The organism is Bradyrhizobium sp., from assembly GCF_035570375.1.
In the GTDB taxonomy this organism is placed as follows: domain Bacteria; phylum Pseudomonadota; class Alphaproteobacteria; order Rhizobiales; family Xanthobacteraceae; genus Bradyrhizobium.
Genome location: NZ_DATMLW010000153.1, coordinates 56,742 through 112,493, shown reverse-complemented (window position 1 = coordinate 112,493; position 55,752 = coordinate 56,742). Strand labels below are relative to the sequence as shown.

The 55,752-nt window shown below is 61.0% G+C and carries 57 protein-coding genes (2 of these 57 running past the window's edge); 24 read left to right on the top strand and 33 right to left on the bottom strand.

Annotation, left to right across the window (positions count from 1 at the left end; genetic code table 11):
* A protein-coding gene (gmk, locus tag VNX23_RS16470; protein ID WP_325631691.1) for a guanylate kinase crosses the window boundary here: on the top strand, window positions 1-389 show its 3' portion. 271 nt of this gene lie to the left of the window's left edge; the window shows 389 of its 660 coding nt (coding positions 272-660); its start codon lies beyond the left edge, outside the window; its stop codon occupies window positions 387-389.
* A 7-nt stretch (window positions 390-396) separates the two neighbouring features.
* On the opposite strand, the gene VNX23_RS16465 is transcribed toward gmk, so the two are convergent.
* The 9 genes from VNX23_RS16465 to lptF all read right to left on the bottom strand — a co-directional run bounded on the left by VNX23_RS16465 (window position 397) and on the right by lptF (window position 11,522).
* A complete protein-coding gene (locus tag VNX23_RS16465; protein WP_325631690.1) occupies window positions 397-1,275 on the bottom strand; it encodes a hypothetical protein in 879 nt (292 codons plus the stop codon).
* A 175-nt stretch (window positions 1,276-1,450) separates the two neighbouring features.
* Complete coding sequence (locus tag VNX23_RS16460; protein WP_325631688.1) at window positions 1,451-2,662, bottom strand: ABC transporter substrate-binding protein; 1,212 nt, start codon at window positions 2,660-2,662, stop codon at window positions 1,451-1,453.
* A 43-nt stretch (window positions 2,663-2,705) separates the two neighbouring features.
* A complete protein-coding gene (locus VNX23_RS16455; RefSeq protein ID WP_325631687.1) occupies window positions 2,706-3,764 on the bottom strand; it encodes an alcohol dehydrogenase in 1,059 nt (352 codons plus the stop codon).
* Between the two features lie 21 nt (window positions 3,765-3,785).
* Window positions 3,786-4,640: a 16S rRNA (adenine(1518)-N(6)/adenine(1519)-N(6))-dimethyltransferase RsmA gene (rsmA, locus tag VNX23_RS16450; RefSeq protein WP_325631686.1), complete on the bottom strand. Its 855-nt coding sequence runs from the start codon at window positions 4,638-4,640 to the stop codon at window positions 3,786-3,788.
* Window positions 4,637-5,641, bottom strand: a complete 1,005-nt coding sequence (pdxA, locus tag VNX23_RS16445) for a 4-hydroxythreonine-4-phosphate dehydrogenase PdxA (protein ID WP_325631684.1) — start codon at window positions 5,639-5,641, stop codon at window positions 4,637-4,639. The genes rsmA and pdxA overlap by 4 nt, the downstream gene beginning before the upstream one ends.
* Before the next feature lie 3 nt (window positions 5,642-5,644).
* The gene (locus VNX23_RS16440) at window positions 5,645-6,580 is read right to left on the bottom strand and encodes a peptidylprolyl isomerase (protein ID WP_325631726.1); all 936 of its coding nucleotides are present in this window, start codon (window positions 6,578-6,580) and stop codon (window positions 5,645-5,647) included.
* 183 nt (window positions 6,581-6,763) lie between these two features.
* Entirely contained in the window at window positions 6,764-9,259 is a 2,496-nt protein-coding gene (locus VNX23_RS16435) for an LPS-assembly protein LptD (protein ID WP_414643015.1), read from the bottom strand.
* Window positions 9,259-10,356, bottom strand: a complete 1,098-nt coding sequence (gene lptG, locus VNX23_RS16430; protein WP_325631683.1) for an LPS export ABC transporter permease LptG — start codon at window positions 10,354-10,356, stop codon at window positions 9,259-9,261. The genes VNX23_RS16435 and lptG overlap by 1 nt, the downstream gene beginning before the upstream one ends.
* Window positions 10,353-11,522, bottom strand: a complete 1,170-nt coding sequence (gene lptF / locus VNX23_RS16425; RefSeq protein WP_325631681.1) for an LPS export ABC transporter permease LptF — start codon at window positions 11,520-11,522, stop codon at window positions 10,353-10,355. The genes lptG and lptF overlap by 4 nt, the downstream gene beginning before the upstream one ends.
* Window positions 11,523-11,864: 342 nt before the next feature.
* On the opposite strand from lptF, the gene VNX23_RS16420 reads away from it, so the two are divergent.
* The 3 genes from VNX23_RS16420 to VNX23_RS16410 all read left to right on the top strand — a co-directional run bounded on the left by VNX23_RS16420 (window position 11,865) and on the right by VNX23_RS16410 (window position 14,643).
* Window positions 11,865-13,361 (top strand): leucyl aminopeptidase, encoded by a 1,497-nt coding sequence (locus VNX23_RS16420; RefSeq protein ID WP_325631680.1) that lies wholly within the window; start codon window positions 11,865-11,867, stop codon window positions 13,359-13,361.
* Window positions 13,362-13,516: 155 nt separating this feature from the next.
* Entirely contained in the window at window positions 13,517-13,969 is a 453-nt protein-coding gene (locus VNX23_RS16415; RefSeq protein WP_325631678.1) for a DNA polymerase III subunit chi, read from the top strand.
* A 158-nt stretch (window positions 13,970-14,127) separates the two neighbouring features.
* Window positions 14,128-14,643 (top strand): hypothetical protein, encoded by a 516-nt coding sequence (locus VNX23_RS16410; RefSeq protein ID WP_414643019.1) that lies wholly within the window; start codon window positions 14,128-14,130, stop codon window positions 14,641-14,643.
* Window positions 14,644-14,672: 29 nt separating this feature from the next.
* Here the strand turns inward: VNX23_RS16410 and VNX23_RS16405 are convergent, their stop codons facing one another.
* The 3 genes from VNX23_RS16405 to VNX23_RS16395 all read right to left on the bottom strand — a co-directional run bounded on the left by VNX23_RS16405 (window position 14,673) and on the right by VNX23_RS16395 (window position 17,270).
* Window positions 14,673-16,550 (bottom strand): ABC-F family ATP-binding cassette domain-containing protein, encoded by a 1,878-nt coding sequence (locus tag VNX23_RS16405; protein ID WP_325631676.1) that lies wholly within the window; start codon window positions 16,548-16,550, stop codon window positions 14,673-14,675.
* Window positions 16,551-16,628: 78 nt separating this feature from the next.
* On the bottom strand, window positions 16,629-16,820 hold the full coding sequence (locus VNX23_RS16400) for a hypothetical protein (RefSeq protein ID WP_325631674.1): 192 nt from the start codon (window positions 16,818-16,820) through the stop codon (window positions 16,629-16,631).
* A gap of 198 nt (window positions 16,821-17,018) precedes the next feature.
* Complete coding sequence (locus VNX23_RS16395) at window positions 17,019-17,270, bottom strand: sulfur globule protein precursor (protein ID WP_325631672.1); 252 nt, start codon at window positions 17,268-17,270, stop codon at window positions 17,019-17,021.
* Between the two features lie 284 nt (window positions 17,271-17,554).
* On the opposite strand from VNX23_RS16395, the gene ndk reads away from it, so the two are divergent.
* Window positions 17,555-17,977: a nucleoside-diphosphate kinase gene (ndk, locus tag VNX23_RS16390; RefSeq protein ID WP_325631670.1), complete on the top strand. Its 423-nt coding sequence runs from the start codon at window positions 17,555-17,557 to the stop codon at window positions 17,975-17,977.
* Window positions 17,978-18,214: 237 nt separating this feature from the next.
* Window positions 18,215-19,084, top strand: a complete 870-nt coding sequence (locus VNX23_RS16385; protein ID WP_325631669.1) for a TerC family protein — start codon at window positions 18,215-18,217, stop codon at window positions 19,082-19,084.
* A 34-nt stretch (window positions 19,085-19,118) separates the two neighbouring features.
* Here VNX23_RS16385 and ppx read toward each other — a convergent pair whose 3' ends face one another.
* From ppx to VNX23_RS16365, 4 genes are all read right to left on the bottom strand, one after another.
* Entirely contained in the window at window positions 19,119-20,621 is a 1,503-nt protein-coding gene (gene ppx / locus VNX23_RS16380; protein WP_325631667.1) for an exopolyphosphatase, read from the bottom strand.
* Window positions 20,622-20,633: 12 nt separating this feature from the next.
* Window positions 20,634-22,832 (bottom strand): RNA degradosome polyphosphate kinase, encoded by a 2,199-nt coding sequence (locus tag VNX23_RS16375; RefSeq protein ID WP_325631665.1) that lies wholly within the window; start codon window positions 22,830-22,832, stop codon window positions 20,634-20,636.
* 114 nt (window positions 22,833-22,946) lie between these two features.
* Window positions 22,947-23,651 (bottom strand): DnaA ATPase domain-containing protein, encoded by a 705-nt coding sequence (locus VNX23_RS16370; protein ID WP_325631663.1) that lies wholly within the window; start codon window positions 23,649-23,651, stop codon window positions 22,947-22,949.
* A 299-nt stretch (window positions 23,652-23,950) separates the two neighbouring features.
* Complete coding sequence (locus tag VNX23_RS16365) at window positions 23,951-24,493, bottom strand: CDP-alcohol phosphatidyltransferase family protein (RefSeq protein WP_325631661.1); 543 nt, start codon at window positions 24,491-24,493, stop codon at window positions 23,951-23,953.
* Window positions 24,494-24,653: 160 nt separating this feature from the next.
* Here VNX23_RS16365 and purM point away from each other — a divergent pair, with 160 nt between their 5' ends.
* Window positions 24,654-25,727 (top strand): phosphoribosylformylglycinamidine cyclo-ligase, encoded by a 1,074-nt coding sequence (gene purM / locus VNX23_RS16360; RefSeq protein WP_325631659.1) that lies wholly within the window; start codon window positions 24,654-24,656, stop codon window positions 25,725-25,727.
* Window positions 25,728-25,735: 8 nt separating this feature from the next.
* Window positions 25,736-26,413, top strand: coding sequence for a phosphoribosylglycinamide formyltransferase (gene purN, locus VNX23_RS16355; RefSeq protein WP_325631657.1), 678 nt, complete (start codon window positions 25,736-25,738; stop codon window positions 26,411-26,413).
* Between the two features lie 81 nt (window positions 26,414-26,494).
* On the opposite strand, the gene VNX23_RS16350 is transcribed toward purN, so the two are convergent.
* Both VNX23_RS16350 and VNX23_RS16345 read right to left on the bottom strand, forming a co-directional pair.
* Window positions 26,495-26,698: a cold-shock protein gene (locus tag VNX23_RS16350; RefSeq protein ID WP_072825325.1), complete on the bottom strand. Its 204-nt coding sequence runs from the start codon at window positions 26,696-26,698 to the stop codon at window positions 26,495-26,497.
* 1,095 nt (window positions 26,699-27,793) lie between these two features.
* Window positions 27,794-27,967 (bottom strand): hypothetical protein, encoded by a 174-nt coding sequence (locus tag VNX23_RS16345; RefSeq protein WP_325631656.1) that lies wholly within the window; start codon window positions 27,965-27,967, stop codon window positions 27,794-27,796.
* 27 nt (window positions 27,968-27,994) lie between these two features.
* On the opposite strand from VNX23_RS16345, the gene VNX23_RS16340 reads away from it, so the two are divergent.
* Window positions 27,995-28,171: a hypothetical protein gene (locus VNX23_RS16340; protein WP_325631654.1), complete on the top strand. Its 177-nt coding sequence runs from the start codon at window positions 27,995-27,997 to the stop codon at window positions 28,169-28,171.
* A gap of 44 nt (window positions 28,172-28,215) precedes the next feature.
* On the opposite strand, the gene rnd is transcribed toward VNX23_RS16340, so the two are convergent.
* A complete protein-coding gene (gene rnd / locus VNX23_RS16335; protein ID WP_325631652.1) occupies window positions 28,216-29,364 on the bottom strand; it encodes a ribonuclease D in 1,149 nt (382 codons plus the stop codon).
* Between the two features lie 419 nt (window positions 29,365-29,783).
* Entirely contained in the window at window positions 29,784-31,262 is a 1,479-nt protein-coding gene (locus VNX23_RS16330; protein WP_325631651.1) for a protein adenylyltransferase SelO, read from the bottom strand.
* 237 nt (window positions 31,263-31,499) lie between these two features.
* Here VNX23_RS16330 and aspS point away from each other — a divergent pair, with 237 nt between their 5' ends.
* The 3 genes from aspS (at window position 31,500) to VNX23_RS16315 (ending at window position 36,193) form a co-directional block, all read left to right on the top strand.
* The gene (aspS, locus tag VNX23_RS16325; RefSeq protein ID WP_325631650.1) at window positions 31,500-33,272 is read left to right on the top strand and encodes an aspartate--tRNA ligase; all 1,773 of its coding nucleotides are present in this window, start codon (window positions 31,500-31,502) and stop codon (window positions 33,270-33,272) included.
* A gap of 42 nt (window positions 33,273-33,314) precedes the next feature.
* Window positions 33,315-35,621: an NADP-dependent malic enzyme gene (locus VNX23_RS16320; protein WP_325631648.1), complete on the top strand. Its 2,307-nt coding sequence runs from the start codon at window positions 33,315-33,317 to the stop codon at window positions 35,619-35,621.
* A gap of 125 nt (window positions 35,622-35,746) precedes the next feature.
* On the top strand, window positions 35,747-36,193 hold the full coding sequence (locus VNX23_RS16315) for a DoxX family protein (RefSeq protein ID WP_325631647.1): 447 nt from the start codon (window positions 35,747-35,749) through the stop codon (window positions 36,191-36,193).
* On the opposite strand, the gene VNX23_RS16310 is transcribed toward VNX23_RS16315, so the two are convergent.
* The 5 genes from VNX23_RS16310 to VNX23_RS16290 form a co-directional block, all read right to left on the bottom strand.
* Window positions 36,181-36,699, bottom strand: a complete 519-nt coding sequence (locus VNX23_RS16310) for a dihydrofolate reductase (protein ID WP_325631722.1) — start codon at window positions 36,697-36,699, stop codon at window positions 36,181-36,183. The two genes, VNX23_RS16315 and VNX23_RS16310, sit on opposite strands and share 13 nt — an antisense overlap.
* Window positions 36,700-36,771: 72 nt before the next feature.
* Window positions 36,772-37,707: a polysaccharide deacetylase family protein gene (locus VNX23_RS16305; RefSeq protein ID WP_325631646.1), complete on the bottom strand. Its 936-nt coding sequence runs from the start codon at window positions 37,705-37,707 to the stop codon at window positions 36,772-36,774.
* A gap of 171 nt (window positions 37,708-37,878) precedes the next feature.
* The gene (locus VNX23_RS16300) at window positions 37,879-38,454 is read right to left on the bottom strand and encodes a glutathione peroxidase (RefSeq protein WP_325631721.1); all 576 of its coding nucleotides are present in this window, start codon (window positions 38,452-38,454) and stop codon (window positions 37,879-37,881) included.
* An 82-nt stretch (window positions 38,455-38,536) separates the two neighbouring features.
* A complete protein-coding gene (locus VNX23_RS16295; RefSeq protein ID WP_325631644.1) occupies window positions 38,537-40,180 on the bottom strand; it encodes a hypothetical protein in 1,644 nt (547 codons plus the stop codon).
* 75 nt (window positions 40,181-40,255) lie between these two features.
* Window positions 40,256-41,728, bottom strand: a complete 1,473-nt coding sequence (locus tag VNX23_RS16290) for a L,D-transpeptidase family protein (protein WP_325631643.1) — start codon at window positions 41,726-41,728, stop codon at window positions 40,256-40,258.
* Between the two features lie 264 nt (window positions 41,729-41,992).
* On the opposite strand from VNX23_RS16290, the gene VNX23_RS16285 reads away from it, so the two are divergent.
* Window positions 41,993-42,541, top strand: a complete 549-nt coding sequence (locus VNX23_RS16285; protein WP_325631641.1) for a CreA family protein — start codon at window positions 41,993-41,995, stop codon at window positions 42,539-42,541.
* Between the two features lie 634 nt (window positions 42,542-43,175).
* Window positions 43,176-43,541 (top strand): hypothetical protein, encoded by a 366-nt coding sequence (locus VNX23_RS16280; protein WP_325631639.1) that lies wholly within the window; start codon window positions 43,176-43,178, stop codon window positions 43,539-43,541.
* Window positions 43,542-43,560: 19 nt separating this feature from the next.
* On the opposite strand, the gene VNX23_RS16275 is transcribed toward VNX23_RS16280, so the two are convergent.
* The gene (locus tag VNX23_RS16275; protein ID WP_325631637.1) at window positions 43,561-43,794 is read right to left on the bottom strand and encodes a DUF6719 family protein; all 234 of its coding nucleotides are present in this window, start codon (window positions 43,792-43,794) and stop codon (window positions 43,561-43,563) included.
* Window positions 43,795-44,041: 247 nt separating this feature from the next.
* Between VNX23_RS16275 and VNX23_RS16270 the strand changes: the two genes are divergently transcribed.
* The 3 genes from VNX23_RS16270 (at window position 44,042) to VNX23_RS16260 (ending at window position 46,575) form a co-directional block, all read left to right on the top strand.
* Window positions 44,042-45,322, top strand: coding sequence for an ArgE/DapE family deacylase (locus VNX23_RS16270; protein ID WP_325631636.1), 1,281 nt, complete (start codon window positions 44,042-44,044; stop codon window positions 45,320-45,322).
* Between the two features lie 80 nt (window positions 45,323-45,402).
* On the top strand, window positions 45,403-45,855 hold the full coding sequence (locus VNX23_RS16265) for a PaaI family thioesterase (RefSeq protein WP_325631719.1): 453 nt from the start codon (window positions 45,403-45,405) through the stop codon (window positions 45,853-45,855).
* A 96-nt stretch (window positions 45,856-45,951) separates the two neighbouring features.
* A complete protein-coding gene (locus VNX23_RS16260) occupies window positions 45,952-46,575 on the top strand; it encodes a GNAT family N-acetyltransferase (RefSeq protein WP_325631635.1) in 624 nt (207 codons plus the stop codon).
* A gap of 149 nt (window positions 46,576-46,724) precedes the next feature.
* Here VNX23_RS16260 and VNX23_RS16255 read toward each other — a convergent pair whose 3' ends face one another.
* The gene (locus VNX23_RS16255) at window positions 46,725-47,027 is read right to left on the bottom strand and encodes a hypothetical protein (protein ID WP_325631718.1); all 303 of its coding nucleotides are present in this window, start codon (window positions 47,025-47,027) and stop codon (window positions 46,725-46,727) included.
* Window positions 47,028-47,162: 135 nt separating this feature from the next.
* A complete protein-coding gene (locus VNX23_RS16250; protein ID WP_325631633.1) occupies window positions 47,163-47,846 on the bottom strand; it encodes a DUF2161 domain-containing phosphodiesterase in 684 nt (227 codons plus the stop codon).
* A gap of 189 nt (window positions 47,847-48,035) precedes the next feature.
* On the opposite strand from VNX23_RS16250, the gene VNX23_RS16245 reads away from it, so the two are divergent.
* Complete coding sequence (locus VNX23_RS16245) at window positions 48,036-48,380, top strand: hypothetical protein (protein ID WP_325631632.1); 345 nt, start codon at window positions 48,036-48,038, stop codon at window positions 48,378-48,380.
* A gap of 160 nt (window positions 48,381-48,540) precedes the next feature.
* Here VNX23_RS16245 and fabG read toward each other — a convergent pair whose 3' ends face one another.
* On the bottom strand, window positions 48,541-49,218 hold the full coding sequence (gene fabG, locus VNX23_RS16240; protein WP_325631630.1) for a 3-oxoacyl-ACP reductase FabG: 678 nt from the start codon (window positions 49,216-49,218) through the stop codon (window positions 48,541-48,543).
* A 124-nt stretch (window positions 49,219-49,342) separates the two neighbouring features.
* Between fabG and VNX23_RS16235 the strand changes: the two genes are divergently transcribed.
* From VNX23_RS16235 to VNX23_RS16225, 3 genes are all read left to right on the top strand, one after another.
* Entirely contained in the window at window positions 49,343-50,053 is a 711-nt protein-coding gene (locus tag VNX23_RS16235; RefSeq protein ID WP_325631628.1) for an SGNH/GDSL hydrolase family protein, read from the top strand.
* A 71-nt stretch (window positions 50,054-50,124) separates the two neighbouring features.
* The gene (locus tag VNX23_RS16230) at window positions 50,125-50,439 is read left to right on the top strand and encodes a hypothetical protein (protein WP_325631627.1); all 315 of its coding nucleotides are present in this window, start codon (window positions 50,125-50,127) and stop codon (window positions 50,437-50,439) included.
* A gap of 83 nt (window positions 50,440-50,522) precedes the next feature.
* Complete coding sequence (locus VNX23_RS16225) at window positions 50,523-50,834, top strand: MliC family protein (protein ID WP_325631626.1); 312 nt, start codon at window positions 50,523-50,525, stop codon at window positions 50,832-50,834.
* A gap of 103 nt (window positions 50,835-50,937) precedes the next feature.
* Here VNX23_RS16225 and VNX23_RS16220 read toward each other — a convergent pair whose 3' ends face one another.
* Window positions 50,938-51,138, bottom strand: a complete 201-nt coding sequence (locus VNX23_RS16220; protein WP_325631624.1) for a DUF2735 domain-containing protein — start codon at window positions 51,136-51,138, stop codon at window positions 50,938-50,940.
* A 544-nt stretch (window positions 51,139-51,682) separates the two neighbouring features.
* On the opposite strand from VNX23_RS16220, the gene VNX23_RS16215 reads away from it, so the two are divergent.
* The 3 genes from VNX23_RS16215 to VNX23_RS16205 all read left to right on the top strand — a co-directional run bounded on the left by VNX23_RS16215 (window position 51,683) and on the right by VNX23_RS16205 (window position 54,046).
* Window positions 51,683-52,720, top strand: a complete 1,038-nt coding sequence (locus VNX23_RS16215) for a glutamine synthetase beta-grasp domain-containing protein (protein WP_325631622.1) — start codon at window positions 51,683-51,685, stop codon at window positions 52,718-52,720.
* A 283-nt stretch (window positions 52,721-53,003) separates the two neighbouring features.
* Window positions 53,004-53,696, top strand: coding sequence for a substrate-binding domain-containing protein (locus tag VNX23_RS16210; protein ID WP_325631620.1), 693 nt, complete (start codon window positions 53,004-53,006; stop codon window positions 53,694-53,696).
* 200 nt (window positions 53,697-53,896) lie between these two features.
* On the top strand, window positions 53,897-54,046 hold the full coding sequence (locus VNX23_RS16205; RefSeq protein WP_212222990.1) for a hypothetical protein: 150 nt from the start codon (window positions 53,897-53,899) through the stop codon (window positions 54,044-54,046).
* Between the two features lie 37 nt (window positions 54,047-54,083).
* On the opposite strand, the gene upp is transcribed toward VNX23_RS16205, so the two are convergent.
* From upp to VNX23_RS16190, 3 genes are all read right to left on the bottom strand, one after another.
* Window positions 54,084-54,722: a uracil phosphoribosyltransferase gene (gene upp / locus VNX23_RS16200; RefSeq protein WP_414643014.1), complete on the bottom strand. Its 639-nt coding sequence runs from the start codon at window positions 54,720-54,722 to the stop codon at window positions 54,084-54,086.
* A 341-nt stretch (window positions 54,723-55,063) separates the two neighbouring features.
* Window positions 55,064-55,336: a hypothetical protein gene (locus tag VNX23_RS16195; RefSeq protein WP_325631616.1), complete on the bottom strand. Its 273-nt coding sequence runs from the start codon at window positions 55,334-55,336 to the stop codon at window positions 55,064-55,066.
* Between the two features lie 85 nt (window positions 55,337-55,421).
* Window positions 55,422-55,752 carry the 3' portion of an NUDIX domain-containing protein gene (locus tag VNX23_RS16190; RefSeq protein WP_325631614.1) on the bottom strand. 155 nt of this gene lie beyond the right edge of the window, so the window shows 331 of its 486 coding nt (coding positions 156-486); its start codon lies off the right edge, out of view — the gene reads right to left on this strand; it ends in the stop codon at window positions 55,422-55,424.

Here is a 55,752-nt window from a genome sequence, read left to right as displayed (position 1 = left end):
ACGGTACACCGCGCAAGCCGGTCGAGGAGGCGCTGGCCACAGGGCATGATGTGCTTTTCGATATCGATTGGCAGGGCACCCAGCAGCTTCGGCAGCGTGCGAGGAGCGACGTGGTGAGCGTTTTCCTTTTGCCGCCTTCGGCGGAGGCGCTGGAGAAACGTCTTCACAGCCGCGCACAGGACGCCGATGACGTCATCCGCGGCCGCATGAGCCGCGCCAGCCATGAAATGAGTCACTGGGCCGAGTACGACTACGTGGTGGTCAACAGCGACCTCGATGCCGCTTACAGCAAGATTGAATCGATCCTGCAGGTTGAGCGGCTGCGGCGCGAGCGGCAGATGTGGCTGTCGCAATTCGTTCGCAACTTGCAGCGGCAATTGGAAAAATAGGTAGCCGTTACGTTCGCGCCTGACCCGATAGCCGCCTCGGGAAGGCTTCGCCCGTGCGCTTGCCCCGTCGGCCGGCATTACCGGCAGTTTGGGCGCGTCGGCGCTGCAGATCCTGCACGCCCGGATCATCCGACAGCACGATGCGGTCGTCGTCGGTCAACTCCCAGATCGGACCGCGACGCGCACGGAATTTGCGCGGCTGAGGCTGTCGCTGGCGGCCGAATTTGGCGATAAGCCCGCTGGCCAGCGTGAAGGCGCCCAAGATGGCGACCAGCAATGGCATGAGGCCCCGATCTCCGTTCGGCGAGGGGGCTGCGGCAGCGGGAATGATCGTCGTATCGGCCGGTGCAGGCGCAGCGACCGCGCTCGGCGCAACGCTGGATGCCGAACTGTTGGCCGCGGGCTGCTGCGGGCTCGCGGCTAGGCTCATGCCCGACGGATCCGGCCAGCGTGAGGTGGTTGCGGCCGGTCCCGCGTTTGCACCGGCTGCATTCGCTGCCGGCGCAGCGTTCCAATCCGCGTTGGCCGGTGGCAAATCGGCACTTGGCGCATCGTTGCGGTTGGTTTGCGCCGGCAGTTCTTCGGCACGCGCGTCGGCAAAGGAACGCTGCGCCTCTGTTTGCGGCGGCGGCTTTGGCGAGGACAGGATGTTCTGTGGGGCTCCTTGCGAAACCTTCTCGCCTTGTGCGCGGAGGTACCAGCAATGGCGTTGGGTGGTGTGATCGATGCGGTAGTACCAATGGTTGCCCGCAGGCGCATCGCCTTTCGGATTGGCAAGACAATTGTCGGGCGCGGGCGTTTCGGCGTGCGGGGCGGCTGTCAGCGGGATGGTTGCGAGAATGCCGGCGAAAACGGCTGACACGAATTTCGCGGTTTGGGTGGGCATAGACCGGCTCCGGTAACAATACGCGATACTTTCACGGTCGAACCCTCGCAAAGGACTTGGGTCGCAATACGCCGCAAATCCGGACAGCATGGGGCTTAATTCGGGCTCGCTGATTGCCGCGGGGGGAGCACGCAGTGCCCCGAAAAGGTTGCTTTGTACCGGCAGCTGAATGCCGTCACTCGCTCGCCAGCACGTCGCTGAACAGCACGTAGCGTTCGCCATCGAAGCGCACCAGACGCATCTGCTTGATCGGACGCAGATCGGTCGGGGTGGTCCTCAGCCGGATTCCGGGCAGGGGCATCGGCAATTCCATATCGAGATGAGAAGCCTGCTTCATGATGTTCTCGCGTGTCAGATCGTCGCCGCACTGCTTGAGGATTTGTACCACCGCAAACCCGATATTGTAGCCGTAGGGTGCGTAGTAGTCGCTTTTGTCGATCCGCGGATTGTACTTGTCCATCCACACATTCCACGCCTGCATGGCGGGGTCGTCTTTCCACTGAGGATCGGCCGGGTCCTTCTGATAGGCCGCCGAGATCACGCCCTTTGAAGCTTCAAAGCCGGCCGGACGGATCGCGCCGGATATCGAAGATCCCACGCTGACCACGAATTTCAGCGGATGCCAGTCGATGTCGTAGGCCTTGCGAATGGCCTGCGCCGCGAACCTGGGCACTGCGGCGATCAGCAAAACGTCCGCGCCCGAGGCCTTCAGTGAAACGATCTGGGAATCGATTGTTGGATCGCTGGTGTTGTAGGTCTGCGTCGATACGATCATCGACGATGCACGCTCACCCAAACCCCGTTTGAATCCGACAAGGTAATCGCGGCCAAGATCGTCGTTCTGCGCGATGACGCCGATTTTTGCGTCGGGTTTTTCGGTGAGCACGTGTCTGGCGTAGATTTCGCCTTCGGACGCGTAGTGCGGCGTCCAGCTCATCGTCCACGGAAAATGCGCGGGATCGTTGAAGATCGTTGCACCCGAGCCCACGAAGAGGTGGGGCACTTTCTTCTGATTGATGTATTTGAGAACGGCCATATTGGGTGCGGTGCCGACCGGGTTGACGAGAAACAGCACCTCCTCGCTTTCAATCAAACGCCTGATCTGCTCGACCGTCTTGGGTGGACTATAGGCATCATCGAGGCTGATGAAATTGAGCTTGCGCCCGTTCACGCCGCCCCGTTCGTTCACCATCGCGAAAAAGGCTGTAATCGAAACCGCGCCGGCCGAATAGGCGGAAGCAGGGCCGCTATAGGGCGTGGTGGTCCCGATCTTGATCTCATGGTCGGCGGCGCCGGGACCGTATCGCTTCTGTGCCTGAGCTGGCGCTGCGGCAAGGGCAATCGCGGCCAAACAGCCAGCCAGGGTCGGGATGGTTCGGGAGCCCATGAGACTCTCCTGTTCGAACCGGCAAAGCGGCCGAACTTCCAATTCAGTTTTTCAGCACGATACGTCCGACGACTTTGCCGGCGCGCAAGGCGTCAATCCATTTCTGGACGTCCGCCATCGGTTCCTCCCGCATCGGCGTCGGTTTGATCTTGCCGGCGCGGGCAAGAGCCATCAGCTCGTGCCCTTCGGCCAGCGTTCCAACCATGAAGCCTTCGATCGTCATGCGCTTGTAGATCCATTGCACCATCGGCAGGCTGAAATTGCCGCCCATCAGACCGGAAACCACGATCTTGCCGCCACGCGCCAGGACCGAAACCGCAAAGGCCATCGATTTCTCGTTGCCGGCGAAATCGACGATTTCGTCGAATCCGCCCTCGGTTTCCTTGATGATGCGCCTGGCTACTTCGGCTTCGGCAGGATCATAGGCGAAGGCAGCACCGTTCTTGAGCGCCGTTTCGCGCGCGGCGGGGCTCAAGTCCGCAACCGAGATCCTCTGCTTGAACATCGTTTGAGCAAAGGCCAACCCCATCATGCCGACGCCGCCGAGGCCGATCAGCAAGAGATTGCGCTGCCGCGGTCGATCGACCAGGCGCTTGAGCGCGCCAAAGGCGGTCACGCCCGAGCACATCAACGTCGCCGCCTGATTGACCGGCAGCGGATCGTAATCCAGGAGGTACTTTGCGTCGGGCACCAAGACGTGGCTCGCAAAGCCGCCATCGATGCTGACGCCGAGAAACCGCTGTCTGGCACAGAGGTTTTCGTCGCCCTGCAGACACTCGCGACATTGGCCGCAGCCGATCCAGGGAAAAACCGCCTTGCTCGCACCGATCAACTCGCTCGATATTTCGGGACCGACTTCCTCGACGACGCCGGCGATCTCATGTCCCAATGTGAACGGCAGGGTCATGCCGCGCGTGGTGTCGAGGCGCTTGCCGCCGCCGAGATCGGCATAACCATCCTGGATGTGAAGGTCGGAATGGCACAGTCCGCAACGTTCGATTCGGACCAGAACCTCCCGCGCCGTTGGCTTGGGCGTATCGACGATGGTTTCGCACAGCGGCGCATCGAATTGGACCAGCGATTGGCGTCGCATGAGCGGCATGGCGTTCTCCTTGGGGGATATTCAATTGCTTTGGCGAATATTGGTCAATTCCCGCGCCATGGCAACAAAGCCGCTGATCGGAATGGTTTCTGCACGGCGGGTCGGGTCGACGCGGGCCGCAGCCGCGAGCTTTGCGGGATCGACCGATAAGGATTTGAGGCTTTGCCGCAACATTTTCCGCCGCTGCCCGAATGCAGCCGCAGCCACCTGCTCCAGCGCGCGGCGATCGCAGGTTTCGGGAGCGGAGCGGGGTATCAGTCGCACGACGGACGAAGTCACCTGGGGTTGCGGGACGAAGGCGGCCGGCGAAATATCGAACAGGATCCTGGTTTCGGCGCGCCAGTTTGCGAGCACGCCCAGCCGCCCATAAGCCTCATCATTTTCGCGCGCGACAATACGTTCGGCGACCTCGCGCTGAAACATCAACACCATCATGTCGTACCAGGGTGGCCAGGGTTCGAGCGACAGCCAGCCAATCAACAGCTGGGTTGCGATGTTGTAAGGCAGGTTGGCGACGATTTTGCCGCGGGTAGACCCGAGAAACGGGCGCGGGTCGAACTGCTGGGCGTCGGTGCAGACGACCTCAAGCCGCCCCGGATAACGGTGGGCGATCTCTTCGAGAGCAGGCAGGGCGCGCTGGTCGCGCTCCACCGCGATCACGTGGCGCGCGCCGAGCGCCAGCAAGGCACGCGTCAGTCCGCCCGGACCGGGACCGACCTCGACCACCGTTGCATCTTCAAGCGGACCTGCGGCACGCGCGATCCGCGCCGTCAGATTGAGGTCGAGCAGAAAGTTCTGGCCGAGCGATTTGCGCGCCGACAAGGCATGCTGGCGGATGACCTCGCGAAGTGGCGGGAGATCATCGATCGCGCTCATGCCGGCTGGGTCGTCGCCAAGCGGGCGGCAAGCCGCAGTGCCGCGATCAGGCTCGACGGGTTGGCCTTCCCGCTTCCCGCAATGTCGAACGCCGTGCCGTGATCAGGGGAAGTACGAATGAAGGGCAGTCCCAACGTCACATTGACCGCATCCTCGAATGCCAGTGTCTTGATCGGGATCAGCGCCTGGTCGTGATACATGCAGATGGCGCAATCGTAAGTACGGCGCGCGGTCTCGTGGAACATCGTGTCCGCCGGCAGCGGCCCTCTGATGTTCATGCCCTCGCTGCGGAGAATTTCGATGGCGGGAGCCACAATGGTTTCCTCGTCGGTGCCGAGTGATCCTTCTTCGCCCGCGTGCGGGTTGAGGCCGGAGACGGCCAGTCGCGGATTGGCGATGAGGAAGCGTGTCTTCAGGTCAGACGCCACAATGCGAACCGTCGTTACGATCAGGTCGGTTGAAAGTTGCGCGAGCGCTTCGCGCAACGAAACATGGATGGTCACCGGCACCGCGGCCAGCGCGGCGGACCACAGCATCATCACGGGCTGTGGCGTCCGGCCGCCCGTCGCTGCGAGTTCGGCGAGATATTCGGTGTGGCCGGGATGGCGAAAGCCCGCGCGATAAAGCACGCTCTTTGCGATCGGGTTGGTGACCACCGCACTGGCCCGTCCGGCCGTTGCGTCGTCGACCGCCTTTCGTATCGACGACATGGCGGCCTCGGCGCTGGTGCCATCGGGTTTACCAGGTTGTGCAGTCGCTGCTTGGCCGGTGGCGACCACCGGCAAAGCGTCCGCGAACACGTCGCATGCCTGGTGGGCACGAATCTCGGCCAGCTTGAGCTGAACTCCAAGGCTCTTTGCCCGCCGGGCGAGCAGGCCGGGATCGCCGAGCCAGTAAAAGGGCGGGAGCTTCAGCTCATCACGGCGCAGCCAAGCCTTGATGGTGATGTCGGGTCCGATACCTGCGGGTTCGCCTGATGTCAGCGCGAGAGGCTTTGCCATACGTCAACGATATTCGATCATCGCGGCTTTGCGGACTTCATGCAGGTACCATTTCGACTTGGCCTCGTACTTTTCGGAAAACATCTTTTCCCGAATTTCCTTCTTCTTGGGCGTATCGATCTTGGTCGGCTCCCTGGCACACAAGGCAACCATCTCCACCCCCTGCTTGGTCACTTCGGGTGCAGTCAAGTGGCCGATCGGTGTGTTGTCGAGAAGTTCGCGAAGGGAGGGCGGAATGTCGGCCGATGTCTTGGTCACGGCGCCCGGAAGCGCCGCGTTCTGCATCGATTTGAAGAACGAGTTCACTTCAGCGCAGGTCTGAATTCGCGCGCGCAGGGCCTCGGCCTCCTTTTTTCGCGTTTCGATGGCGTCGGCGGCAGAGCCCCGAGGGACGATCAGCACGACCGGCTGCATCTTGTATTCGAACGCCTGGGCGTCTGTCTTCTCCTCGATGCCTTGTTCCTGGAGCTTGTCGGTAACATCCTTTTCGCCGACCTGGAGGCTTTCCTTGTAGCGGCCACGGACCAAATTGCTCCAGACCATGTCGGCCCTCACGCGTAACTTCAGCGTGTCCGCTCGAATGCCCTGGGTTTCCAGGGATTTCGTCAGCTGTTCGGGCGTCACATGCATTCGCGAGCTCATCGCGGCGTAAGATTGATCGACGTCGCTCACAGAGGGATCGATGCCGAATTTCTTTCCTTCCTTGATCTTGACCTTCTCGTCTATCAGTTCGTCGATCACCTGCTTTCGATCGGGCGGTTTGTGGGTGCTGAGCATGAGCAACTTGCTGCGTTGCTCGATGTCATAGTTGGTGATGGGCTCGCCATTGACCATCACGACGATCTGCGCCTGCGCCGGCGTCCACGATCCCACCAAGACCGCGGGCACTGCGCAGCCCAGGATGAGAGCCCAAAGTCGACTTGGAATGTTGGTGAGCATGGTCATATTCGCTACGTTGGTCAGTCCCTGGGGGGTTGGAATTGACATTCGGTCGGCCCGCAAACTCGTGTCTTGCCGGCGGTCCTTGGATTCCAGCATTCGAAGGGGGCAAAATGCTGGAATCGGACCACTCAATTCTGGCAACGCCCCGCCCGGTAATTCGCCGGGTCAGATGCCCGGACTTTATTGCGCTGTCGTATTGGTACCGGCGAGGGTCCGCAAGCCGATCTGCAACATGAAAGCGTGTCCAAGTATTGGCGGCGAAGTTGTCGTTGCGTAGGAGAAGGACGTCACGTAGTTCGCCGCCAGCACGAAGCAGTCATCCACATAGCCGGCGCCGACGACGTATTGATTGATCTGGTTCGCAACAAGATCCCATCGCGCAGCTCCCGAGGCCACCCAGTTCGAAGCAACCTTGACCGATCCGCTGACAAGAATGCCTTCGCGGCGCGTCAGAAAGCCGATATCGGGTTGAGCGGCGTAATCGCCGTACAACACGCTCACCGACCAGCGGTCGAAGTTGGCGCGGCCTTCAGCCTCGAAGCGCTGGACGTTCCAGGTCGCCTGATCGAATCGCGCGCGTGTGCTGAAAGTAAAGACCTTGTTCGGCGAATAGCTGAGGCTGGCGACGTAATCGGATAGCGGGGTCTGCAGACCCGAATCGACCGCGGTATTGGTCACGTCGTGCACCGCGAAGGAATTCAGGCCGAACAGTTGATAGGATTCCCCGAACACCGCCGTGATCGCGCCGCCGCGATCGAACTGGGTGGTCGCCTGCACGCCGGCGTTGGCGCGGCCACCGCCTTCAACGCGGTCATAGCCAGAGAATTTGTCGACGCTGAACAGGTTGCTGGTATCGAACGTCATGCTCTGTGCGTCTTCGTTCGGCAGCTTGCCCGCATAGGGTTCGTTGGGACGGATGATGACCTGGGCGATCGGCTCCACGGTCGTGGTGCCCCACGGCTGAACGTTGATGAAGGGATAGCGATATTCGAGGCCGACGGTCGGCATCACCCGCAACGCCTCGGTGTCGCCGACGGGCAGGAAGTTCGAGACACCGGGCTGGTTCGAAATCGAGGCGTTGATGGCGTCGGCGCGAACACTGGCGAACGGGGTCCAGATTTCACCGGCCGAATCGGTGAAGGATCGCCGCCAATTCACCTCACCCGTCGCACGCGTGTAGGTTCCGGGCATGCCCCGCATCAGACAGTTGGCAGGCACGATACTCTTCGCCGGATCGGCAGAAGTTAATACCGAACACGCGCCGGTCGCGGCGGCCACCGCATTGATCGGATCAAACACCGCCTCATCACGCGTCAGATTAGTGAAGTTTGTCTTGTAGCTGACCTCGCCGCCGAGCACCGAGTGGTTGATCACGTTGGAATAGTCGATCACCGGCCAGATGACCGGCACCTGAGACTGGTTACCCGAGAGGCTGAGATAGTAGATCGTGCGGGCGTCGAAATAGCTGCGGTTGCCGACGCCCGTCAGGTAGAGTTGGGAAGGTGCTTCCGTCGGCAAGGCAAGAAACGAGCCGAACGCATCCTGATAAACAGAAAGCCTGTAGTCCTGCAAAAACTGAATGTCGGACAGCGCGACGCCTTCCCAGCCCCAAACCCATTTGTCGTTCAGCGCGAACTCGCCTTTGGTCTCGACGTCGCCGCGGAACCGACGATCTCCCGGCAGAGAGCCAAATGCACCGGGATCAAGTTGGTCGATGCCGGCGGCGCGGATTTGGTAGGCGCCATCGATCAGCCGCTGACGGAACTCACCCTGGAACAGCACGCCCTGCTGCGTCGTGAAACGCGGATTGAAGGTCAGGTCATAGTCAGGTGCGATCGCCCAGTAGAACGGTGTCTCGACGCCGAACCCGTACGACGAACTCGTCGTGTAGGACGGCATCAAGAAGCCCGTCTTGCGCTTCACGGTCGGATCGGGCGCGGAAAAATACGGGATATAGGCCAGGGGAACACCGAAAAATTCGAGCTGCGCGTTCTCGAAGTAGAGCATCTTGTTGATCTGGTCGTGAATGATGCGCATTCCCTTGACCTGCCATAATGGCGGCTTCTGCGGATCATCCTTGCAGGGCGCGCAGGCCGTGTAGACGCCGTTCTCGAAGACGGTGTAGTTGCCGCTGGAGCGGTCGGCCCGGCTCGCCGCCATGTGGGTCGAATCGGCGGTGTCGACGCGCAGCGAATCGACGAAGCCGTCGCGATAGTCGTCGCTTAAATCCAGGATACTGGCGTAAGTGATCTTGCCGTCCACATCGGTCAGGCGGATGTTGCCTTCGGCGTGCAGCCGCTTGGTCTTCTGATCGTAGATGACCTTGTCGGCCTCGACGCTGGTCCCGTTGTAAAACAACTGGACGTTGCCGACCGCCGACACCCGGGAGTTGTTGTAGTCGTAATCGACCTCGTTCGCCTGAACGAGCATCTGCCCGTCATTGGCCGGCCGGGCCGTTACCGGTTTGGGAGGCCTCGGATTGTAGGTGTAGACGAAGGATTGCGCCGAGGCCGTGGGTGCCGTTGCCAGTTCAAGGGAGCCGGCCAGGAGAAGGCCAAGGAGGATGCCGACAACCGGCCCGCAGGCAGCAGGCAAGCGAATACGATTGCGGCGCGCGAACGCGCGTCGCCCGAAGGCAGACGACGACCTTTCTTGGAGGGCGGCGACAGCGGCCACTACCCGTCCTCCTGGTACAACAAGGCCAAAAAGCCGGTGAGGCCGCCCACGCAGACAGGCAGCCACGCCGATGCGATCGGATGCATCAGTTCAGCCTTGCTCAAATCCTCGGTTACTTTGGATAGAACGTAGAGCAGAAAGCCCGCTCCAACGCCACTCAAAACCATCTTTTGCACGCCCCCGAATCGGAAGAATCGGAGACTGACGGCAGCGGCCAGCATAACCATTGCCGCAAGCAGAAATGGCTGGGCGAGGAGCTTGTGGTATTGCAATCGGTACCCGGCGGTCGCGAATCCGGAGCTTTCAGAAGACCGGATGTAGCCGGGTAGTTGCCAGAAAGACACAGTCTCGGGGGTGGAGAAGCTGTTGCGAACCTGGGCCGGCGTCAGGCTGGTGCTGAGCGAAAGGCTATCCTGCTCAACCGGGGGGGCATCGAGGGTGTAGCGCCGCACAGATTTGAATAGCCAGCGCCCTTCCTCAAGGGTGGCCTGCTGCGCCTCGAGTCGTTCCCTGAACCGGTAATCATTGTCGAAGCGGAATATAGTCAGACCCGTCAGGCGCACGCCCTGCTGCTCGCTACGGGCCGCGTTGATGATGGCCTGGCCATCGCTGTTGACCTGGTTGATCCAGAAACCGGACGCATCCTGCACGCCGCCACCGGGCGCCGAACCGAACAGCTCGGCTTCCATCCGCTTGGAGAGTTCGCGCAGATTCGCAGACATCGGATTGTAAACGGCCGTAGCGGCGATCCCGAGCATGATCGCGCTCGCCAGCGCCGGCGCAATGAATTGCCAGGCCGAAACGCCGGCAGCCCGTGCAACCACCAATTCCAGTCGCCGCGAAAGGGCCAGATAGCAGGTCATCGCCCCGATCAGGATGCAAAACGGCATCATCTTTTCGAGCAATTGCGGAACGCGGAACAGCGAGGTCTCCGCCACCGTAACGGCGGAAACCTCGACCAGCCCCGACGTCTTGCGGACCATCTCGATGTAATCGACCAGCACCAGAAGCATGAAAATGCCGGCAAACACGCCGAGCGCCGAGACCACGAAACGGCCCGCGAAATAACGCCCCAACGTGTTTGTGATCATGCTCATGCTGCGGCGGGCCTTCCGAACAGCCGCAGCAAGCGCGCGCTCGATTTGTTGATGGCTTCCATCGCCGCTGCCGGCGGTTCTATGACGATTCCGCCGACGATGATCCAAAAGCTTGCGCCGATCGCTGCAGCCAGCATCAGATATTGGACAAATGCCGCGAGCGGTGTTTTGACCGCCATGACGGAGCAGGCGAATCCCGCCATCCGCAGCCCGAAGACGGCGAGGATGGCCCCGCCGATCGAAAAATTTCGGCTCTGCCGCGTCGTGCGTGGAGCACCGAGAAAGGCAAAGGTGAGTGCCGCAAAGGCGAAGGGATAAATTGGTGCCATGAAGCGGTCATGCAACTCGGCACGGAATTGGCCGGGCAGTTGTTGGTAAACCGGATCGCTGGCGGAAGGCGACAGCAGTTCCCAGAGATAACGTTCGCGAATGCCGAGCGCGACGTCGTGGCCCTGGTTGGAGAACTTCGACATGTCGAATCCGTAGCGACCGAACGCTACCAGTGCCGGGTCGCGCTTGCCGGCCTCGAAGCGCTCGAGATTTCCATCTTCCAGAATCAGGATTGAGCCGCCTTCGTTCTTAACGATCGTGCCATGGTCGGCGACGATGCTGATCCGTTCCTTCGGATCGCGGCGGTCATCGATGAAGATTCCGACCAGCAGGCCGCCCGGTTGGCGCTCGCGGATGCGAATCGTGAGGTTTTGATCGAGTTGGGCGAAGCGGCCCGGTTGCAAAATATTGGCGAGCACGTCCGCGGTGATTTCGGCATCCCACTGCTTGAGCCTGCGCATGCCGTCGGGAGCGAGATAGGAGGCGATGAAGGCAACCAGCAGCGCTACCACCAGGGTAGCGAGCAGAAATGGATGGAACAGCCGGAGCGGCGACAAGCCGGCTGCATTCATCACGATGATTTCCGAATCGGTCGCAAGCTTGTTCAGCGTGTGCGAGATCGCGATCATCAAGGCGATCGGCGAGATGATCAGAACCAGTGCGGGAATGACGAGGCTGGTGACGCCAAGGAAGGTCAGGATGGTTTGTCCTTGGCTGGTCATGAGATCGATGCCGCGCAGCGCCTGGGTAATCCAGATCACGCCAGTGAGGCTGACCAGGACCACCGCAAACGACGCAAGCGTCGTGCGAAAGATATACCTGTCGATCGACCCCATCGTTACCGCACGACCCCCGTCAGACGCGCCGGAATAGGCAAACTCGACCAGTCCCCAATCGGGAGCCCCCTGACCGCGGCCGCCGCGCTCCCTGCCGGCTTATTCTCACTATCATCCCGTTGATCCGTCAACAAAATGGCTGCTCCAAGGCGCCCTTGCGGGATAGTTAACAATTCGGCTTATGTGGCTCCGCAGCCACGAGGCCCCTTGGCAGTGCGGCGGGGGACGGGCCATAGTTGGCCCGAGCCCTGTCGGACGTCTATCGCGCCCGGGGAAGAGTGCATTCGAACGCCGCAGCAGCCTCCCGCCCCGGCGACAGCCCTGATTTTGGAGGATTTTCCCATGACCGACGCCGTCAAGGTCGGCTTCGTCCCGTTTTCAGCCCCCGCTCGCGGGACTTTGGTGGCCTTTTGCGATGATCGGCTGGAATTCGGCCCCGCGACCGAAAAAGTGCTGGGCGATGCGATCGGCTTGGTCAAGCGGGCTGCCGAAACCAACCAATTCAAGGGGAAAAGCGCCGCGGCGCTCGACATTTTGGCCCCAGAAGGCCTTAAGGCCAAGCGCCTGATCGTGATGGGTGTGGGCAAGCTTGTCGACATCAAGGACACCGACTTTCTCAAGCTGGGCGGCGCGGCCGCCGGCAAACTGGCGGCCGGCAATGGACCGGTGACCGTCGTCGCCGAACTGCCCGGTGGTGCCATGAAACCCGCTCAGGCAGCCGCCATAGCCTCCGGCATCCGCCTGCGAGCTTATAAATTCGATCGCTACAAGACCAAGAAGAAGGAGGGCGAGGAGCGCACCCTGCGCGCCGACGTCTCGCTCGCGGTGGACGACACAGCCGCAGCACGAAAGGCTTTCTTGCCAAACGCACAGATTGTCGACGGCGTCATCGTCGCCCGCGACCTGGTCAACGAACCGCCGAACGTCCTGTTTCCGGTGGAATTCGCCCGTCGCGCCACCCAGCTGCGCAAACTCGGTGTCGGAGTAGATGTGCTCGACGTCACCGCGATGAAGAAGCTCGGAATGGGCGCGCTGCTCGGTGTCGCCCAGGGTTCGGCGCGGCCGGGCCGAACCGTCATCATGCGTTGGAATGGCGGCATGCGCGGTAATCAACCGCTTGCCTTTGTGGGAAAGGGCGTCTGTTTCGACACCGGCGGCATTTCCATCAAACCATCGGGAAGCATGGAGGACATGAAGGGCGACATGGGGGGAGCGGCCTGTGTCGTCGGATTGATGCATGCGTTGGCGGCGCGGAAAGCGAAGGTCAATGCGGTTGGTGCCATCGGCCTTGTCGAGAACATGCCCGACGGCAACGCGCAGCGTCCCGGCGATATCGTCACCTCGATGTCTGGACAGACCATCGAAATTATCAACACCGATGCCGAGGGCCGGCTGGTTCTGGCGGATGTGCTCTGGTACGTGGCGAAGAAATTCAAGCCGAAATTCATGGTTGATCTTGCGACGTTGACCGGCGCGATCATGGTCGCGCTCGGCACCGAATATGCCGGCCTGTTCTCGAACAATGACGAACTGGCTGAACGCCTGACCAAGGCGGGACTTGCGACGGGGGAACGCGTCTGGCGCATGCCGCTGGGTCCGGAATACGACAAGCAGATCGATTCGCAATTCGCCGATATGAAAAACACGGGCAATCGCCATGGCGGCTCGATTACCGCGGCGCAATTCCTGCAACGCTTCGTGGACGGCACCAATTGGGCTCACCTGGACATCGCGGGAACCGCGATGGGGGCGCCGAAAACCGAGATCAATCAAAGTTGGGGTTCAGGATTTGGCGTTCGGCTGCTCGATCGGCTCGTGGCAGATTATTACGAACGCTAGGTACGCCATTCGCCGTTCGTGCGGGCAACGCGAGTTCGACGGCAATTTCGGACCGAAGCGAGTCGCCACAAGGCCGGATGGCTGGTTCGCCTCTCCCTCTAACCTTCGCAACAAGCGGCAGCGGAATACGGATTTGAGAACCGGGGGCTGAACCGATGACGGAAGTTCTATTCTACCATCTGCAGGACATGACCCTGGAAAACGTCCTGCCGCCACTTCTTGAGAAATCGCTGGCGCGCGGCTGGCGTGTCGTCGTGCAGTCGGCGTCGGAGGAGCGCGCCGACGCGCTGGACGCTCACTTGTGGACCTACCGCGATGATTCCTTTCTCCCGCACACCACCTGGCGTGCCGGCGACGCTGAGGATCAGCCGATCGTGCTTGCGGTAGAGGAGGGCAATCCGAATCGAGCCAATGTGAGATTTCTGGTCGACAGCGCCCCGTTGCCGGAGGACTCCGGTTCCTATGAGCGGATCGTGTTGGTTTTCAACGGCGACGACGGCGAGGCACTGGCGGCCGCGCGCACCGCCTGGACCGATTGCAAGACGAGGGGATTCGAGGTGACTTATTGGCAGGCCGACGAAAGTGGCCGGTGGCAGCGGCGCGATTAGTACGTTCCTTCGATCAAAGATAATGTGTAGTTTCCATCCGTGACCTTGTATAAAGCCACCATCGTGCCGCAAAGTGATGGTGGGACAATCGCTTAAGGCGTTGCTGGGACCGCTTCATCGTGACAGCCAAATTTCATCGTGGGAATTCAGTGCTGGCGCTGCTTGTGCTGGCGCCCCTGATCGTGGGCTGCGGAGCCACGACCTCCGATATCTTTTCGTCCGATCTGTTGTCGAAAGATGCGGAGTGGTTTTCGCGCAGCGGCAGGCTTTTCATCAGGAACGTTTCGATCGAGACGCCGCCCTTGACCCCCGACAAGCCCGTCACTGCCGAAGATCTCGTCAGCGCCGAGGGCGCATGCCCCGGAATGACTTCCGCCGGCGTTGCGTCAAACGCCAATGCTTCCTCCGACGGCGCGGCTGCCGCCACCACAGGAGCGGTTGCGCTCGGCCACACCGAGTGCGATGTCGTTCGTGGAATCGGCGCGCCCGACAACGTCAGCATCTCAAACAATGCGCGTGGTGAGCGGGTCGCGGTGGTTAATTGGTCGCGCGGACAACGCGCCGGAATCTATACATTCACCGCCGGGCGGCTGACATCGATCGAGCGCGGAGCAGAGCCCGCGGCAGAGCCGAAGGCTGCCAAGCCGAAAAAGAAAAAGCCCGCCGCGACCTGATCGCTTTTCGCTCTGCCGCGTCTGCCGGTTCAGCCGGCCGCCTCGTCATGTTGCGAGCTCGCCGCCAGCCATTCTTCCTCGGCCCGATGCAGCGCGTCTGCCGCGCTGGCGCGGGCCTTGCTCAGTTGCGCAGCCTGCTTCGGATCGCGCTTGAACAGGTCCGGGAGTGCCAATGCGGCGTCGATCTTGGCAATGATGTCACCGATGCGTGCAATCTCCGCTTCCGCGTCCGAGATTCTTTGCTTCAGAGGTTGGCGCTTTTCTTTGCCGTTGCGCGATGCCTTGTCGCGGTCGACGCTGCGTTGGTTGTTGTCGCGGTCGCGGGAATTGGATCGCGCGCCGCGCGCGGACAAAACCGTGCGACGATAATCGTCGAGGTCGCCGTCGTAAGCCATCACCCCATGGTCGGCCACGACCCAGAGTTGATCGGCACAGGCCTCGATCAGGTATCGATCGTGGGAAACCATGATGACCGCGCCGGGAAATTCGTTGATAGCCTCGGCCAGCGCCGCCCGGCTGTCGACATCGAGGTGGTTGGTGGGCTCGTCCAGGATGATCAGGTTGGGGCCGAAGAAGGTCGCAAGGCCCAACAACAGGCGCGCCTTTTCGCCGCCCGACAAACTCTCGACCAGTGCGTCGGCTGCCTTGCCCGAGAAGCCGATGGCGCCGGCCCGGCCGCGCACATTGGATTCGGGCTGGTCGGGCATCAGCCGGCGAATGTGATCGTAGGCGGAGGCGTCGACGTCGAGTTCGTCGAGCTGGTGCTGCGCGAAATACCCGACCGAAAGTTTCTCCGCACGGGTGACCTGGCCCGAGAAAGGCGCCAGCTTGTTGGCCAGCAGTTTGACGAGCGTCGACTTGCCGTTGCCGTTGGCGCCCAGCAGCGCGACGCGGTCGTCGGTGTCGATCCGCAACGTAATGCGATTGAGGACCGGCCGCTTCGGCTCGTAGCCGACCGACACCTGATCGAGAGCGATGATTGGCGGCGAAAGCATTTTCTCGGGTGACGGGAAGGAAATCTCGCGCACCTCCTGCGTCACCAGTGCGGTCACCGGCTTCATTCGTTCCAGCATTTTGACACGGGATTGGGCCTGGCGGGCTTTGGAAGCCTTGGCCTTGAAGCGGTCGACGAAGGCCTGCAATCGCTTGCGCTCCTCGGCCTGCCGCCTGGCGTGCCTGGCCTCCAGCATTTCGCGCGCTGCGCGCTGTTCCTCAAACGACGAGTAGCTTCCCTTGTAGAGCGTCAGCTTGCCGCGATCGAGATGGAGGATTTGATCGACGGAAGTCTCGAGCAGGTCGCGATCGTGGCTGATGACGATGACGGTCCGCGGATAATTGGCCAGATGATCTTCGAGCCACAGCGTGCCCTCGAGGTCGAGATAGTTGGTAGGTTCGTCGAGCAGCAGGAGGTCAGGCGCCGAAAACAACGTCGCGGCAAGCGCGACGCGCATACGCCAGCCGCCCGAAAATTCGGAACAGGGTTGGTTCTGCTCGGACGCCGAAAACCCCAGACCGCTGAGGATCGCAGAGGCGCGGGAGGGAGCGGAATGGGCGTCGATATCAGCCAGCCGGGTGTGAATCTCGGCGATGCGAATGGGATCGCAGGCGGTTTCCGCCTCGCGCATCAGGGCGTCGCGCTCGAGGTCGGCTTTCAATACAACCTCGAGCAGGCTCTCCGGACCGTCGGGCGCCTCCTGCGCGAGGCTGCCGATGCGCCAGCGGGGCGGAAACGCGATGGTCCCGGTCTCGGTCGGCAAATCGCCGCGGATGGCGCGAAATAGCGTCGACTTCCCGACCCCGTTTCGCCCGACGAAGCCCACGCGTGCGCCGGGCACGATTTGCACGGAACTGTGATCGATCAGAAGCCGCCCGGCAAGGCGAACCGAAATGTCCGTGATGAGGAGCATACGGGCTTTTCACCGCGACGCCCGGAAAACGCAACCCGTATGATGAGGGCCGTGAAAACAATTCTCCAGAAGGACCCTTTACCGCTGGTTCGACTTCGTTCCGCCATTTTCGCGCCGGCGCAATTCTTCGACCAGGTAGGAAAGACGCGAGGACAGGCGCGAGGGCTCCAGCCGGAAGTTCTCCTTCAGTCGTTGAGCAACAGCCTCACGAATCGAACGGCTCGTCTTGTGGTCAATCGGTTCGCTATCGTCATTGATTCGATTGTCCATGACGCAGTGCCTCCCGGCGATTTCAAAGTAGTGTCGAACCAAGTCATCGAGATGGAAAATGTTTCCGGAAAGGGGCCGCATAGTTTCGGCTTTAGTTAAGTTTTAATGAAGCCGACGAAAGTTCCCGACGGTTGAACAAAACAATAGCCCCGGTCACACCAGGACCGGGGCTATTGAGATTCAGGATGGCCGCAGTGATCAATAGCAGCGATTGATCAGCCGCCAACGGGGTCCCCAAGGGGTCGGAACCAGCCGCCGCACATAGCAGCCGCCATAACCGTCGTAGCCATAGCCGTAGTAGGCGGGGCCGCCGACGAAAAAGCGCGAGCCCACAAAGCCACGATGCCAACCGCCATGCCAGCCGCCCCAGGCGGAGGCGGAGGTCGGTGCCAGCGCGGCCGCACCCAGCGAAGCCGCGGCGACTGCGACAAGCGAGAGTTTGCGTAACATGGTTATTCTCCTCAGATTCGGCGCTCGCGCGCCATCGGTGAAAAGCACTGCCCCTGACGCCTGTTCGAAACGGGGAGGCGTTGGGTTGACAGAAGGCTACGCCGTGGCGGCTGAACGAGACCGGGATGACCGTTTCAGAGAGGGTTCACCTTGGTGAAATTGTCGTAATCCTCGCGGCAAATACCCGCCGGCCGGGGCCGTCGCAGATCAGCTGTCGCTTGCCGTGCACCGATGGCGCCGATATAAGCCCGCAACTTCCATCAGCGCTCCCCGGGGACGAAATCATGGCGATCGAACGCACCTTTTCCATCATCAAGCCGGACGCGACCGCACGCAGTCTGACCGGCGCCATCAACGCGCTGATCGAGAAGGCCGGGCTTCGCATCGTTGCCCAGAAACGTATCCGCATGACCCGCCAACAGGCCGAAACTTTTTACGCCGTGCACAAGGCCCGTCCCTTCTTCGGCGAGCTGGTGGATTTCATGACTTCGGGCCCGGTGGTCGTTCAGGTCCTCGAAGGCGAAAGCGCCATTCTGAAATACCGTGACGTAATGGGAGCGACCGATCCGTCCAAGGCCGCGGAGGGCACCATCCGCAAGCTGCATGCAAAATCCATCGGTGAAAACTCGGTGCATGGTTCGGATGCGCCCGAGACGGCGGTAATCGAGATCGCTCAATTCTTCTCGGGCAACGAAATCGTCGGCTGATTGACAGCGGCGCGGGCGGGCCATCTAGTGGCCTGATTCCAGCAGTTTTGGTTACAGCGGTCATCTTTGCGAAGCTGGAATCGAGGGACCATTGGCAAATGCAGACACGAGTGGGGTTCCGGGTTTGATATTCGCTTGCTCGAGTCAGCGGCCTTGTGGCTTGCGAGCGGCAAACCCACTCCGCTGGCCGACGTGAGGTGCGGGCCGCAAGCCGCTTGCGGTCGAGGGGGGTAGGCTGTGAACTGGCTTTTGCAGGTCGTTGATCCCGCAAACATAGGCGCCTTTTTCGCGCAGACCCGGGTCGACATGCAGACGCCGGCGTTTTGGCTGGCGGTCGGCAAGATCATCTGGATCAACGTGTTGTTGTCCGGCGACAATGCGCTGGTGATCGCGATGGCCTGCCGCGGCCTGCGCGGCCGCCACCGCCTCTGGGGCATGATCATCGGCGCCGGCATCGCCGTCATTCTGCTGATCGCCTTCACCGGCGTCGTGGCGACCCTGATGGCGCTGCCCTATCTGAAGCTCATCGGCGGCATCGCGCTGATCGTCATCGCCGCAAAGCTCCTGGTGCCCGAAGATGAAGACGACGAAATCGCCGCGGGCACTACGCTCTGGCACGCGATCCGCATCGTCGTCATCGCCGACATCATCATGAGCCTGGACAATGTGATTGCGGTAGCGGCCGCCGCCAATGGTCAGCTCTCGCTCCTGATCCTGGGCCTCGCCATCAGCATTCCCATGATTATCGCCGGGGCCGCGCTTATCATGCTGGTGCTGGACCGGTTTCCGGTCCTGGTCTGGCTGGGCGCGATCCTGCTCGGCTGGATCGCCGGCGAGGTGATGGAGACCGATCCGGCGGTTCAGCCCGTGCTGCACCAGCTTCTCGACGGGACCATTGCTCTGCATATCGATGCGCAGTCGGCGGTTCTGGGGATATCGCCGAATCTCAACCTGGTGGGAGAGCTTGACGAATACATCGCCTCGATCCTCGGCGCGGTTATCGTCCTCGTGGTTGGCTCAATCTGGCGAAGGCGAAGGCTGCGAGAGCTCGACGATCTCGCCCTGCCTGATCGGGGTGAGGTGATGCAGAAGTTCGAACGGTCGTAGGAGGCGATCCCGTGGCCGGGTTGCCCGCAATCCCCTAACGCCGGACGATCGATCCCGAGCGACCGACGAGGCGAGCGAGCTGTCGGAAACGGCCGCCGACGCGGTCGGCGACCAGGTCGACCAGCTTGTGCTCGAACACCAGCATGAGTTTGCGGCCATGACTGCGAAAATGGGTCGCCGGCAGCACGTCGGTCTGCGCCGCCGAGATCAGATGGGCGACGCGCAATGCAGCGCCCAGCAGGCGCGCGCGCTCCAGCATCGCGGGCGGCACCAACTCCTGAATCTCCATGGGTGGTTCGTTCTGCTCGCTGAGGCCCGCGTAGCGGAAAAAAACCGACAGCGCCACGAAGGCCCGGCCCTGGTGGCTGATCGAGCCGAAATTCCCGTTCAGAATAAGATTGAGCGTTTCCTCGCCGCGATGGTCAGGGTGCACCCGCCATCCAATGTCGGACAGAAGGCAGACGGCGTGGCGCAGGCGGCGGTCTTCTTCCGTTTCGCGCAATTTCACCACCCGTACCAGACGATCGGTCCATTCGCTCAATTCCTCGGCGTGACGCGCCGACCGCGACAAGAGCTTGTTCAGTTCCTGGGCGGCGCAGATAAATCCGTCCCTGGCGCGTTCGTTTTCCGGCAACATTTCGTAGAGCAGGCCTTCGCGCACACCGAAGGTGGAAAATACGATGGTCTTCGGTTGAGCGACCAGAATGACATATTCGAGAACAAGCGCGGCATAAGCCAGCAACGGTCGCCGCGCGTCGGCAATGACCTCGATATCGGCGAGCATGTCGGCCGCCGCCAGACGACGCACGCGACGCACGAAATCAAGCGCTTCCTGCGCCGGTATCGAATAGCCGTGCATGACTCCGAGCTGATATTCGCTCTGGATGATATGAATGCGCGCCAGCGCGCGCCAGGTCCCGCCGACGGCGTAGAATGCGCGGCCACGACCGGCCCTGAGATGCGCGATCCCGGAAAGCTCGGAACTGACGATGCGCTCGGCGCGCTTGAGTGACTTGTGCGACAGATCCTGCAGCGCAAGGCTCCCGAGCGGCAACGTGACGCCGCGGCGAACGCGGTTGCCGCGTACATTGACGAGTTCGAGAGATCCGCCTCCGAGGTCGCCGACGATGCCATCCGGCCTGTGAATGCCCGAGATGACGCCAAGCGCAGATAATTTCGCCTCGCGCGGCCCGGACAGGATTTCGATGGGCACGCCGCAGATGCGTTCAGCCTGGGTGATGAAATCCGCCCCGTTGCGGGCATCGCGGCAGGCAGCGGTGGCAATCGCGTGCACGCGACGTACCTTCATAACCCTGCAGACTGCGCGAAATCGCCGCAACGAGGTCAAGGCCTTGTCGACGGCATCCGGGGCGAGCAGCCCGGTCGTCTGGACTTCCCGGCCGAGCCCGCACAGCGCCTTTTCGTTGAAGATCGTGATCAGGCTGCGCGCCATCGCTTCATAAACGACGAGACGCACCGAGTTCGAGCCGATATCAATGACCGCGACGCTGGGTGCGCGCTTGCGCGGCCGCTTCACTGGCAATGCCCCTTATGACGATTGCTGGCGCTCGGTACGGCGGGTGAGGCGGCGCGGCGATGATTCCTTGAGCGACTTTCCACGGCCCGAAAGACTCGGATTCGTCATGAAATAATTGTGCAGGTTGAAGGGTTCCTCGCCCTTCGCGGCCTTCATACGCGTTGACGATCCATCCGGCAACAATTGCCAGCTTTGCTCGGTATCCTTGAGGTTGGCCACCATGATCTGCTCGAGAACCTGCTGATGCACCGTGGGATTTTGCAACGGACAGAGGATCTCGACGCGGCGATCGAGGTTGCGAGGCATCATGTCGGCCGAGGAGATATACACAGCCGCCTTCGCGCTCGGCAGGCCCTGGCCCATGCCGAAGCAATAGATGCGGCCGTGCTCGAGGAATCGGCCGATGACCGATTTGACGCGGATGTTCTCCGAAAGCCCCGGGATCCCCGGCCGCAGGCAGCATATTCCGCGCACCACCAGTTCGATCGAAACGCCGGCCTGTGAGGCCTCGTAGAGGGAATCGATGATTTCCGGATCGACCAGCGCGTTCATCTTGAGCCAGATCGCGGCAGGCTTGCCGTGACGGGCAAAGGCCGTCTCGGCGCAAATATGCTCGAGCATTCGCTTGCGCAGGGTGAGCGGCGATACCGCCATTTTTTCGATGTCGCTCGGCTCGGCATAGCCGGTGATGTAGTTGAACACACGCGCAGCATCTCGTCCGATGATCGGATCGGAAGTGAAATAGGACAGATCGGTATAAATTCGCGCGGTCACCGGGTGGTAGTTTCCCGTCCCGGTGTGGACATAGGTCGTCAAGCTTCCGCCTTCGCGTCGAACGACCATCGACAGCTTGGCATGGGTCTTGAGTTCGAGAAAACCGTAGACCACCTGAACGCCGGCGCGTTCGAGGTCGCGAGCCCAGCGGATGTTGGCTTCCTCGTCGAATCGCGCCTTGAGCTCGATCAGCGCCGTCACCGATTTTCCCGCTTCAGCCGCCTCGGCCAGCGCGCGCACGATCGGCGAATTGATTGACGTGCGATAAAGTGTCTGCTTGATGGCGACGACGTCGGGGTCGCGCGCGGCCTGTTGCAGGAACTGCACGACGACGTCGAACGATTCATAGGGATGGTGAACGATCAGGTCTTTTTGCCGGATGGCGGCGAAGATGTCCCCGCCGTGATCGCGCACGCGCTCGGGATGGCGGGGGACATAGGGCGCGAATTCGAGATCGGGCCGGTCGAGCCTTGTGAGTTGCGAAAGCTCGTTCATGGCCAGTACGCCGTCGACCAGAAAGACCTCGTCATCGGCTGCGGAGAGCGCGCGCTGCACGAAGGCGCGGAGCTCCTCTGGCATTTTCGCTTCCATTTCGAGCCGGATCACCGATCCCCGCCGCCGCCGTTTCAGCGCGGTTTCGAACAGGCGGACCAGGTCTTCGGCCTCTTCCTCGATTTCGAGTTCGGAATCCCGGATGATGCGGAACGCGCCCTGACCCTTGACCGTGTAGCCAGGAAACAACCGACCGATGAAGAGGCCGGTTGCCTGCTCAAGCGTGATCAATCGCACCGCGCCGTCCTTGCCCGCAGGCAGGCGAATGAAGCGATCGATCTTGCCGGGCATGCGAATGAGAGCGTTCATCGGCTTGCCGTCGGAGAGTCGCGCCAGTTGCAGCGCGACCGTGAACCCCAGACTCGGAATGAAGGGGAAGGGGTGCGCGGGATCGATCGCAAGCGGGGTGAGCAACGGGAAGATGTTGTGGAGGAAATGGTCTTCGATCCAGACCCGCTCGGGCTTGGTGACATCACGCCCGTCGACGAGAATGATGCCAACGTCGGCGAGGATCGAGCGAAGGTCACGCCAGATCGCCTGCTGGTCGATCGCAAGCTGTGACACCGTCTCGTTGATGAGCACGAGCTGCTCGGAGGGCGTCCGTCCATCGGGACTGCGCTCGGTGATACCTTCGCGTACCTGGGCCTTGATGCCGGCGACGCGGACCATGAAGAATTCGTCAAGGTTATTGGCGGAAATCGAAAGGAACCGCACGCGCTCGAGCGCGGGATGGCGCAGATTGACCGACTCTTCCAATACCCGGCGATTGAAATGCAACCAGGACAGCTCCCGGTTAATGAAACGTTCCGGGCTGCTGGCAATCGAGGGAATAGCGCCCGTGTCGCTATCTTTCTCTTTAGTTACAATGGTTTGTACGGAATCCATTAGGTTCTGGTCCAATTCAAGTCACACCTTTTTGGCGATTCCGGCACGGACGGCACAAACCATGTGGGATCGCGGTGACGCTTCAATGACATGATGTTCGCCCCACCCCTGCCGTCAAGGTGCGGGGGAAGGGTCTGTCAGCCCACTGGCGCGCAGAACCTCGGCTGCCAGCGCGCGGGTGACTGGCCGGCCGAGCCGCAAGGCCTCGGCGTCCAGGAGTTCCACGACCCGCCGCACCGCCGCGTAAGAGCGCTCAATTCGGTTGGTCAAATAAGCTACCACGGTCTCGTCAATGGCAAGCTGGCGGTCCGCACAGAATTTGACGATCAGGGCGCGAAACAGGTGATCGTCCGGCGGAAGCAGTGAAACGGTCGGCAAGGCGCGCAACCTTGAACGAAGGTCTCGCAGCTCGATCTGAAACGCGGTGGGCGGGGTGCGGGCGGTGATTAGCACGAACGCTCCATCTTCGCGCGCCAAGTTCAGGAGATGGAACAGCGCGCGCTCGTCGACATCGGAGGATTTCAAATCTTCCAGGACGAGCGCTCCCGTGGCCAACGCACCCGGCACCGCGGTCGCCGTCAATGCGTGCGCCGATATCCCGCGCGCGCCCGACTGTTCCGCCCAAATGGCCGCGAGATGGCTCTTGCCGGAACCTTCGGGTCCGACCAGCAGCATGATGCGGTTCGGCCAGTCCGGCCAACTATCGATCAGGGCAAGGCCGGCGGCATTTGCCGGTCCTTCGAGGAAATCGTCGCGTGTAAAGCTCTCTGCGTGCGGAAGAGCGAAAGCCAGCTGACGGGGTTGAACGCGGCCTGCCACGCAAGAGCTCCGATTCCGAAGTTCGCAAGCTATCGCGGCGACCTCTGATGCGAACTTCGGAATCAAAGGAGCTCTGGCAACTTTGCTGATTCTAGTGCGGCTTTGAATTTGAAGTTCCTATCACGAACTTGCCGCGATACCGATAGGAACTTCAAATTCGCCGCACTAGTCTCCATGCCCGGTCGAGACGCGGGTGTTCGGAACGGGTGGTCCGATCCTAACATTCGCCTGTTGCTGTCGCGAACACTCTTGCGAAGGTTTGGATGAGGGGGCCACCGGCAATCGGCAAATCCATCCCGCTAGCGCGCCTCGATGGTGCTCATATGCCTTACCCACTCCACGAGATAGAGAGATACGGAAACCAAAGTAAAGACCGTTACCAGAAACATCAGGATCAGGTCATACGGCGTCGGCGTGAAACCGAAGCTGAGCGAGGCAAGGACGAGTGCCGCAAAGGCCACCTGCGCCGCCGTATTGAGCTTGGAGACCATCAATGGCTTCATCGGGATTGGTTTGCCGAACAACCATGACACAATCACGGCGGACACGATCATGATGTCGCGCGAGACCACGAGAATAACGATCCAGCGTGGTACCGCGCCCCAGATTCCGAGCGCTACATAGATCGAAACCAGCAGCGCCTTGTCGGCCAGGGGATCGAGCAGGGCTCCCAGTTCGCTGGCCATGTTGAATCGCTTGGCGAGAAAACCGTCGACGGCGTCGCTGACGCCCGCAATCAGGAAGATCGCAAGGGCGATTTCCATCTGACTGGAGGCAATCGCCCAAACGATAATGGGCACCAATATGATGCGGCCCAGCGTGATGATATTCGGAATACTCAACTCGGTCGCTTCCCGGTACCGGCCTGTTGTGCGAAGGATCCCGCCCGTTGCGGGGGTGAACCGGTCCTTGTCTACATAGTATATGCCCGTATTCGTTGCGAGCCATTGCACACCGGCGGAATCCGACGTAACCCCACCGCACCAGCATCTGGAACATGCCATGGCCGAGCGCAGGAACGGGGTGAGTTACGCCGATTCGGGCGTCGATATCGACGCCGGCAATCGCCTGGTCGATCTCATCAAACCGATGGTTCGCGCCACGGCACGCCCGGGCACTGACGCCGAAATCGGTGGTTTCGGCGGATTGTTCGACCTGAAGGCGGCCGGCTTCAAGGATCCGGTTCTGGTCGCCGCTACCGATGGCGTTGGCACCAAGGTCAAGATTGCGATCGAGACCGGCCTGCATGGCAGTATCGGAATTGACCTCGTGGCGATGTCGGTGAACGACCTCGTGGTGCAGGGCGCAGAACCGCTGTTCTTTCTGGATTACTTTGCCTGCGGCAAGCTCGATCCGGAGGCGACGGCCGCGATCGTCGCAGGGATCGCCGAGGGCTGCCGGGAATCCGGCTGCGCGCTGATCGGGGGCGAGACCGCCGAGATGCCCGGCCTCTACAAGGAAGGCGATTACGATCTGGCAGGCTTTGCGGTCGGCGCCGTCGAACGGGGCGCAGCCCTGCCGCGACCCGATATCGCGGCCGGCGATGCGGTGCTGGGACTTGCCTCTTCCGGCGTTCATTCCAACGGCTTTTCCCTGGTGCGCAAGATCGTCGAGATCTCCAGTCTCTCGTTCGAGGCCCAGGCTCCGTTCTCGCCCGTCATGACGCTGGGCGGCGCCTTGCTGACGCCGACGCGGCTCTATGTGAGGTCATGCCTGCGGGCGATCCGGGAAACCGGGGCAGTCAAGGGGCTTGCGCACATCACCGGTGGCGGGTTCACTGATAACATCCCGCGAATCCTGCCGAAACATCTCGGGGTCGATATCGACCTGGCGCGTCTGCCTGTGTTGCCGGTGTTCAGATGGCTGGCGCAGCAGGGAAGCATCGCCGAAGCTGAATTGCTCCGCACTTTCAATTGCGGGATAGGCATGATCGCTGTCGTAAGGGCAGATGCGGTCGAAGCGATCACGGAAGTTCTCGCCGACGCGGGTGAGAGCGTCACGGCGCTGGGCGAAGTGATCCCGGCAACGGGCGAGCGCCGCGTGGTCTATAGCGGCCATCTCGATCTTTCATGGTGAGACCGGACGTGGATCGTGCCTCACCGAAACGCCGTGTCGCCATCCTGATTTCAGGCCGCGGTTCGAACATGACCGCGCTGATCAAGGCGGCGATGGCTGAGGATTATCCGGCCGAGATTTCGGTCGTGATGTCGAACAGGGCGGATGCCGGCGGTCTTGAAATGGCAAGAGCAAGCGGAATCCCTGCGGTGACGATCGAGAGCAAACCGTTCGGTAAGGACCGTGCGGCGTTCGAAGCGGTGCTGCAGGCGAGCCTCGACGAACACCGCATCGAACTCATCTGCCTTGGTGGTTTCATGCGGCTTTTGACCGCCGAATTCGTGCAGCGCTGGTATGGGAGGATGCTCAACATTCATCCTTCGCTGCTGCCGTCGTTTCCGGGCCTGGACCCTCACGGTCAGGCGCTGAGCGCGGGCGTGAAGATCTCGGGAGCGACCGTGCATTTCGTCACTCCGCAAACCGATGCAGGTCCCGTCCTGATGCAGGGAGCGGTAGCGGTTCGCGACGACGATACGACCGATACGCTGGCAGAGCGGATCCTGGCCGTCGAACACCGTATTTATCCGGAGGCCTTGCGTCTTCTTGCCGGCGGCAAGGTTCGTCTCGATGGCAATGTCTGCCGCCTGGAAGTCGGCGGCGTCTCAAGCGAACCATTCATTTCGCCTGCACCGATCGAGCGGCGTTAGGCTCAAGCAGCGTTTTGAATAACAAAATCCCCCGGCACCGGCCGGGGGCATCAGGATTGCTTGCGCGGATCGTGACGAAGCTTAGGAGACCTTCAGATTTTCAGCGGAAGTCTTGCCGCGGTTTTCCACAAGGTCGTATTCGATCACCTGATTCTCATTGAGAGTTGTGAGCCCAGCACGCTCGACAGCCGAGATATGGACGAAAACGTCCTTATCGCCGACCATCGGCTTGATGAACCCATAACCCTTTGTCGGGTTGAACCACTTGACGGTGCCTTTTTGCATCGCCTGTCTCCTGGTCTAGACGTAAAGAAGACGCGGCCACGCTTTTCGCGTGCCACGCCACAAGCGGGCTTCCGGATGTCTGCTGAATTTCCTAGTCGCGAAACGCACAGCCGATCGGCCTAATTCCGATTGTGGCACAGATTGCAACACGAAATTTGCGTGTTAGCAAGCTTCTGGCGGGGCTCGGGAAATCAGGTGTGGTACGGTCCGCCCGATTTCTGTGGCCCAGGAACAACAAAGCCCGCCAATTGGCCCTTACTGTGGGGGCCTTGAACGATTGATGGTCCCTCTGAACTGGAGGCAAATCGCCGCATCGGGGGCGATTTGGCGCTATTTCAGCCGTCGCGGTTATTTGGGAATAGCGTTAATGGGCTGGTCCTCGGCGGAGGGGGAGACCGGGGCCAGCGGATGGCTTGAAAGTCCGTTTTTCGCTTTCGCGATGGCGGCTCCTTCGCAAGCGCAAAGGCCGATCCCGACTCCGACCGCTGTGCCGTTACCAACTCAGAGAATTCGGCCGCGGCCAGTTTGGCCGACCTCGGCAGCAATTTTCTGGAGCGGCCGGCGGATCATTGAACGGGCGGATTCCTCCACGCCTGGCGAAGCAATCCGGGCGGCGGCAGCGCCCCGGAGGCGGCTGAGGGGCACTATACCGCAGCTGGGGGAGGTCTGCGGAATCTCAACCAGAACCGGGACGCAGCTCGACTTTGTCGTGACCAGCGGCAGACCTCAGGCGGTGTTGCCGGAACAGGCGCCCGCGTCAATGGCGAGACTTTGCATTCGCTGGTTCTCCTCAAATTGGATCGAGCCCGCCGGTTCAGGTTCCTGTGGAGGACAATTAAAACGGTTGAAAGAACGAATTGACACCCGCTAAAGTCGTGAAGGTCAGGGTGGCGGAAGCGGGTTTGGGCTCGTCATTTCATTTGCAGCGCCGCACTTCGAGCTTTTTCCTGAGAAGGAAATTCGGAATTTGCACGATGCGATTTCGTGGAAATCAGAGGCCATCTTCGTGGAAAATCGGAGGCCATCGGGACCAGCCCGGAAATCACGACAGCGACGAGAAATTCGACAGGTCGAACCCGCTGCCGCCCGCGCCAGCTACTTCGCGAGTCTTTCAGCCAGCTCGATGAGGATGCGCCGGTCGCACGGATCCTTGATTTTGCGAAAGGCGACGACGAGCCGCAGCCCTTCGACGACATTTAGATCGATCTGATTATCCCGAAGGAGCTGTAGCAATTTGTCGCCGGGGTGATCGGGATCCTCAGTTTTCACCGCGAGAGCTCCAGAAGAGAAGAACTGATGGCGAGCCCCGAAAACGATTTCAACGAACTGGCTTCCATAATTTCGACGGCGATCGAGAAGGCGCGGCAGCTGAATCTGCACACAAGCGCTTATATTCTATCCATGGTTCTGGTGGAAGTATCGGAAGCGACGAAAGCCGCTGCTGTTGAGGACAAGGGCGACGCCAAGCCTTAGTCCTGCGCGTCGCTCGTGCGGTGTCCGGCAAGCGACCAGGAATGCTAGCTGCGCTCGACCTTGACCACCCTGCCTTTTTCGATCGCCAGGGCCACCTGGCCATGTTTGAGCGCCAGTGCCGCCTCGCCGAAAAGTTCGCGGCGCCAGCCGTGCAAGGCGCCGACATCGGCATTGTCGTCGGCTGCGATCTGCTCGAGATCGTCAACGGTTGCGATCACCTTGCTTGCAACCGCATGACGCTCCGACGTCATCCGCAGCAGGACCTTGAGAAGCTCGACGATGGCGGTGCCATTCGAATAGCTGCGGGGCTTCTCGATCTTCGGCAGGCTCGCCGGGTCGCGGGCGAGCCCGCGCTGCACCGCGGCGACGATATCGGCGCCCCATTTCGATCGGTCAAAGCCCTTGGGCAATGAGCGAAGGTTGGCGAGCCGCTCGAGGCTGGTTGGCGCATGGATGGCGATGTCGCTGACCGCGTCGTCCTTCAGAACACGACTGCGCGGAACGTCGCGGCTCTGCGCCTCCTGTTCGCGCCACGCCGCCACCTCCATCAGCACGGCAAGTTCCTTCGGCTTGCGCACCCGCGTCTTCAGCCGTTCCCAGGCGCGTTCGGGATGGAAGTCGTAGGTCTTCGGGCTTGTCAGCACCTCCATTTCCTCGCTGACCCAGTCACTGCGGCGGCGCTTTTTGAGATCGGCGTCGAGTGCGGCGAACACGTCGCGCAGGTGGGTAACGTCCGCGATCGCGTAGTGAATCTGTTCTTCGCTGAGGGGCCGGCGCGACCAGTCGGTGAAGCGATGGGTCTTGTCGGGTCGATGACCGGTGATGCGTTCGACGAGCTGGTCGTAGGCGATTGAATCGCCATAGCCGAGCACCATGGCCGCGACCTGGGTGTCAAAGATCGGGTGGGGAACGATCGCCGCCCGATGCCAGACGATCTCGATATCCTGGCGCGCGGCGTGGAAAACCTTCAGCACGTTCTCGTTGGCCATCAGGTCGAAGAACGGCTTCAGCTCGATGCCCTCGGCCAGGGTGTCGACGACGACCGCCTCATCGGCGCTTGCCATCTGCACCACGCAAAGCAGCGGATAATAAGTCGTCTCACGCAGGAATTCGGTGTCGACGGTGATGATGCGGTGCTTGGCGAGACGATCGCAAGCGGTGGCAAGGTCGCCAGATGTAGTGATCAGATCCATGAACGGTCCATAACGCTTTCAGTCAGGGCGTTCGGCCGAAAGCGCTGATATGTCAAGGCTCTTGCGGCGAAATCGAGGCTTGAATTTGCCGCCAGGGCCGTTTTGGCGTGGCCCGATCGCGTGCAGGCTCCCGGCCGCCCCTATCCGTTCATGCGGGAAGCGAAATCGACCCTGGGTCAGAAATCGCGCACGTGCCGGCCGGACGGCCTGCGTGCGGATGGAACCAGCAGAACGATGACGCACAACGCGAGCATCGCAAGCCCCATGAATTCGAAAACCAGCGCGTCCACGATCAGCCTCCCAAACAAACCGGTAGATTGGTTGGGATGCCATTGATCGCTTCTTAATTTTCGCCGGCCGGGGCTGGCCCGCCGGTTCCAATGTTCGGTGAAGGGTTAACGATTTACGTCCCGCAAGATTTACGTCCCGCAAAACGTCTGAAGCACGCGCTGGTGCGGCTCGGGCGGATCAGCGTAGGCCGACAGCGCGCTCTGGTCTTCGTATGGCTTCGACAGCACCTCCAGAAGTTCCTCGAAGGGCGCGTAGTCGTCGCGGCTGACCGCCGCCTGGATGACTGCCTCTATGCGGTGATTGCGCGGAATGAAGGCAGGATTGACGGAACGCATCAAAAGAGCTCGCTCGGCGGCCGATTGCGGCTCATCCTCGAGACGCCGGCGCCACCGCATCGCCCATTCGTCACAAGCGGCGGGGTCGGCGAATAGCTGGCGCAATTCCTGATCCCGCGCGGGCTCGAGCGCGGCCTCGCCCAGACGGCGGAAGGTGAGGGTGAAGTCGGCCCGGTTTTTGGCCATCGCGTCCAGGAGATCCTGTATCAGCGCTTCATCACCGTCGCGTTCGGTGAAAAGGCCGGTCTTCCGGCGCAGCCCGGCCTGATACGCCGCCGTAAACCTCTCCGGGAATTCGCCGAGAATGAACTGCGCCTGCTCGATCGCGTTCTCCTTGTTGTCGGCCAAGAGCGGCAGCAGGCATTCCGCGAAACGAGTCAGGTTCCATAGCGCGATGCGCGGCTGGTTGGCATAGGCGTAACGGCCCAGCTCATCAATCGAAGAGAACACTGCCGCCGGGTCGTAATGATCCATAAAAGCGCATGGGCCGTAATCGATGGTCTCGCCTGAAATCGAGGTGTTATCGGTATTCATCACCCCGTGAATGAACCCGATCAAGAGCCAGCGCGCGACCAGGTCCGCCTGCCGCGCGATCACGCCTTGCAAAAGCCTGTGATAGGGACGCTCGGCGTCCGCCGCTTCCGGATAGTGTCTGGCCAGGACGTGATCGGCGAGCCGGCGGACACCCTCGGTATCGCCGCGCGCCGCGAAATATTGGAACGTCCCGACCCGAACGTGGCTGGACGCGACTCGGGTCAGCACGGCGCCCGGGAGCGCCGTCTCGCGCATGACGCTTTCGCCGGTGATCACGGCGGCGAGCGAACGCGTGGTCGGAATTCCCAGTGCCGCCATCGCCTCGCTTACGATGTATTCGCGCAAGACGGGGCCGAGCGCGGCGCGCCCATCGCCCCGCCGCGAAAACGGCGTCGGTCCTGACCCCTTGAGCTGGATATCGCGGCGTACCCCGTCGATGTCGACGACCTCGCCGAGCAGGATGGCACGACCGTCGCCGAGCTGCGGCACGAAATGGCCGAACTGGTGGCCGGCGTAGGCCATGGCAATCGGTTCCGCACCCGTTGGAACGCGCTTTCCCGCGAGGATTTCGGCGCCCTCAGGGGTCTCCAGCCGGTCCGGATCGAGGCCAAGCCGGGTCGCCAATGGCCGGTTCAATTTGATCAGCCTGGGCGAGGCCACAGGCGTGGGTGCCACCCGCGCGAAAAAGCCTTCCGGAAGCGTCGCATAGGTATTTTGGAAAGGGAAATGCACCGTCATGCCATCAAGATAGGCATATGTTTCGATTACACAATCGGCTTGCGAATTGCGATCCCTCGCAGATCAGGCGCCGTGCCCGCTTCAGCGCCGTTCCGGCACCCCTCCCGGGCAGGGATTTCATCCCTCATTTGGTTGCCGTGCCTGAAAGCCTCGGGTAAACCCTCAGCCTCTTCGGGCAGGCGCTGGTGATCCGATTCCAATGCTCGCCGCCCTCCGCCATCAAGTTCTGGAATATCCATGCATCGTTACCGGTCCCACACCTGCGGCGCTCTCCGTGAGAGCGACATCGGCCAAAGCGTTCGCCTGTCGGGCTGGTGCCATCGCATACGCGATCATGGCGGCGTGCTGTTTATCGATTTGCGCGACCATTACGGCATTACCCAATGCGTCGTCGATCCGGATTCGGCGGCATTCAAGGATGCTGAAAAGCTGCGCTCGGAATGGGTGGTGCGGATGGATGGCGAGGTGCGCCGTCGTCCCGAAGGCACCGACAACCCTGACCTGGCGACGGGTGCGGTCGAAGTTTACGTCAGCGAAATCGAGGTGCTGGGGCCCGCGGGCGAATTGCCGCTGCCGGTGTTCGGCGAGCAGGAATATCCTGAAGACATCAGGCTTAAGTACCGTTTCCTCGACCTTCGTCGCGAACGCCTGCACCAGAACATCATGAGGCGGGGCGCGATCATCGATTCCATGCGCAAGCGGATGAAGGAGCGGGGGTTCTTCGAATTCCAGACTCCGATCCTCACAGCGTCTTCGCCGGAAGGCGCGCGCGACTTCCTGGTGCCGTCCCGGATTCATCCGGGCCGCTTTTATGCGCTGCCGCAGGCGCCGCAGCAATACAAGCAGCTATTGATGATGTCCGGCTTCGATCGCTACTTCCAGATCGCACCCTGCTTCCGCGACGAAGACCCGCGTGCCGATCGCTTGCCCGGCGAATTCTATCAGCTCGATCTGGAGATGAGCTTCGTCGAGCAGAACGACGTTTTTGCAGCCGTCGAGCCCGTCATGACAGGCGTGTTTGAGGAGTTTGCGCAAGGCAAGCCGGTGACCAAAAACTGGCCGCGGATTCCGTTCGCCGAAGCCATACGCAAGTACGGCACGGACAAGCCCGATTTGCGAAACTCAATCGTTCTTCAGGAGGTCTCCGAGCATTTCCGCGGCTCCGGCTTCAAGGTCTTCGCGCGGATGCTCGAAGATCCGAGGAACCAGGTCTGGGCTATACCGGCAAAGGGCGGCGGTTCGCGCGCGTTCTGCGACCGGATGAATTCGTGGGCGCAGGGCGAAGGCCAGCCTGGGCTTGGCTACATCCTGTGGCGCGAAGGCGGTGAGGGCGCCGGTCCGCTCGCCAACAACATCGGAGCGGAGCGAACGGCTTCCATTCGCTCACAGCTTGGATTGAACGAAGGCGACGCGGCGTTTTTCGTTGCCGGTGATCCTGACAAATTCTGGAAATTCGCTGGCCTTGCGCGCACCAAGCTCGGCGAAGAGCTCAACCTGATCGACAAGGAGCGGTTCGAGCTCGCCTGGATCGTCGATTTCCCGATGTTCGAATACAATGAGGAAGAGAAGAAAGTCGATTTCTCGCACAATCCGTTTTCAATGCCGCAAGGCGGGCTGGAAGCGTTGCAAACGCAGGACCCGCTCACCATCAAGGCGTTCCAGTACGACATTACCTGCAACGGTTACGAGATCGCTTCCGGTGGCATTCGCAACCACCGCCCCGAGGCCATGGTCAAGGCATTCGAGATCGCCGGCTATGGCGAGAAGGATGTCGTCGAGCGGTTTGGCGGCATGTACCGTGCATTCCAGTACGGCGCGCCGCCGCATGGCGGCATGGCCGCAGGTGTTGATCGTATCGTCATGCTTCTTTGCGGTACCACCAACTTGCGCGAGATTTCGCTGTTTCCGATGAACCAGCGGGCAGAAGACCTGCTGATGGGAGCGCCATCGGAGGTCACGCCGAAGCAGTTGCGCGAGCTTCACATCCGGCTCAATCTGCCGCCTAGCTGAATCCGAAGCCTTCGGGGTCGCAGGAGACCGCAGGGGGAATCTATGTCCTATTCTGAAGATCTTCACGCTGCCGCGCTCGCCTATCATCGGTTACCGCGGCCGGGAAAGCTTGAGATCCAGGCGATCAAGCCGCTCGCCAATCAGCGCGACCTCGCACTCGCCTATTCGCCAGGCGTGGCGGCTGCGTGCACCGAAATCGCCGGCAATCCGGCGGAAGCGGCTTCGTTGACGTCGCGTGCCAATCTGGTGGCGGTAGTAAGCAACGGCACCGCGGTGCTCGGACTTGGCAATATCGGCCCGCTGGCCTCCAAGCCGGTGATGGAAGGCAAGGCGGTTCTGTTCAAGAAGTTCGCCGGCATCGACGTGTTCGATATTGAAATCGCCGCCGATACCATCGAGCGCGTGGTCGAGACCGTGGCGGCACTCGAGCCGACCTTTGGCGGCATCAACCTTGAAGATATCAAGGGCCCGGAGTGTTTCGAGATCGAGGCGCAGCTCAAGGCGCGCATGAAGATTCCGGTGTTTCACGATGACCAGCACGGCACCGCCATCATCGTCGGAGCCGCCATCACCAACGCATTGCTGCTGAACGGCAAAAAACTCTCAGACGTCAAGATCGTCTGCTCCGGAGCCGGTGCTGCGGCGATCGCCTGCCTCAATCTTTTGGTGTCGATGGGCGCTCAGCGCAAGAACATCTGGGTTTGCGACATCGATGGCGTGGTGCATGAGGGCCGCAAGACCCTGATGGATCCCTGGAAGGCCGTTTATGCGCAGAAAACCGACAAGCGCACGCTGGCCGAGGTGATCGCGGCCGCTGACATATTTTTGGGGCTTTCCGCGCCGAATGTGCTCAAGCCCGAGATGGTCAAGCAGATGGCGGACAAACCTCTGGTGATGGCGCTGGCCAATCCCACGCCGGAGATCATGCCGGATGAGGCCCGAAAGGCGCGCGCCGATGCGATGATCTGCACCGGCCGCTCCGACTTTCCCAACCAGGTCAACAATGTCTTGTGTTTTCCTTTCATCTTTCGCGGTGCGCTCGATGTCGGCGCCACCGCCATCAATGAGGAAATGAAGAAGGCTGCGGTCGATGCCATCGCGCAACTCGCGCGTGATCCGCCGCTGGATGCACTCACGGCTCGTTTTGACGCCGCTGACGCTCAGGGGTTCGGCACGGGTTCGTTGATACCGACCCCGTTCGATCCGCGGCTGATCCTTCGCATCGCGCCCGCGGTCGCCAAGGCAGCGATGGAATCGGGCGTTGCCTCGCGCCCGATCAAGAGCTTTGAGGATTACGCCTCGCAGCTGCAGCGCTTCGCGTTCCGCTCCGGGCTTGTGATGAAACCGGTATTCGCCAAGGCGAAGACCCAGCCCGTGCGCGTGATTTATGCCGAGGGCGAGGATGAGCGCGTGCTCCACGCCACTCAGGTGGTGCTCGAGGAGAATGTGGCGCGGCCGATCCTGGTCGGGCGTCCGTCGGTGGTCGAAACGCGGATCAAACGGTATGGCCTCGCCATCAAGGCGGGCAGGGATTTCGATCTGGTCAATCCGGAGGACGATCCGCGCTACAGGTCCTATGTCCAGTCCTACATCGATATTGCCGGCCGGCACGGCGTGACGCCGGATGCCGCGCGCACCGTGGTGCGAACCAATGCGACGGTGATTGCCGCGCTCGCGGTAAGCCGCGGCGAAGCCGACGCCATGCTTTGCGGCGTCGAGGGCCGCTATATGAGCCATTTGCGCCATGTGCGCGAGATCATCGGCTTTTGTCCTGGCGTGAGTGATTTCGCGGCGCTCGCGCTTCTGATCACGAGCAAGGGTTCTTATTTCATCGCCGATACGCAGGTGCGGCCGAATCCGAGCGCCGAGGAGCTCGCGGAAATGGCGGCGCTGGCCGCGAGCCACGTACAGCGCTTCACCATCAAGCCGAAGGTCGCGTTCGTGTCGCACTCTGATTTTGGCAGCTATGATACGGAATCTTCACGCAAAATGCGCCGTGCCACCACGCTCTTCAAGCACAACCATCCCGAAATCGAGGCCGATGGCGAAATGCAGGGCGACACCGCGCTTTCGGAAACGGTACGCAAGCTGGTCCTGCCTCACTCGCAGTTGGATGGCGAGGCCAATATCCTGATCATGCCGAACCTCGATACCGCCAACGTCGCCTATTCGATGATCAAGGCACTCGCCGACGCGCTGCCGGTCGGGCCGATTCTGATCGGGACGTCGCGGCCCGCTCACATCCTGACGCCTTCGGTGACGGCCCGCGGCGTTTTCAACATGACCGCGGTCGCCGTCGTCGAGGCCCAGGAGAAAGCCGGACGCCAGCAACCCTCGCTGTTCGGCTAGCCGAACGGCTGGATTCGGTTTGCAATTGCGGGTGAGAGCAAGCGATTTGACCGTTTGAAAAGCTGAAACGGAATGCTCATAATCTCCCCGCGATCAAGCGAACCCGCCATCCAGTGAGGCCGACCATGCCAGCGTTCATTACTATCGGGCGAGTTCTGTTCGCCCTGCTTTTTATTATCTCCGGAGCCTCCAAGCTCCTGGATCTGGCGGCCACGGCCCAGATGACGACGAAGATTGTCTTTCCGGCCGCGCTCGCGCCCTATGCATCCCAACTTGAAGGCCTCACCGGGATGGCAATGCCGCAAATGCTGGCGATCGCGGCGGGAGCGCTCGAACTCATCTGCGGCATCTGCATCGCGCTCAACTTCGGCGCACGCTTCTTTGCGATCGTGCTGATCCTGTTTGTAGCCGCCGCAACATTCTACTTTCACGATTTCTGGAACCAGGGCGGTGCCGAGGCCCGAAACAACATGATCCAAGCGATGAAGAATCTGTCGATGATCGGCGCATTGCTCATCATCGCGGGACTCGGGCGGCCGTCATCCGCCGCAGAACCTGCCTATGACGTTTGAAGTACACGCCGCCACGGCGTGACGACGACGCCTTCAGCCGCATCCAGGATCTGGCCTTTACCGGCGCGCAGCCCGTGAGAAGCCAAAACCTCCTGTGGGGAGAGCGCGGGAACGCCTGAAAAAGCCGGCTCTCCGTCCGGCAGCCGCACCCGTGGCGCCTGCGAGAGCCAGAACGTGTCGTAGCGATCCATGAACATGTCGAATACACCCGGCCCGCCGATGATGGCGACTGTGCCGTAGCGAACGCCGGCGCGGTCGCAGGCGGCTTCGAACGTCGCCCCACCGGGGTTCCAGAGCGTGGCCCTGGAATTGGAGGGGTCTGGCGCGAGACCGGGAATCGTGCGCGTCACGACGATCCGCTTTCTGAGCGGCGAATTCGGCTGATCCTCATGGGAATGACGGCCGTGCACGATCAGGTCAACGCGGTCGAGGGCGTCGCTGAAAAATCGCTTGTCGCCCTCGAATTTCAGATCGTCCGGCATGACATGCCTGGCGTTCGCCAACATGCCCTCGGCAGACACGATCACAAAACCTTCGACACGAAGCACCGGCCGCGGCCTTCCCGGCGCGGATCGATCTTATTCCGAGATCGTCTGCACCACGCTGGAGACGGGCCGGGAGCTTACCGTCGGCAGCTTCACGTCCTTCATGAGCTCTTCGTCATATTGCGGAAGAGTCTCCACCGGCGCCTTCGGCTTCATCTGCACGACCTTGTAGCCGCTGGCCTTCAGCTTGCGCAGCAGCGCGGGCAGGGCTTCCGCGGTATGCTTGTGGAAATCATGCATCAGGATGATGCCCTTGCCGAGCTTGTCGAGCTTTTTCATGGTGACGTCGATCACCTGCTGCGGGTTGCGCGCCTTGAAGTCGAATGAATCGAGGTCGCAGGAGAACATCGCAATGTTGCGGGTGCCGAGATAGGTCACCATCTCCGGCGGGTGCTCAAGCGCCGGGAAGCGGAAGAATGGCGCGGGCGGCGCGCCGAGCGCCCACTTCACCGCGCTGAACCCTTTTTCGATCTCTTCCTTGCGCTGATCTTCGCTCAGTTTCTTGTTGGTCAGGGTTGCATGCGACCAGGTGTGCGATCCGATAGTATGGCCGGCCGCAGCGACCTGCTTGAGGATTTCCGGATAGTAGGTCGAATGCTTGCCGATCGGAAAGAAAATGCCGGTCGTGCACTCGTCGGCCAATGTCTTGAGCACCGACGGCGTATTGAGCGGCCAGGGGCCGTCGTCGAACGTCAGCACAATCTCCTTGTCGCGCAAGAAATCGAGTTGCTTGAAATGCTCAAAGCCGAATCCCGGACCTCCGGTGGTGTCGATTTCAACCACGCGGCCGATGCCGAGTGCATCCGGATTGGCGCAAGGCTGTTTGGCCGGTGCCGGCGTCGCTGCGGCAGGCGCCGCCGCGGCGGCGGGCGGCGGGCTGTTCTTCATGGCGGGGGTTTGCGACCAAGCCGCACCGGTCGCCAACAACGAAACCGCGCTTGCCAAGATCAAACATGCCGCAATACGCATCTTTGTGTTCCTTTATCGAGATCGCCCGCTCAGATCGGCATTCGCCATTTCCCGCCCCAAGCCATCATAGCCTAGTAGGACCGGCGCGGCCACGGCAACGGCTTTTTCAAGGGGATTTGTCGGTTGAACCGGTTAATTCCGGGGTTTTACGTCCGATCTTGAGGCGTCGCGTCAGCTGGCGGCAAGCGCCCGCGCAATTGCAGTCTTTACCCGCGTATCAAGTGGTTCGACTGATTCGGCAAAGACCTCCGCGATGTAGCCATCGCGACCGATGAGGAATTTGCGGAAGTTCCAGCGCGGAACATCGCTCGGCCGCGCGACTGCGGCCCATTTGTAGAAGGGATGGGCATTGGCGCCGCTGACGATCGTTTTGGCCGCCATGGGAAAGGTAACGCCATAGTGGTGCTGGGCGGTTTCTGCGATCTCGCTCGCGCCACCGGGTTCTTGCGCGCCGAAATCATTGGAGGGAACGCCGATGATCGTGAGCCCTCGATCGTGAAACTCGCTCCAGAGCTGCTGTAATCCGGCATATTGCGGCGTGAAACCGCACAATGACGCCGTGTTGACGACGAGCATCGGGTGACCTTCATAATCTGAGAGCCTGATTTCGCCTCCCGCGAGCGCGGGAAATGAGAAGGCGTACGCCGTGATTTTCGTCATGGTGCCTTGCGCGCTGGCCTTTCGGCCCGCCAGCGGATCAGCCAGCACGCTCAGCGCCCAAGCGATCACGATCCTGCGGTTGGTCATGATCCCGCGGTTGATCATCGAAATCCCCAGCGTTCGGCCTGCCTTAAGCTTAGCTCGCGCGCCACGATCTCTCAACATGCCATCAGGGACGGGGAGCAGGACACCACGGCACCGGCAGAAGCGGGAGGTAGTATTGGTTCCATTGGCATGTCAGTTCCGGCCCCCGGCGCATGAAGGCATATTTGATCGGCTCGGCCTGGCCGACGACGATTTGCAGTCCGAAAAGTACCGTCGCGATCGGCGCAGCCCATTTGTGAAAGCGAAATTCGCTTGAGGAATCGAGCAATATCGCGCCGGCAAGGATGATCATGGGATCCGTGAGGATGAAATATTCGGATTTCAATCCGCGTCGCACCCCGAGCGTATCGATGCCGACCGCAGCCAGCAGCAGCACGAGCGCCTGTATCGCAACCTGTCTGCGGCCGCACGACCACGCATAAACGATGCCGGGCACGATCAGCCAGGTGAGGAATACAGTCGGCCGAGGGGAAGAGTGAAGCACGAAAGTATAGCGTGCAAAAACCGATGCGAGACCATCGAGCAGAAGCCAGAGAATTGCAAAAGGGCTGGACCCGCTCGCCGCAGCTGCGGTGTCCGCATCCGCAAATGCCAGCATTTTTTCCAGAGGATTGAACACCGCGATCACATTGCCGGTGTTGTACTCCAGATCGAGCGCGAGCAAGGCCAGCGCCGCGCCGGCCACGATCGCGGATAATGAAGCCAGCGTTTCGGCTAAGCTGACCTGCCAGATGGCCGCATAGGCGATCATGCAGCTCACGATCAGGAGCAGAAGCGCGGCCTGATAGACGCCGAAGTGGCCGAGCACGAGCGGGCGAAACTGTGCGGCCGCAAGGAGTGTGCGATCAAAGCCTGTCGCAACCAGCGGCCACGCCGCCCATGCCGCCGCCATTGCTGCTGCGAAAGCGATCATTGCCGCCGGAAAGCTCAATCGGCGATTGCGCCAGAACGAAACGCTGGCGCTGTCGGCGCCTCCGAAAGGCAAAATCAATACTGGCAGGGTGCCGATCAGCAGGATGGCTTGCACCTTGTTTTCCAGACCGAGAACGCAGAGCGCAGCCGCCAGCGCCATCCAAAGCGGGCGAATGACACTCGCGCGGCGGCCGATCACGATCAGGATCATCAGTGCGAAGATGACCGGGCACGCAGCCAGAAGCTCGCTGCGCAAGATGCGTGAATGCACGGCAATCCCGCCAGAAAACGCAAAGGCGAAGGTCGCGATCAGTGCAACGCGCCAGTCACGCACGATGACGCGGATAAGTCCGGCAAAAATCGCAACGCTAGCGGTCGCGATCAACCAGGCGAGAACGCGGCCGGCGCGAACGGCGCTGGTCATCGCGGCATCGAAAGCCTTGGGGTCGGCCGCCGGCGGCATCGCCGACAGCGAATAGCCGTCAAGCAGGCCGAGCCCATGCAGCAGGCCGAACCAGGCCTTCACCAACAGGATGGTGATGTAGGCGGTGTGGTCGAAGAAGGCTTGCGGCTTGCCATCGTTGAGGACAAGCGCGTTGTAGATCACCATGAAATCCATATCGGCGTTGCGCCAGTAAACCAGCGCGTAGCCGTACAGAAAAAAAGAGGCAGTCAGCCCGGCGACGATCGCTGCCAAGCCGCCGCGCCAGCCAAGCAATGTCAGCCAGGCGAGCGCGTCTGGCGTGGCGTGGAGCGGCGGTCGGGTCCTCGAGGTCAAGGCGGGAGCTTGGTTCATGCCGGCGGTCTTTTAGCCCAGCCTCGGGCTCAAGGCGACCGGCGGTCCGCGGCTCTGGCGGCTTTCCCCAAGGGCCTAACGCAGTCTGACGATGAAATCCGTTCCTTCGCCGGTCTCGCCGGCGGCAATGCCCTGGTCGGAAACGATGATCGACCCGCCGCTCGAGAGCGCCTCGGCAATTCTCGCCATCGCATCAGCGGGGAGCTTGATCCGGTTCAGCGCCTCGGTGGGGCTGTCCTGCTCTGGCGCGGCCTTTACCTCGACTGGCGCTGCACCTTGGACCTTGCGCCGGCGCCAGCCACGCTCATCTTCGTTTCGCCGCTCGGCATGTCTGCTTGGCGCGGGGAGCGATATCACCGACCAGTGCAGGAGGTTGGCATCGTCCTTGTCGATTTGCGCGGTGAATACGTGCGTCCCCAGCGGGCGGTCGTCGGGGGAAATCGAGACCGGGACCTCGAACAGCGGTGCAAAATTCTGCCGGACGTAAAGCTTTGAGTCCTTGCGGCTGATGAACGCGGCAATCTGGCCGGCGCGCCTGGAGGCTGCAGCCGGATCGGTCTTTGCAGCCGTCGCCCTCATCAGATCGACCGGTCCGTTCGGATCCTTGCTCGGCTCTGCGGTCGCGACCGAAGGCGCTACTGCCGCCTTGGCACCTGCGGCGGACTTCTCGTTTGATCGGTTGGCCTCAACTTTTGCCGGCTCGGCTTTGGGCGCGTCTGCCTTGGCCGCGATCACTTTGGTTTCGGTTTCGGGTTTTGCTTCGCTGTTCGAGGAATCGACAACCGTTTCCGAAAGCTTTTGTTCGGCGGTCGTGCCGTGATCGGCGTGGGCTGCGTCGGACATTGTCACCGATGGCCTGGTTGCCAGCGATGTGCTGCCGGCATCCGCGGTTCGTGTCTGGGGTGTCTCGTCCGCCCCGGGCTTTGCCTCTGCCGCGATATCCGTCTTCGGCTCCGCCGTTGCGGTTGGTTGCGGCGGGACCTTAACGGACGCCAAAAGCGGATGCGAGAAGCCGGCTGGCGCGATGTCGAAAGGAGTGATGATCACGCGCGCGCCCATCTTGGTCCAGTTCCACATCTTGACGGCAAAGGCCATCGGCATGCGGATGCAGCCGTGCGAAGCCGGATAGCCGGGCAGGACGCCCGCGTGGATGGCGACGCCGGACCAGGTGATCCGCTGCATGAAGGGCATCGGCGCGCCGCTATAGATATTGGAATGATGAAATTTGTGCTTTTGGATGACGCTGAAGACACCCATCGGTGTTGGATGACCGGGCATGCCAGTGGAGACCGGCGATTCCGCAAACAACCCGTTGGGGTCGTAAACTCTCATCCTTTGCTGGGAAATCGAGATCGAGATGATCAGTGGTCCCTGAGGTTTGGTCGCCTCCTTCTCCGCAGCCACGGTCTTCTTGTCCGGATGACGGCGAGCGCGTTGGCGTCGTTGAGCGGGCGCTACAGGCGCCGGCCGCCAAAACCCGGGATCGGAGTCCGGCCAATAGTAGATTGCGGCTTCAGCCTGCGCGTCGAGGCCAATCGCTCCCGCCATCGTGAAGAGGGCAATGCGCCAAAACCGGGCGTCCCCGATGCTCAGTCCAAACCCATTCACGCGCATTACTCTGATTCCAGATCACTCGATACTTAGTTGTTGCAGACGAGTTACGCGTTCAACAGAAAGCACTTCAATACTGGCGATTTTGGCCCCGAGCGTATCAAAAAAGCCTCACATTCGGTTAAACGCCGGACGGTACTCCGGGCTTCCCGTGGGGCTGGCCATCATCTACACCCTTCGAACCTGATCACGGAGATATTGATGACACGGCAAGCCGTAAGCCATTATGACGCCCACCGGGTTTGTTGGGCCTTGCTGGCGCTTGCGCTAATCGTTTGTTCCGGCTCACCTGTCTTTGGTGCCGACGAACCCGACCTGATCTTCCGTCGCTCGACGGTATTCAAGTGGCTCAGCCCCAACGACAAGCTTGGCACCTACGGCATCGACGATCCGGAAGTCGAGGGAGTGGCCTGTCACTTCACCGTGCCGGAACGCGGCGGCATCAAGGGTTGGCTGGGCGTCGCCGAGGAAGTATCGGACATTTCGCTCGCATGCCGTCAAATCGGTCCGATCCGTTTCAAGGAAAAAATGGGGCAGGGCGACGACATGTTTCGGCGGCGCCGCTCGCTTTTCTTCAAGAAGATGCAGATCGTGCGGGGCTGCGACGCCAAACGGAACGTACTGGTGTATATGGTCTATTCGGACAAGCTGATCGAGGGCTCGCCGAAGAACTCGACGTCGTCGGTGCCGATCATGCCCTGGGGCTCCGCCGATGCGGTCGTCCAGAAATGCGGCGAATTCATCCAGTAGATCGTCGGCGCCGCGCGGCTACGGCTTGCGGTGAACAGGTCGCGGACGCGCTCCGGGTCGAGCGCGCGCGTTAGCGTCGTGGCATCCCACCAGGTGAACGAATTTTTGCGGCGCCGACACATCGCTGCGGCCACCTTGGCCATGCTGCTCCGACATCGCCCCGCAAATTTCTCCGGCGCTTGACTTGGCCGCGTTTCTGCCCTCGACATTCATTTCGGGAAGGCGGTCTGACCGGGTCGAGCTTCGAATCGTCGATCCTGCCGGATGGCGATTCGCGCCTTGCCTTCCCGTATCGAAGCGGCCATTGCCCACGACCGGTCCCCCCGGTTGAGATTGAATGGCGAGGCGCTATTGCACGCCATCATGAGAGTCGGCGCAGGCGAGCTTTGGTTCATCGATTTGCACAGCTTTTGCGTTCGAATGCGGTCTCGCATCGGCCATGAACCATCAAATTGGTTCAGTTGGTGATATAGGTGATTGAAATCGTTTGAGTTTTGATTCTATTTCGTTTGCAGGCGGCGACGAAACAATTTTTTTGTGCGACGAAACCATTTTTCGATTTTGACGTAGAACTCCGGAAACGGCACAAAGGTATCAGGGCAGAGGGGCTGAGCTTTGCCGGCGGGCTTTGTAGATGTTCTTGCGAATCCATGCAGCGGTGATCCTTGCGTCGATTGCCCTTTGCGCTTCAGCGCAGGCGGAGATCCTGTCTCAAATAAGACTGCCGGATCCGCGCGGAGAGTTCGTGCGCCAATGTGCGCCTCACATGCTCGGCCGCTGGGAGCATCCGGAATCGGTTTGTGGTTGCCTTCATGACTACGCGGTCGCCGTCGTCGAAGATGCCGACCTTCGCTCGGCGTTGTTGCGCGGGATCAGCGAGACGGGTGTACCCACCATCGAAAACGACTGGGTGCCGGCATCCAAGCGATCCCTGATCGGGGCTACTTTCACCCAGGTTGCGGAACCGACCATGCAGTGCATGTTCGATCCGGCGAAATAACTCGCTGCTCCTGCGTCACCTATTTTTGTTTGGGCCCCAGACGCGGGATGCATTTTTGCGACCGGACGATTCCGCCTGCGGTCATTCTGGTGCCGGAGATTTCCTTGATCTGGCCGGCCGGACAGGTGCCGTCATCCACCTTGACGCGCTGCCCGAGCCGCAGCTCACCAATGTCCTGCTCGCGCGCTACCTGTTGAGCGAGGGCGGGTGATACGAGCAGCAGGAATCCCAGGGCCAGAAGGGCCGGCGTCATCGGCGGCCGTCTCATCGACGGCCCACCGATCGCATCTCCTCTTTGCCGCGCGCCAATCGCGGCAGCTCACAAGCGTTTGCCGTGAAGCCAGTCTGGCGGTCGCCGGTCATCCGGAGCTCCCTGGTCGCTTGAAACCTCGCGGCAAAGTCTATTGACGGGTTGGCGATTCTGAAAGCGGTCGAGGGATGATATTGAGGCGCGCGCCGTTATGTTTCATTCTTGGTGACGAGAAAGAGAGCGTGACGCCATGAATGCCAGAGATGTGAGACGTGGAATCCTCGAGGCGGTCGACGAAAATTTCGACGCGCAGCTTGCCACCACCGCCGGTTTTGTCGCAATTCCCTCGATCCGTGGCGCGGAAGGGCCGTGCCAGGACATGATCGGCGATCTCTTGCGAGAACGCGCTTACGAAGTCGACGACTGGCCTATCAATATCGACGACCTCAGGGATTTGCGCGGCTTCGCACCGATCGAGCATGATTGTTCGAAAGCCCGCACCGTGGTCGGCACCTATCGGCCGAACAACACTTCTGGCAAATCGCTGATCCTGCAGGGCCATTGCGACGTCGTGCCGGCCGGGCCGCTGGACATGTGGGAGACACCGCCGTTTTCGCCGGTGGTGCGCGACGGCAGGATGTATGGCCGCGGCGCCTGCGACATGAAATCGGGCACCATCGCGGCGCTCTATGCGCTGGATGCCATCACGGCCGCCGGATTGAGGCCGACAGGTCGCATCCACTTTCAGTCGGTGATCGAAGAGGAAAGCACCGGCCTCGGCGCGCTCTCCACGTTACAGCGCGGCTATCGCGCGGACGCCTGTTTCATTCCCGAGCCGACTTCAGGACGGATGGTGCGCTCACAGGTCGGCGTGATCTGGTTTCGCCTGAAAGTGCGCGGTCATCCCGTGCACGTGTTCGAGGCGGGCAGTGGCTCGAACGCGATCACGGCGGCCTATCATCTCATCCAGTCATTGCAGAGGCTCGAGGACGACTGGAATGAGCGCGCGAAAAGCGATCATCACTTCAAAGCCGTGACGCATCCGATCAACTTCAATCCCGGCATCATCAAGGGCGGCGATTGGGCTTCCAGTGTGCCTGCCTGGTGCGATGTCGATTGCCGGATCGCGATCCTGCCCGGCTGGTCGGTTGCCGAGTGCCAGGCCGAGATAGTTCGATGCGTCACCGCCGCATCGCGCGAGCATCGTTTCCTTGCCAACAATCCGCCCGAGGTGGAATGGTCGGGCTTTCTGTCGGAGGGCTACGAACTGAAGGATTCCGCAGAAGCGGAAGCCGCGTTCGCGAAAGCCTATGATGCGGTCTATGGAGGCACTGTCGAAGACCTCGTTTTCACCGCGCTCACCGACACGCGATTCTATGGCCTGAACTACGGCATCCCAAGCCTCTGCTTCGGTGCGAGCGGGGCCGCGATGCACGGCTTCAACGAATATGTCGATCTCGATTCCTTGCGGAAATCGACCAAGACCATGGCGCTCTTCATCGCGCAATGGTGTGGTGTGGAGAAGTTGTGACGGCGGGCCGGAACGCCGTAAACTGCTTCGACGGAGTTTGATCAGGTCAGCGCGTGGCAAAGGAACGGGAGCATCAGGAGATGACGCCGCTCGAGAAAGTCAATTCGATGAAAATGCCATTCGCCGAGTTGAAAGGTGTCACCTTCACCGAGGCCGAAAAAGACCGCGTGGTGGCGCGGATGCTCGTTCGTCCCGACCTCTGTACGCTCAACCACACCATTCATGGCGGGGCCTTGATGGCGCTGGCGGATTCGGTCGGCGCCGCGGCGACCGTGATCAATCTGCCCGAGGATGCCAGAGGCACGACGACGATCGAAAGCAAGACCAATTTCATCGGCGGGGCGAAGGAGGGGACCACCGTGATCGCGACCGCCACCCCGGTGCATCGAGGCCGGCGCACGCAGGTCTGGCAGACCCGGCTGGAGACCGAAGAGGGCAAGCTGCTTGCCCTGGTGACCCAAACGCAGATGGTCCTCAGAAGACGCCATAACGCTCCAAAATCCGGCAAATCACGAGGATTTAACGCTTTTTGAGGCCAAAAACGGCCTTGAATTCTATGTTGCAATGCACAATATGGACCGTCTAGGGATTCGACGCCTCCTCGAGGGCTTCCAAGAGGAGTTTTCGACATGAGCTACCATGACGTTCTCAGTTCAGCCGTCGCCAGAGGCGCCGTTCGAACGCTAAGTCGGCAGGATGAGCTGACCCTGTTGCGCGATCATCTGTTGCGGCTTGATCGGGAAAGCCGCCATGACCGCTTCCACGGCTTTATGGATGACAGCTTCATCGAGCGCTACGCCGAGAAATGCGCCAATGACGGCACGATCGTCATCGCCTATCTCGAAGATGGCCTTGTTCGGGGCGCCGCCGAACTGCATCCGCCGGATCAATCCGGGGATTCGCAGCCCGAGATCGCCTTCAGTGTCGAATCAGGTCTGCGCCGGAAGGGCGTGGGCAGCATCTTGTTTCGCACGTTGATCGCGGAGGCCCGCGCGAAGGGTTATCGCTCGTTGCGGATCACAACCGGGGCGCAGAACGAGGCGATGCGGGCGCTTGCGCAAAAATTCGGAGCCCGCCTGACCTTCCGCCATGGCGAATCCACCGGCAGCATCGATCTCAGCCAGCAGCCGCAGGCTGAACCCGCGAAGCTTCGAATGCCGACACCGCTCGACGCGACGCGCGCGATGATCCATTTCAATCGCGCCTACTGGAAGTTTGTGTTCGGAGTGTACGGTTGGGGGCGAGCCGCCTGATCCCGGCTCGCCTGCTTTCCGGCGGGCTGCTTCTAACGCGCTGCGAGTGCGCCAGACCCACACTGGAATCACGGAGTTGCTAGTGCCGTTTCGGTTCCGACGTTCGCAAAAGTGCGTGCAGCGAAGTCATAGAACTCGGAACCGGAACACTAGGTGCCGGTGCGTTTGTCGTTGCCAAATCGCCGCACGACGCGGCGCTCGACCACGACCGAACGTTGCGCGCCCTGTTCGCCGGCAATCACACGGGTCGTGGAGCGGGCCATGGTACGGCCGGCCTTTTTCACTTCGGCAGTGACGGATTCGATCGGCAGTCCCATCAGGGCGGCCGCGATTTCGGCCTGCTCATCCTGATCGTCGGTCAGGCCAGTCGCCGCGAAAATCGCCTCTTCCAGCGTGGGAGGATCGTGCCGGACACGCCGCGGTCCATATTTTGTGTTCCAGTCCTGGCTCATCTCGGCCTCCTTTTCGAAGCCAATCATCTCTAGAGGTGCTTATGTTGCATTGCAATATGAAATTGAAATGGCAATCCAGCCATGCGTCATCCGATTTCCGAAGTTTTTGAATCGCCTCCCGCCGCTGCTTGCGCTTCAGGGAATTGATTCGGCAGCCCCTCGCAATTCAATCGGCTGTTGCGGCCAACGCTTCAACGCGGCGCGTCCGGCATCGGTCAGCAGATAAATGCCGCGCTCTGCGCGATCGAACCAGCCGTACACGTTGTGCAGCAGAATCTTCGGCGCGTCGGGAATGTCCGGCTTGAGATCGCGCACCCGCCGCGGTCCATCCGAGAGGGCCCATGCACATGCCAACGCCTGCTGGCGGTACGCCGTCATGATCGGCGCGCGCGTGCTGCCACCGAGCGCCGGGTCGCCCCGGCGCCGTCGATGTTCAGCAACAAGGCGCGAGCGCTTCTTCGGATCGCGGCGGGCGATGCTTGATGGCGAGACGATCACCTCGACGTCACCCGATCTGGTGACTGCGAGCATGCCAAAGCCGAGCCGGCGGCAGAGGTTGCGATAGCGCGCGTCGCTCTCGCGTCCTTTGCCGCGCTCCGATAGTCTCGCGGCAAGCCAGACCTCATCGCAGGCGGCCGCGCGATCCACCGCCTGCAAGAGCAGTTCGAGATTGAACGAAAGCTTCAATTCACCGACGACCACGATCGGCGGATCGTCGCCGCTCAGGGCGACGAGGTCGCAGCCGCCGATCTCGCCCTTGACCGTGAAGCCAAGCTTCTCAAGGAAACGTTTGACGGGCAGGTAAAGCGCTGTTTCCAAATGGGGCTCCGACGGGATGGTCCTGCGACTCACCGGTAGTGACAATTCTAACATCCGCATCCCATGGCCCCAGATATGTCTGACGAATGATTGAAATAACGGAGGTCGCGCCTGCGACCGTGATTTGATCGGACGGGACGGCAGCGGTTATTTTGTACCCCTGGAGCGGACGTGGGGACAAAGCGAGCCATGATCAGAAACGGCCTCTACCACATCACCGTGGAGATGCTTGACGGCATCAAGGGCGGCAACCAGGGAGTGATGGTCGTTCGCGATGGCACGCTGCGCGGCGGCGACTCGTTCTTCTATGCGTATGGCACCTACACGGCTGCCAACGGCAAGTGGAAGGGCGAGGTGACGAACCAGGAACATACCAGGAGCTTCGGGGAGCGGCCGGTATGGGAAGGCAAGGTCGTGACCATTGGCTTCACCGGAACCTATACCGACGACACCGCCGAAACCGATGGCATCGCGCTTGCCGGAAAACAAAGCATCCGCTTCAAATCCCGGCTGCGGCTGCTGATCCCCGATTAGGTGTGACGACGGATTTGACGTTCCTATCGGTCGCGCCGCGAGTGCGTTATCGGAACGTCGAATCCAGAGCCACGCTAGAATTATGGAGTGCCAGTGTTCCTTTGGTTCCGACGTTCGTAAGGTGCGCGCGGCAAAGTTAGCGAACTTCGGAACCGGGACACTAGACTCGACCGGGCACTGGAATCAATGCGCCGGTGATTCCGCTTGCCGCGTCGCTTGCGAGAAACAGAATGACGCCGGCCAGTTCTTCCGGCGTCACCCATTTGGCGAAATCTGCATCCGGCATGCTGGCGCGGTTGGTGGCGGTATCGATGATCGACGGCAGCACCGCATTGACGGTGATCTTGCCCTTCCATTCGGCGGCGAGAGCTTCGGTGAGGCGATGCACGCCGGCTTTCGAGGCAGCGTAAGCCCCCATTCCGGCGCCAGCCTGGAGCGCGCCCGTTGCACCGATATTGACGATCCGCCCCGAAGGAGAGGCGGCAAGATAGGGGATCGCCGACCGCGAGGCGTTCAGCGCAGTGGTGAGGTTGAGGGCAAACATGCGTTGCCAGGTTTTTGGATCACCCTCGGCGACGGTTTCGAATGCAAAGGCGCCCGCTACATTGATCAGTGCGTCGAGTTTGCCGAAATGCGCGTGCGCGGCATCCATTGCCTTCTTGGCCTGGATCGGGTCGGTCAAATCGACGTGGCCGAGTTCGATCCGATTGGCCACTGCAGCAGCTGGCGCCGTTTGCCCGAGGCTCGCCACGCGCGCGCCCTTCGCCAGTGCCGCTTTGACGACGACACTGCCGAGTGCCCCCGAGGCCCCGGTCACGACAATGACTTTTCCGTCCATGATGGAGCTCCGGGCCAGCGCGATTGACACAGTACCGCGAGACGAAAATCATTTGCAATGCTGCCGATTTTTGCGGCCAAATAAAGGTTCCAGCGTCACACGGTTTTAGCAAAGGACGGTCGCCATGCCCGACACTGCGCCCGAGGTGAATTTCCCCAGCGAGCTCGTCAGCCTGAAATATCCGCTGCCCCACCTGATGAGGGCATTGGTTGGCGAGGCACCGGTCAGGATCGTCGCGATGGGATCGTCTTCGACAGCAGGGCGAGCCGACGTGGTGCCTTACCCGCACCGACTGGAGATGTATCTGCGAGCCGGGTTTGGCGACGAGCGATTTCCCAATTTGAAGATCGATGTTCTCAACAGGGGCAGGGGCGGCGAGGAGGCGATCGAAGAGCTGCGTCGCTTCGATAGCGATATTTTCGCCGAAAAGCCCGCTTTGGTGATCTGGCAGGTCGGCACGAACGCGGTGTTTCACAACTACAGGCTTGACGAGGTGGCCGCGAGCATCACGCAAGGGCTGCGCCGGTTAAGTGAAAAACGGATGGACGTGCTTTTGATCGATCCGCAATACACCCCGGCGATGCTTTTCGACGACAAGGCCGACGCTTCCGAACGCATGGTGTCGCTGATATCGGCAGCCGCCGACGAGGCAAAGGTCAACCTGTTTCGGCGGTGGGCGCTGATGCGACACTGGCACGTTCACAATAATGTCAGTTTGGACCGGTTTTTCGACCCCAGTGATCCCGACAAGCTTCATCAGAGCGACTGGAGTACGCTTGAGGTTGCCAAGGCGCTCTGCGGAGCGATCACAAAGGCACCCCCGGCAGGCGCGTAGCGCCCCCGTTTTGGCCCAGGCCGCCAAAAGATCGATTAAAATTTGCTCGAGTTTTGTAAGCGAAATTCAGAATGATCGGGCTATATCGCCCTATCGTTCAATTCGGGGCTGGAACTGCCATGATGAGACATCTGCCTGACCACGGTTTGCCGCTTGTTCAGCTCAAGGAGCAGCGGCGGGATTTGGTCGTCGCGCTACAAAACCGCAAGGGTCCTGTCAGCAGCTGGGAATTGATGCAGATCGCCGCCGTTCAGCAGGGCGATCTCTGCTTTCGAGGACGTCATCGCCGATCTCGACGCAGAAATGGAAATGGACGCGGCCGCGTAAGTGTCGCCTCGTTGATTTGCGAATTCCCCGGTCTGCCCGGCCAATCGTCCATCTTCTGAAAACTGTACACGCGTCGCTGACGGGCGTATTGCACAATCGGTGACCTTCCGATCCAACCGCGGAGAGTCTCCGAGGGGCGAACATGACCGGGCATCAAGCCGCCATTTCCGTTGTGGCCATTCTTGTTGCCGGCGTTTTCACCGGTCCATTGCCGACATCCGCGCAGACTTTCGAAAGCTATCGCTGTGCCGACGGCACGAGCTTCATCGTGGGATTCTACCAGTATGATTCCCGCGCTTTTTTGCAGGTCGACGGAAGGGCCATCACGCTGAAGAAGCGCCTGGGCGTGTCCGGCGCGCGTTATACGGGCAGCGGCGTGACGCTTGTGATCGGCAAGGCGCGCACCACCATCAGGCACGTCAAACGTCCGGTGACGGCGTGCGAACTGATCTGAGAACGCGCTGAAATGAAAAAGGGTCGAAGCATTCTTGCTCGACGCTTTTCTATTCTTTGATCCCCGGACTCGGAGAAGCGGCGCATCTCGCATCGAACGGCATTCAGTGCTCGCGCGCTTGTCTTGATTCCTCAATCGCAGCCTCGTGATACCAGGCGCCGCTGTAAACGGCCTCGCTGAGGTTTGACCAGGCTGGATCGGCGACGGCTTTCACTTCCGTTGCCCGAGCCTTGCCGAGAGCCGCGCGGCCCCCGGCGGGGAATTGGTAGATCGTGGCTGACCTTTGATTCGAATTCGTCGTCATCGCTATCTCCATCGATCGCGGCGTAAAACTCATCGTGCGCCCGACTCGTTCGTGAGTGGTTACTGGAGATATCGGCCTTGCACGCCAGCCGTGCAACATGATCAAGAAAAAATCAGCCGATGAATAAAATGTAGGCATTTTTGATTTTGCCTCCAGTAAAGCAGCGGCCTTTCGGTGAGCGCACTGGCCATCGCCAACGTTGCGGATCGTGCACACTTTCTTGCGGAAAATTGCAGGCCGATGCCGCGCGCTTGATCGGCGTCGCGATTACGTCCGACTGCTGCCACGGAAAGAGGCGTCAGCAGGGCCCAAGTGTCTCCTTGCGACGTGGCCGGGCCCTGCTGACCGCGGGACTTTGCCGCACCCTCAGTGCCAAACCGAACGGTCGCGATCGAGGGCAAACCCCGCCGGACCGGAGCCTTTTGCACCGCAGCGATTTGGCACTTTTATTGCTTAGTAGCGCCTGGCCGATGGGGGCCGAGCAGCGTGTGAACCGACATTTTCGGTCCGCACGCCTTCGCATCATCAACTCATGAGAGACGCAATGACCAAGTACAGACTCGAGTACATCTGGCTCGATGGATACACGCCGACACCGAATTTGCGCGGCAAGACACAGATCAAGGAATTTGAGGCCTTTCCGAAGCTCGAACAGCTTCCGCTCTGGGGCTTCGATGGCAGTTCGACGATGCAGGCCGAGGGCCACAGTTCGGATTGCCTGCTCAAGCCGGTTGCCGTGTATCCCGACGCCGCGCGCACCAACGGCGTGCTCGTCATGTGCGAAGTCATGATGCCTGACGGCAAGACGCCGCATCCTTCCAACAAGCGCGCCACGATTCTCGACGACGAAGGCGCGTGGTTCGGTTTCGAGCAGGAGTATTTCTTCTACAAGGACGGTCGTCCGCTCGGTTTTCCGTCCAGCGGTTATCCGGCGCCGCAGGGGCCGTATTACACCGGCGTCGGCTACAGAAATGTCGGCGATGTCGCGCGCAAGATGGTCGAAGAGCATCTCGACCTTTGCCTTGCCGCCGGCATCAACCACGAGGGCATCAACGCGGAAGTCGCCAAGGGCCAGTGGGAATTCCAGATCTTCGGCAAAGGCTCCAAGACCGCCGCTGACCAGATGTGGATGGCCCGTTACCTCATGCTGCGCCTGACGGAGAAGTACGGCGTCGATATCGAATTCCACTGCAAGCCGCTCGGCGACACCGACTGGAACGGTTCGGGCATGCACTGCAACTTCTCCACCAAGTACATGCGCGAAGGGGGCGGCAAGGAATATTTCGAAAAACTCATGGAAGCCTTCATGGGCGCACGCCAGGACCACATCGCTGTTTACGGTCCCGACAACCACATGCGCTTGACCGGCAAGCACGAGACCGCCTCGATCGACACATTCACCTGGGGTGTAGCCGATCGTGGCGCCTCGATCCGCGTGCCGCACTCCTTCATCAACAACTCCTACAAGGGCTATTTGGAAGACCGCCGTCCGAACTCGCAAGGCGACCCCTACCAGATCGCTTCGCAGATCCTGAAGACGATCGCATCCGTTCCGACCTCCGCCAAGGCGGCCGCCGCGTAGTCGATCGATACTTCAGCCAGGGTTTTTCACCGCTATAAGATCCGCCAAGGCACAAGCTTTGGCGGATCGTGCGTTTGGGTCCATCGCTGCCGTGCTAGTGTGGCGGATTTGACGTTCCTATGAGTCTCGCCGCGAGTGCGTTATAGGAACGTCAAATCCAACGCCACACTAGAATCATAGAGTCGCTAGTGTCCCTGTGGTTCCGACGTTCGTAAAAGTGCGTGGGCAAAGACATACGAACGTCGGAACCGGGACACTGGAAGCAAAGGCGAAGGGCTAAAGGATGGCAGATACCATACGCCTGCTTTCGACTCTCGCTTTGATGGGGGCGGTCCGCAACCTTGCGGGAAAATACGAGACGCTGACCGGAACGCGCATCGACGCCGATTTCGCGCCGACCTTGGGGCTGCTTGACCGCCTGCAAAAGGGGGAGACCGCAGATGTGCTCATTCTTACCCAGGAGGGGCTTGCGGGTCTTGCCGCGACAGGGAGCGTGGTTGCGGAAAGCTGCATCGACCTCGCGCGCTCCCTTGTCGGCCTTGCGGTAAGGGCCGGCGTCGCGCGTCCCGATATCGCGACGGAAGAGGCGCTGCGCGCTACGCTTCTCGGCGCGCGATCGGTCGCCTATTCGCGTCTGGGTGCCAGCGGCATCTTCTTTGCGCAACTGATTGCAGGCATGGGAATCGCTTCGGAAGTCAACGCCCGCGCCAACATCGTTCCCCAGGGCTTTACCGCAGAACGGCTGCTCTCGGGTGAGGCGGATCTGGCGGTTCAGCAGATCAGCGAACTCAAGCAGGTTGCCGGCACCGATATCGTCGGGCCGATTCCGCTTCACCTGCAAGATCCCGCGGTTTTTTCCGCCGGACGTCTTTCGGCTTCGACCAGGCCCGAACAGTCCGACAGGCTCCTGAAATTTCTCGCCTCGAAAGAAGTGGCGCCGGCCCTGCGCGACTCTGGACTGGAGCCTTTTTCCTGAGAGCGGATATCGGATGATGCGTCCTTGATCGAACGCAAGGTGGCCGCCGGCAATCGAGTCTAGGTTTGCGGATCGCTCGCGCCGGAGGTTTGGCCTTTCGCCGATCAACGGTTTGCGCCGGAGGCCAGGCGATGATGATCGGAACAGGTTCATGGCTCACGGGTTAATAGAACAAATCCATTTCAGGAAGATCAAACTCCATGATCCGAAAACTGCGGTCAGGTGAGTACCGGCTCTATTCCCGCAAGGTAAATCCCAAGACGGGAAGGCGCCGCAATCTCGGTACCTTCAAGTCGCGCGCGGCTGCTGAAAAGCATGAGCGCGCGGTGCAGTATTTCAAGCGGCACTAAAGCATGCGCCGACCGAGGAGCCGTCTCCGCGCGGCGACTATTTCGTGCCGTACATCCTGTCGCCGGCATCTCCAAGCCCCGGCAGAATATAGCCGTGATCGTTGAGTCTCTCGTCCACTGCGGCCGTCCAGACCGGAACATCCGGATGCTCGGCCTGGAAGTGGTTGATGCCTTCGGGCGCGGCGAGCAGGCAGACAAAGCGCATGTCGCGCGCGCCGCGGGATTTTAGAAGCGAAGCCGCCGCGCAGGCAGAATTGCCGGTTGCCAGCATCGGATCCATCAGAATGACCGGCCGGTCGGAAAGGTCGTGCGGCGCCTTGAAGTAATACTCGACCGCCTGCAGGGTCTGAGGATCACGGTAGAGGCCGACATGCGCGACGCGGGCCGATGGGACAAGGGCGAGCATGCCGTCGAGAAATCCGACACCCGCTCGCAGGATCGGCGCAAAGGTCAGCTTCTTGCCGGCGATCATCGGTGCCTTCATCGGCTGCAAGGGCGTCTCGATATCGACCATCTCGAGGGGCAGGTCGCGGGTGACTTCGTAGCAAAGCAGCATCCCGATCTCGTTCAGGAGCTCCCGAAAGCCTTTGGTAGAACGGTCGCTCTCGCGCATCAGCGTGAGCTTGTGCTGCACCAGAGGATGACTGACGACGTGTACGGAATTCGAAGAAATCATGTAGTCTCCTCGCAACTCGGCCGGCCTTGAGGCGGCTTGCAGTTTTTGTGCCGAACGCGGAGCGGTTGGCGACGATCCGCCATCGCACAAAGCATCATTCGCTTCATGCAATAGGCCACATAATCGCGGGCGTCGCGACAGGTTTTTTCCAGAAAGCGTGGATTGTCCCGCGCTGCACGGTGGCAAAGCCGAAGTGCAGGATGAATCGCCCGTTGGTCGTCAACTGCGAGCGGCCGGTTCAGGAGCGGCGGAGTTGGCGCAATGGATTTTGAAAGGCCCGATGCCTTGCGATGATATGGGCAGTCCGAACGACCCACTCAAGCGGGCGGCGGTCGCCTGCTTCAGCGTGTCTCTGGGTCCGGGATTCTTGTCGCAGACCTGCCGCGCGCTGGCGCCTGCGCGGTCGGGCCTGCCTCCTGGCAGGAAAGCTGGACCCATGATCCATCCGCTGCCTGCTGGTAGGCGTGGCAACCCTGTGCCGTCGGCTGCTCGTCCGGCTTTTGGGCGTTGGCGCTGGCATGGGAATTCAAGGACGCATTCTTCGCCAGCGCTGGCGCCATCAGTGCAGCCAGGACGCCGATCGAACCAACGAAGATCAATCGTGTGATCCGCATATGAGGCTCTTCGTTCGAAATGTCTGCTTTCAAGGAAAAGATTTTGGCGATTCTTGGCCAATGGATTTTCCGCCCGACCGGATTCTCAATCATTAAAAAGCACCCCGCGGGCGCTTTGGACGAGAAGTTCAAGGCGGTCCAGCAGCGGAATTTGGCTCGCCAATATCTTCTTCCGGGCGAGAGGCAGATCGAACCAGGCGGCACGGTCGATCTCGGGAATTTGCACCATGCGACCACTGCGCCGAGGCCATTCGACCGCGACCATATTGCTGCGCACCGTGTTCACATCGAGATCGCCCTCCAATGCGAAGGCGTGAACGACCTTTCCGGACCGCTGACGTATGTCGCCAAGCGGGACAAGTGCCCCGATCGCTTGAACACCAAGTTCTTCCTTGAACTCGCGTCTCGCCGCGATC

Excerpts from the sequence above, each read along its gene's own strand:
- VNX23_RS16460 (WP_325631688.1), bottom strand. The coding sequence starts at position 2,662 with ATGGGCTCCCGAACCATCCCGACCCTGGCTGGCTGTTTGGCCGCGATT.
- VNX23_RS16465 (WP_325631690.1), bottom strand. The coding sequence starts at position 1,275 with ATGCCCACCCAAACCGCGAAATTCGTGTCAGCCGTTTTCGCCGGCATT.
- VNX23_RS16320 (WP_325631648.1), top strand. The coding sequence starts at position 33,315 with ATGTCCTATTCTGAAGATCTTCACGCTGCCGCGCTCGCCTATCATCGG.
- VNX23_RS16350 (WP_072825325.1), bottom strand. The coding sequence starts at position 26,698 with ATGCAAAAAGGCACCGTCAAGTGGTTCAACCCGACAAAGGGTTATGGG.
- VNX23_RS16255 (WP_325631718.1), bottom strand. The coding sequence starts at position 47,027 with ATGAGCCAGGACTGGAACACAAAATATGGACCGCGGCGTGTCCGGCAC.
- VNX23_RS16245 (WP_325631632.1), top strand. The coding sequence starts at position 48,036 with ATGATCAGAAACGGCCTCTACCACATCACCGTGGAGATGCTTGACGGC.
- VNX23_RS16230 (WP_325631627.1), top strand. The coding sequence starts at position 50,125 with ATGATCGGGCTATATCGCCCTATCGTTCAATTCGGGGCTGGAACTGCC.
- VNX23_RS16310 (WP_325631722.1), bottom strand. The coding sequence starts at position 36,699 with ATGTTGGCGAACGCCAGGCATGTCATGCCGGACGATCTGAAATTCGAG.
- upp (WP_414643014.1), bottom strand. The coding sequence starts at position 54,722 with ATGATTTCTTCGAATTCCGTACACGTCGTCAGTCATCCTCTGGTGCAG.
- VNX23_RS16260 (WP_325631635.1), top strand. The coding sequence starts at position 45,952 with ATGAGCTACCATGACGTTCTCAGTTCAGCCGTCGCCAGAGGCGCCGTT.
- VNX23_RS16300 (WP_325631721.1), bottom strand. The coding sequence starts at position 38,454 with ATGACCAACCGCAGGATCGTGATCGCTTGGGCGCTGAGCGTGCTGGCT.
- VNX23_RS16315 (WP_325631647.1), top strand. The coding sequence starts at position 35,747 with ATGCCAGCGTTCATTACTATCGGGCGAGTTCTGTTCGCCCTGCTTTTT.
- VNX23_RS16455 (WP_325631687.1), bottom strand. The coding sequence starts at position 3,764 with ATGCCGCTCATGCGACGCCAATCGCTGGTCCAATTCGATGCGCCGCTG.
- lptG (WP_325631683.1), bottom strand. The coding sequence starts at position 10,356 with ATGAGCATGATCACAAACACGTTGGGGCGTTATTTCGCGGGCCGTTTC.
- rsmA (WP_325631686.1), bottom strand. The coding sequence starts at position 4,640 with ATGAGCGCGATCGATGATCTCCCGCCACTTCGCGAGGTCATCCGCCAG.
- VNX23_RS16280 (WP_325631639.1), top strand. The coding sequence starts at position 43,176 with ATGTTCTTGCGAATCCATGCAGCGGTGATCCTTGCGTCGATTGCCCTT.
- purM (WP_325631659.1), top strand. The coding sequence starts at position 24,654 with ATGGCCGAGCGCAGGAACGGGGTGAGTTACGCCGATTCGGGCGTCGAT.
- lptF (WP_325631681.1), bottom strand. The coding sequence starts at position 11,522 with ATGGGGTCGATCGACAGGTATATCTTTCGCACGACGCTTGCGTCGTTT.
- VNX23_RS16205 (WP_212222990.1), top strand. The coding sequence starts at position 53,897 with ATGATCCGAAAACTGCGGTCAGGTGAGTACCGGCTCTATTCCCGCAAG.
- rnd (WP_325631652.1), bottom strand. The coding sequence starts at position 29,364 with ATGGATCTGATCACTACATCTGGCGACCTTGCCACCGCTTGCGATCGT.
- VNX23_RS16415 (WP_325631678.1), top strand. The coding sequence starts at position 13,517 with ATGACGGAAGTTCTATTCTACCATCTGCAGGACATGACCCTGGAAAAC.
- pdxA (WP_325631684.1), bottom strand. The coding sequence starts at position 5,641 with ATGGCAAAGCCTCTCGCGCTGACATCAGGCGAACCCGCAGGTATCGGA.
- VNX23_RS16340 (WP_325631654.1), top strand. The coding sequence starts at position 27,995 with ATGGCGAGCCCCGAAAACGATTTCAACGAACTGGCTTCCATAATTTCG.
- VNX23_RS16215 (WP_325631622.1), top strand. The coding sequence starts at position 51,683 with ATGACCAAGTACAGACTCGAGTACATCTGGCTCGATGGATACACGCCG.
- VNX23_RS16220 (WP_325631624.1), bottom strand. The coding sequence starts at position 51,138 with ATGACGACGAATTCGAATCAAAGGTCAGCCACGATCTACCAATTCCCC.
- VNX23_RS16405 (WP_325631676.1), bottom strand. The coding sequence starts at position 16,550 with ATGCTCCTCATCACGGACATTTCGGTTCGCCTTGCCGGGCGGCTTCTG.
- ndk (WP_325631670.1), top strand. The coding sequence starts at position 17,555 with ATGGCGATCGAACGCACCTTTTCCATCATCAAGCCGGACGCGACCGCA.
- VNX23_RS16285 (WP_325631641.1), top strand. The coding sequence starts at position 41,993 with ATGACACGGCAAGCCGTAAGCCATTATGACGCCCACCGGGTTTGTTGG.
- VNX23_RS16225 (WP_325631626.1), top strand. The coding sequence starts at position 50,523 with ATGACCGGGCATCAAGCCGCCATTTCCGTTGTGGCCATTCTTGTTGCC.
- VNX23_RS16295 (WP_325631644.1), bottom strand. The coding sequence starts at position 40,180 with ATGAACCAAGCTCCCGCCTTGACCTCGAGGACCCGACCGCCGCTCCAC.
- VNX23_RS16305 (WP_325631646.1), bottom strand. The coding sequence starts at position 37,707 with ATGCGTATTGCGGCATGTTTGATCTTGGCAAGCGCGGTTTCGTTGTTG.
- VNX23_RS16265 (WP_325631719.1), top strand. The coding sequence starts at position 45,403 with ATGACGCCGCTCGAGAAAGTCAATTCGATGAAAATGCCATTCGCCGAG.
- VNX23_RS16375 (WP_325631665.1), bottom strand. The coding sequence starts at position 22,832 with ATGGATTCCGTACAAACCATTGTAACTAAAGAGAAAGATAGCGACACG.
- VNX23_RS16235 (WP_325631628.1), top strand. The coding sequence starts at position 49,343 with ATGCCCGACACTGCGCCCGAGGTGAATTTCCCCAGCGAGCTCGTCAGC.
- VNX23_RS16330 (WP_325631651.1), bottom strand. The coding sequence starts at position 31,262 with ATGACGGTGCATTTCCCTTTCCAAAATACCTATGCGACGCTTCCGGAA.
- VNX23_RS16400 (WP_325631674.1), bottom strand. The coding sequence starts at position 16,820 with ATGGACAATCGAATCAATGACGATAGCGAACCGATTGACCACAAGACG.
- VNX23_RS16420 (WP_325631680.1), top strand. The coding sequence starts at position 11,865 with ATGACCGACGCCGTCAAGGTCGGCTTCGTCCCGTTTTCAGCCCCCGCT.
- VNX23_RS16290 (WP_325631643.1), bottom strand. The coding sequence starts at position 41,728 with ATGGCGGGAGCGATTGGCCTCGACGCGCAGGCTGAAGCCGCAATCTAC.
- VNX23_RS16210 (WP_325631620.1), top strand. The coding sequence starts at position 53,004 with ATGGCAGATACCATACGCCTGCTTTCGACTCTCGCTTTGATGGGGGCG.
- VNX23_RS16195 (WP_325631616.1), bottom strand. The coding sequence starts at position 55,336 with ATGCGGATCACACGATTGATCTTCGTTGGTTCGATCGGCGTCCTGGCT.
- VNX23_RS16440 (WP_325631726.1), bottom strand. The coding sequence starts at position 6,580 with ATGCTCACCAACATTCCAAGTCGACTTTGGGCTCTCATCCTGGGCTGC.
- VNX23_RS16395 (WP_325631672.1), bottom strand. The coding sequence starts at position 17,270 with ATGTTACGCAAACTCTCGCTTGTCGCAGTCGCCGCGGCTTCGCTGGGT.
- VNX23_RS16270 (WP_325631636.1), top strand. The coding sequence starts at position 44,042 with ATGAATGCCAGAGATGTGAGACGTGGAATCCTCGAGGCGGTCGACGAA.
- VNX23_RS16275 (WP_325631637.1), bottom strand. The coding sequence starts at position 43,794 with ATGACGCCGGCCCTTCTGGCCCTGGGATTCCTGCTGCTCGTATCACCC.
- fabG (WP_325631630.1), bottom strand. The coding sequence starts at position 49,218 with ATGGACGGAAAAGTCATTGTCGTGACCGGGGCCTCGGGGGCACTCGGC.
- aspS (WP_325631650.1), top strand. The coding sequence starts at position 31,500 with ATGCATCGTTACCGGTCCCACACCTGCGGCGCTCTCCGTGAGAGCGAC.